At 44.4% G+C, this 42,920-nt stretch carries 33 protein-coding genes; 22 read left to right on the forward strand and 11 right to left on the reverse strand.

What is annotated here, in order from left to right; genetic code table 11:
- Nucleotides 1–178 precede the first annotated feature (178 nt).
- Nucleotides 179–1,327, reverse strand: coding sequence for an HD-GYP domain-containing protein (locus F0232_RS23810; protein WP_253821986.1), 1,149 nt, complete (start codon nucleotides 1,325–1,327; stop codon nucleotides 179–181).
- A 401-nt stretch (nucleotides 1,328–1,728) separates the two neighbouring features.
- Here F0232_RS23810 and F0232_RS23815 point away from each other — a divergent pair, with 401 nt between their 5' ends.
- Nucleotides 1,729–2,142, forward strand: coding sequence for a VF530 family DNA-binding protein (locus tag F0232_RS23815; protein ID WP_061033489.1), 414 nt, complete (start codon nucleotides 1,729–1,731; stop codon nucleotides 2,140–2,142).
- A gap of 152 nt (nucleotides 2,143–2,294) precedes the next feature.
- Here F0232_RS23815 and F0232_RS23820 read toward each other — a convergent pair whose 3' ends face one another.
- The 5 genes from F0232_RS23820 to F0232_RS23840 form a co-directional block, all read right to left on the reverse strand.
- Nucleotides 2,295–2,486, reverse strand: coding sequence for a hypothetical protein (locus F0232_RS23820; RefSeq protein WP_061033488.1), 192 nt, complete (start codon nucleotides 2,484–2,486; stop codon nucleotides 2,295–2,297).
- A gap of 238 nt (nucleotides 2,487–2,724) precedes the next feature.
- Nucleotides 2,725–3,483, reverse strand: a complete 759-nt coding sequence (locus tag F0232_RS23825) for a sulfite exporter TauE/SafE family protein (RefSeq protein WP_105057211.1) — start codon at nucleotides 3,481–3,483, stop codon at nucleotides 2,725–2,727.
- 191 nt (nucleotides 3,484–3,674) lie between these two features.
- On the reverse strand, nucleotides 3,675–5,195 hold the full coding sequence (locus F0232_RS23830) for a tripartite tricarboxylate transporter permease (protein WP_061033486.1): 1,521 nt from the start codon (nucleotides 5,193–5,195) through the stop codon (nucleotides 3,675–3,677).
- 10 nt (nucleotides 5,196–5,205) lie between these two features.
- The gene (locus F0232_RS23835; protein ID WP_065677028.1) at nucleotides 5,206–5,706 is read right to left on the reverse strand and encodes a tripartite tricarboxylate transporter TctB family protein; all 501 of its coding nucleotides are present in this window, start codon (nucleotides 5,704–5,706) and stop codon (nucleotides 5,206–5,208) included.
- A gap of 241 nt (nucleotides 5,707–5,947) precedes the next feature.
- The gene (locus tag F0232_RS23840; protein WP_105057210.1) at nucleotides 5,948–6,919 is read right to left on the reverse strand and encodes a tripartite tricarboxylate transporter substrate binding protein; all 972 of its coding nucleotides are present in this window, start codon (nucleotides 6,917–6,919) and stop codon (nucleotides 5,948–5,950) included.
- 499 nt (nucleotides 6,920–7,418) lie between these two features.
- On the opposite strand from F0232_RS23840, the gene F0232_RS23845 reads away from it, so the two are divergent.
- The 18 genes from F0232_RS23845 (at nucleotide 7,419) to F0232_RS23930 (ending at nucleotide 34,290) form a co-directional block, all read left to right on the forward strand.
- Nucleotides 7,419–10,589 (forward strand): HD domain-containing phosphohydrolase, encoded by a 3,171-nt coding sequence (locus F0232_RS23845; protein ID WP_105057209.1) that lies wholly within the window; start codon nucleotides 7,419–7,421, stop codon nucleotides 10,587–10,589.
- A gap of 395 nt (nucleotides 10,590–10,984) precedes the next feature.
- Nucleotides 10,985–13,231 (forward strand): inverse autotransporter beta domain-containing protein, encoded by a 2,247-nt coding sequence (locus tag F0232_RS23850; RefSeq protein WP_171751040.1) that lies wholly within the window; start codon nucleotides 10,985–10,987, stop codon nucleotides 13,229–13,231.
- Between the two features lie 50 nt (nucleotides 13,232–13,281).
- On the forward strand, nucleotides 13,282–14,013 hold the full coding sequence (locus F0232_RS23855) for a hypothetical protein (protein ID WP_105057207.1): 732 nt from the start codon (nucleotides 13,282–13,284) through the stop codon (nucleotides 14,011–14,013).
- Between the two features lie 73 nt (nucleotides 14,014–14,086).
- Nucleotides 14,087–15,013, forward strand: coding sequence for a hypothetical protein (locus F0232_RS23860; RefSeq protein ID WP_105057206.1), 927 nt, complete (start codon nucleotides 14,087–14,089; stop codon nucleotides 15,011–15,013).
- A gap of 294 nt (nucleotides 15,014–15,307) precedes the next feature.
- Nucleotides 15,308–15,973 (forward strand): hypothetical protein, encoded by a 666-nt coding sequence (locus F0232_RS23865; protein ID WP_253821987.1) that lies wholly within the window; start codon nucleotides 15,308–15,310, stop codon nucleotides 15,971–15,973.
- Between the two features lie 342 nt (nucleotides 15,974–16,315).
- The gene (locus F0232_RS23870) at nucleotides 16,316–18,913 is read left to right on the forward strand and encodes a hypothetical protein (RefSeq protein WP_105057205.1); all 2,598 of its coding nucleotides are present in this window, start codon (nucleotides 16,316–16,318) and stop codon (nucleotides 18,911–18,913) included.
- Between the two features lie 90 nt (nucleotides 18,914–19,003).
- The gene (locus F0232_RS23875) at nucleotides 19,004–20,638 is read left to right on the forward strand and encodes a carboxylesterase family protein (protein WP_105057847.1); all 1,635 of its coding nucleotides are present in this window, start codon (nucleotides 19,004–19,006) and stop codon (nucleotides 20,636–20,638) included.
- 334 nt (nucleotides 20,639–20,972) lie between these two features.
- Complete coding sequence (locus F0232_RS23880; protein ID WP_061033478.1) at nucleotides 20,973–21,752, forward strand: winged helix-turn-helix domain-containing protein; 780 nt, start codon at nucleotides 20,973–20,975, stop codon at nucleotides 21,750–21,752.
- Nucleotides 21,753–21,939: 187 nt separating this feature from the next.
- Nucleotides 21,940–22,260: a hypothetical protein gene (locus F0232_RS23885; RefSeq protein ID WP_239936268.1), complete on the forward strand. Its 321-nt coding sequence runs from the start codon at nucleotides 21,940–21,942 to the stop codon at nucleotides 22,258–22,260.
- A gap of 290 nt (nucleotides 22,261–22,550) precedes the next feature.
- Nucleotides 22,551–23,270, forward strand: coding sequence for a GntR family transcriptional regulator (locus tag F0232_RS23890; protein WP_105057204.1), 720 nt, complete (start codon nucleotides 22,551–22,553; stop codon nucleotides 23,268–23,270).
- A 37-nt stretch (nucleotides 23,271–23,307) separates the two neighbouring features.
- Nucleotides 23,308–24,204: a methylisocitrate lyase gene (gene prpB / locus F0232_RS23895; protein ID WP_061033476.1), complete on the forward strand. Its 897-nt coding sequence runs from the start codon at nucleotides 23,308–23,310 to the stop codon at nucleotides 24,202–24,204.
- Nucleotides 24,205–24,363: 159 nt separating this feature from the next.
- On the forward strand, nucleotides 24,364–25,554 hold the full coding sequence (gene prpC, locus F0232_RS23900; protein WP_105057203.1) for a 2-methylcitrate synthase: 1,191 nt from the start codon (nucleotides 24,364–24,366) through the stop codon (nucleotides 25,552–25,554).
- Between the two features lie 78 nt (nucleotides 25,555–25,632).
- Nucleotides 25,633–28,287 carry a Fe/S-dependent 2-methylisocitrate dehydratase AcnD gene (gene acnD / locus F0232_RS23905; RefSeq protein WP_105057202.1) on the forward strand — a complete coding sequence of 885 codons (2,655 nt, stop codon included), beginning with the start codon at nucleotides 25,633–25,635 and terminating at the stop codon, nucleotides 28,285–28,287.
- A gap of 9 nt (nucleotides 28,288–28,296) precedes the next feature.
- Nucleotides 28,297–29,469: a 2-methylaconitate cis-trans isomerase PrpF gene (prpF, locus tag F0232_RS23910; protein WP_105057201.1), complete on the forward strand. Its 1,173-nt coding sequence runs from the start codon at nucleotides 28,297–28,299 to the stop codon at nucleotides 29,467–29,469.
- Between the two features lie 116 nt (nucleotides 29,470–29,585).
- On the forward strand, nucleotides 29,586–31,490 hold the full coding sequence (locus F0232_RS23915) for a propionyl-CoA synthetase (protein ID WP_105057200.1): 1,905 nt from the start codon (nucleotides 29,586–29,588) through the stop codon (nucleotides 31,488–31,490).
- A gap of 223 nt (nucleotides 31,491–31,713) precedes the next feature.
- A complete protein-coding gene (locus tag F0232_RS23920; protein WP_105057199.1) occupies nucleotides 31,714–32,124 on the forward strand; it encodes a glycine zipper domain-containing protein in 411 nt (136 codons plus the stop codon).
- A gap of 190 nt (nucleotides 32,125–32,314) precedes the next feature.
- Nucleotides 32,315–32,794, forward strand: coding sequence for a GNAT family N-acetyltransferase (locus F0232_RS23925; protein WP_105057198.1), 480 nt, complete (start codon nucleotides 32,315–32,317; stop codon nucleotides 32,792–32,794).
- 83 nt (nucleotides 32,795–32,877) lie between these two features.
- Entirely contained in the window at nucleotides 32,878–34,290 is a 1,413-nt protein-coding gene (locus F0232_RS23930; RefSeq protein ID WP_105057197.1) for a phosphatase PAP2 family protein, read from the forward strand.
- Between the two features lie 76 nt (nucleotides 34,291–34,366).
- Here the strand turns inward: F0232_RS23930 and F0232_RS23935 are convergent, their stop codons facing one another.
- Nucleotides 34,367–35,176 (reverse strand): Cof-type HAD-IIB family hydrolase, encoded by an 810-nt coding sequence (locus F0232_RS23935; protein ID WP_105057196.1) that lies wholly within the window; start codon nucleotides 35,174–35,176, stop codon nucleotides 34,367–34,369.
- A gap of 184 nt (nucleotides 35,177–35,360) precedes the next feature.
- Between F0232_RS23935 and queE the strand changes: the two genes are divergently transcribed.
- Together queE and queC are read left to right on the forward strand one after the other, a co-directional pair.
- Nucleotides 35,361–36,029, forward strand: a complete 669-nt coding sequence (queE, locus tag F0232_RS23940) for a 7-carboxy-7-deazaguanine synthase QueE (protein ID WP_308507424.1) — start codon at nucleotides 35,361–35,363, stop codon at nucleotides 36,027–36,029.
- Nucleotides 36,030–36,092: 63 nt separating this feature from the next.
- The gene (gene queC, locus F0232_RS23945; protein ID WP_061033467.1) at nucleotides 36,093–36,788 is read left to right on the forward strand and encodes a 7-cyano-7-deazaguanine synthase QueC; all 696 of its coding nucleotides are present in this window, start codon (nucleotides 36,093–36,095) and stop codon (nucleotides 36,786–36,788) included.
- Here the strand turns inward: queC and F0232_RS23950 are convergent.
- The 4 genes from F0232_RS23950 to F0232_RS23965 all read right to left on the reverse strand — a co-directional run bounded on the left by F0232_RS23950 (nucleotide 36,748) and on the right by F0232_RS23965 (nucleotide 41,311).
- Entirely contained in the window at nucleotides 36,748–38,781 is a 2,034-nt protein-coding gene (locus tag F0232_RS23950; RefSeq protein WP_105057194.1) for a diguanylate cyclase, read from the reverse strand. The genes queC and F0232_RS23950 overlap by 41 nt on opposite strands.
- A gap of 162 nt (nucleotides 38,782–38,943) precedes the next feature.
- Nucleotides 38,944–39,294, reverse strand: a complete 351-nt coding sequence (locus F0232_RS23955) for a DUF2750 domain-containing protein (protein ID WP_004738289.1) — start codon at nucleotides 39,292–39,294, stop codon at nucleotides 38,944–38,946.
- 134 nt (nucleotides 39,295–39,428) lie between these two features.
- Nucleotides 39,429–40,046, reverse strand: a complete 618-nt coding sequence (locus F0232_RS23960) for an OmpA family protein (protein WP_008224671.1) — start codon at nucleotides 40,044–40,046, stop codon at nucleotides 39,429–39,431.
- Nucleotides 40,046–41,311 (reverse strand): TolC family outer membrane protein, encoded by a 1,266-nt coding sequence (locus F0232_RS23965; RefSeq protein ID WP_061033501.1) that lies wholly within the window; start codon nucleotides 41,309–41,311, stop codon nucleotides 40,046–40,048. The genes F0232_RS23960 and F0232_RS23965 overlap by 1 nt, the downstream gene beginning before the upstream one ends.
- Before the next feature lie 443 nt (nucleotides 41,312–41,754).
- Here F0232_RS23965 and F0232_RS23970 point away from each other — a divergent pair.
- A partial coding sequence (locus F0232_RS23970; protein ID WP_171751041.1) for a tandem-95 repeat protein occupies nucleotides 41,755–42,920 on the forward strand: 1,166 nt, incomplete at its 3' end.

Here is a 42,920-nt window from a genome sequence, read left to right on the forward strand (position 1 = left end):
AAGAGTAAAACGCTTTTTGCGGGGGCGCCCAGCTCGAACCCTTCGGGCAGCGTTTGCTGGTCATTTCTACTGCGTTATCGGCTTCTCATGTAGGCTAGCTACACGTCAAAGCCTCTGCCTTGTATAAATACCCAGCAACTCGCTGCAAAAACCAGCTCGAAAGAACAACACGCCCTAACTATGCTGTCATGGCTTGCGGTTGAATGTCGTCGTTATATTGCTTTCTAATTGACAGGAAGTAATCGAGATTTTGCTTCAGAGCTTTGACGCATTGCGGGTCAAACATCGAGCCGTTATTTGATTCAATGTAATCCATCACTTCACTGATTGACCAAGCCCGCTTATAAGCTCTTTTGCTCATTAGCGCATCAAACACATCTGCTAAGGTTACGATTCTCGCCTCTAGTGGTATGGATTGCTCACTTAAGGCATCCGGTAAGCCTGTACCGTCAAACCTTTCATGGTGATGACGCACGATATTCTTGAGGAATTGGATTTCGTCAGAACACATCGAATTATGATGGGAGAGGGAGACTACATCATTGATCATTTCTTCACCATACAAGGTGTGATTGTTCATTATCGCTCTTTGCTTATCAGTGAATCGCTCTGTACTAAATAGAATCTTATCGGGAATCCTGTATTTGCCGATGTCGTGGAATGGCGCGTAAAGCCGAATACGATGAATGAACTGATTAGTGATGTCAGCGTTACTGTGTGACAAGGTACGAGCCAACTGTTCGCTGTATTTACCCATTCGAATCAAATGTTCTTTGGTCTCAGGATCACGAGCATGTCCAAGATTGAGTGCGATGGCCAACGAAGATTGAAAATGTCGCTGTCGTTCAAACAGTTGAATGAACAAACTCGAAATAACTTGAGCGAGATAGGCGGCATCGCTTTGAACTAATGTTTCATCAAAGAAGTTGGTTGATGATGCGTTAATAAATACAAAGCCAAGGCTGTGTTCTTGGTATTGAATGGGCGTGGTATAGCTGCTTCGATGGCCAAGTTTAATGAGGTTGGAAATCTGTCTGGTTTGGTGAACCGAAGTTAGATCGTTGATGATTCGAATATCGAGGGATTCAGCTAATCGAGAAAGTGCCGATTCTGGTTTGATTTCCTGCTCGATGTGTCGATGCTCAGCCTCTTTACTAAAGGCGTCTGCAACAAAGTAATCTGACGCCTTATTGTCACTGCAAAGTATGACCGAAAGCCGAGATAATATGGGGTAATGTTCGCGAGCTAGCCGAAAAAGGTCATTAACAATGGCGATAATGTCCTTATCTTGAGCCGCTACTCTGTTGATCTGGGAGTAGTCAAACATGTTACAAGCCAACCTTTAATTATAGTTATATCATTGTTTCTTATTAGTATTTTTGTTTCATTAGTCTCAAATAAACCATAGCACTGCGTGCGGATAAAAGATAATAACAATAGTAATTAAATGGTTATTTCAGTGTGTTCTCATTAATTCTGTTAACTTGCACATAGGTAGGTGCAACAGCTAATCAATGAACAACTATGAGGTTATGCCTAGGATGGTTGATGAAGGTTTTTAAATTAAATGAAAAGATAAATAGGATAACTGACATGCTTTATGCCATCATAAAGGCATAAAGAAAGGCAATGGACATAATGCCTAAGTGATTGAGCTAGAAGCGGTCATTGATGATGGTGTTCTAGCGTATATTCAAGGTGGCGAGCTGCCTTGAAAAAGGTAATGTTATGACTGAAGAAGAAAGAATTGAACTGCAACAAAATAACCCGCTACACGGCTTAAAGCTTGAAACCATGATCACTGAGCTAGTGGATCACTATGGTTGGGAAATTTTGGATGCAGCAATGCGCATGAACTGCTTTAACACTAAGCCAACTATCGCAAGTGCTGTTAAATACCTTAAGAAGACTGAGTGGGCTCGTGAAAAGGTTGAAAACTTCTACCTTTACCGTTTCAAGCGTATGCCTAAAGCGTCAGACATTGAATACCAGATGCCACCTCGCTCAAGAACGTTCCGACATGGTTTAGAGCCTCGTGAACCAATGGAGTTAACGGTAGAGTCGATTCAAGCTTCACAAGCTAAAGCAGCTTCTGCTTTTAAAGCTCGTCGTGGCGGCAACGGTCGTAACTTTCGTCGTTAATAAAAACGACGCCGTTAAATAAAGCGAAGCCAATAATGACTCGTTAAAAAGCCTATCACTAGATAGAGCAGCTAACTAAAGTGATTATTACAAAATACAAAAGGAGCCTAAGCGCTCCTTTTTTCGTGTGTTCAGGTTAGTGCTATTGAGCCTTAAGCTTCGCGATTTCTCTTTTGGTTCTTCCAAAGATCGGCGACATAAACGATAGCGCTGACCAGCAAGAAGAGCGCTGACACAGAAAACAGAGCGGGCATTTTTAGGATCCACGCGAATGTGGCAGCAAGAAAAGCGACAAAGCAAATGAGTCGACTTGATGACATGACATGACCGAGTTTAATGTTCATAACGCCTCCTAATGAAGTCTCATTTTCGACAGGAGAATTATCCCATTTAGCATGAACAAAAGGCTAAAAAATAGTCTAAATTGTTATCAAATTTACTAATTAAACGACTGCTTTCACATATTTTAGGGTGGTTGTTTTATAATCAATAAAATAGCCGTGTGGTAGTTTAGAGGTGAAATTTTATCGGTGGTACTGATTGTTATTAACCTCAATGATCTTGTGCTTAAGTGGCACCAATTTAACTATCATAAAAGAAGTAGGCAGTGATTAGAAAACTCGCAATGATCACTGTGTTTCGAACATATTGTTGTGGAATGCGGCGAGAGATCTTCGCTGAGTAATAGCCACCAACCAATGTCCCCATTAAAACCGCCATGCCAGAGGGCCAATCAATCGACCCATTGACGATAAAAAACACAATTGCTGCAAGCGAGGCACAAGCTGAAACCAGCAGTTTGATCCCATTCATTACATTGATATTGGTGTAACCAGCAAGAGCTAAATAGCTTAATGTCACTATGCCTAATCCTGCGTTGAAATAGCCGCCGTAGATACACACAACGAGTAGTAATAGTGCTGAAAAAAAAGCCCCAGCGCTGGTGGCGTGTTTGTGTTTTTCTGTGGCGCGCTTAAGCCATTTGTTTAGTGTTCCGCCAAAAGTGAAAAGCAACGCTGCAAAAAGCAGTAACCAAGGTACGGACTGAGTAAATAAAGCTTCGGGTGTGTGTAATAACAAGAAAGCACCAATACCACCACCTAGTACGCACAAAGCAATGGTAAGCTTTAGCTGCTTGGTACCCGATTGGATCTCATGACGCAGTGCATAAGCGCCACTGATGTAGCCTGCACATGATGCAAAGGTATTGGTCGCGTTTGCGGCTATTGGTGGAACACCAGCAAATAATAAGGCAGGGAAGGTGATAAAGCTTCCGCCTCCTGCAATAGAGTTAAGCACACCGCCAATCACGCCTGAGAGAAATAGAATCAACCAATCCATAGTTTTGAGTCCAATGCGTTAAATGACTGGTTACCTTACTTTATTTTGTTAAAAATATCAGAGCTGAGCGTGTTGAAGGTGCTAGTTTGTGAGTTTGCTACCATCTTTAACTGCTGGTTCGTATTGAAAGTCGAAATGAAAAAAGGAGCCAATGGCTCCTTTCGTTGAGGTTTAATTGACTTGGTAGAGCTTTAAACTTCCACTGGTTTTGCTCTAAAGCTTTTAAATAGTTTCACTAGAATCGGGCTAGATAGAACCAATACCGCAAGGATAGTGAATGTCATCGTGATAGGGCGCTCCCACAGGAAGCTTAGTTCACCATCGCTGATCATCAGCGCACGTCTTAGATTCTCTTCCATCAAACCACCTAAGATAAAGCCAAGCAGTAGCGGTGCTAGAGGGAAGTTAGCTAACCTCAACGCAATGGCAGCCATCGCAATAATCAACATCACAAATACATCCATGGTGTTGAAAGAGACCAAGTAAACACCTGTGATTGAGAAGAACAAAATCATTGGTAGTAATACGGTTCTCGGTACAGCCAGCAGTTTAGAGATGTACGGGATAAGCGGTAGGTTCAAGATAACCAATACGATGTTACCAAAGTACATCGAGATGATTACCGACCAGAATACATCTGGGTGCTCCACAAATAGACGAGGGCCAGGTTGAATTCCATAAGCGATTAATGCACCTAGCATGATAGCGGTGGTACCAGAGCCCGGGATACCCAGCGTTAGAAGTGGAACGAATGAACCACTTGATGCTGCGTTGTTTGCCGATTCTGGAGCAACAAGACCACGAATGCTGCCTTTACCAAACTCTTTCTGTTTGTCTTTTGGTGCAAGGCTACGTTCCATACCATAGCTAAGGAAAGCGGCGATGGTCGCGCCAGCACCCGGAAGTACGCCAGTAAAAAAGCCAAGGATTGAAGAGCGAATTGAAACTGGAGCCACTTCTTTGATCTCTTCTTTGGTCACTTTCATGCTGCCGATATCAGACATCTTTTGGCTTTCTTCAGCACTGGTGTCTTTTTCTGGTTTAAGAATGCCCATTAAGGTTTCGCCCAGAGCAAAGGTTGCCATCGCCAGTAGTAGGAAGCTAAAACCGTCCATTAAGTCTGTTAGGCCAAATGTGAAACGCTCGACACCAACACCCTTGTCGATACCTACGGTTGATAGCATCAAGCCTAAGATAGTCATCATCCAGGCTTTGATAACCTGACCCGGGCCAGCAAACGCTGCTACAGCAGAGAGACCTAATAGCATCAGTGCAAAGTAGTCAGAAGACTGGAAGCTCAGTGATACACTTGCTAAAGCCGGAGCCGCGATTAATAGCATGATTGCTGAAAGCGTACCGCCAGTAAAAGAAGAGTACGCAGCAAGGGCTAGTGCTTTACCTGCTTGGCCTTTTTGCGCCATTGGGTAGCCGTCGAAAGCGGTTACAACGGTTGATGAACAACCTGGAGCGTTGATTAGGATTGATGACGTCGAGCCGCCAAATACCGCGCCGTAGTAAACACCTGCCATCAAGATTAGGCCAGAAGAAGGGTCTAGGCCGTATGTAATAGGGATCATCAACGCGATTGCTGAAATTGGACCTAACCCCGGAAGCATACCGATGAAGGTGCCAACGAAACACCCCACAATTACCATCATGATGTTCATTGGCATCACAGCGGTCGAAAGTCCTTGTAAAATTCCGTCTAACATAATGTTATCCCTACCAAAGAGTGAAGATTAAACCAGGCTCTAGGTAGATATCTAAGCCTTGAGTTAATAAAAGAAAGAACGCGATAACGAAAGGGAACGACGCGCCAAATAAAACCGCTTTACGACGCTCACCCAACAGGTAAAAGCCTGCAAGTAAGAAGAAGCTGGTTGCTAAAACAAAGCCAAGATAAGTCAGCCCAACACCGTACAGTGCCATTAACACCAAGAAGCCAATCAGCAGTTTCCAGTTCAGCGGCGTTGCGTCGCATGTGACTTTCTTATCCGGTTGTCCTGTTATTAGCAGGATCAATGAAAGGCCAATGCCGATAAACGTCAACAGGGTAGGTAAGGTTCTTGCTGTGAAGGGTTCGTACTCGTCACCGGGAAACAAAGGAATCAGCGTGGTTTGGTAGCCGTAGCACAAGCACGCCAGCATAAAGATCATGGCTCCGATGCGATCCTTCGAAAGCAAAGATTCCTTACTCAGAAATTTGGTTGGTAAGTCCGACATATCCAACTCCATTTGGGGTGTATAGAAAGTAAAAAAGCCGTACATGAGCGAGTTAATGAGTAATGTCTGGGATCACTAACCGAAGGTAAGCGAATTACAGTGCTGCTTTAGCCACTTGCGTCTACAACGAATCGGCAAGCTTTGGTAATACGTTACGAATAAACAAAGGAGTTTTAGTAAACTCATGTACGGCGAAACAAGGAAAGAGTAAGAGGGCACTATGACCCTCTATCGTTATTGGTTACTTCAAGAACCCTAGCTCACGCATTAGGTCACCCATCTGTTTTTCTTGATCTTCTAAGAAGGCGTAGAAGTCTTTGTCTGCTTTGTAGTTGTCGATCCAACCGTTACGGTCGCGAACCACTTGCCACTCATCGGTCTTGTACATTTTGCCTAATGCTTCATTCCATTCGTCGATCTTCGCTTGGCTAGTGCCTGGTGCTGCGAAGAAACCACGCCAGTTGGCAAATACTGTCTCGTTACCGTATTCAGTCAGTGTTGGGATATTAGGCGCTGCTTCAAGACGTTTCGGAGCTGTTACTGCCAGTACTTTTACTTGTCCAGATTTAGACATCTCTAGCACTTCACCAAGGCCGGTTGATAGCAGTTGCGTTTCACCTGAAAGTAGTGCTGCCATCGCTTTACCACCAGCATCATAGGCGATGTAACGAACTTTCTTAGCATCAAACCCTTCGCCTTTAAATGCCGCTGCAACTACTAGGTGATCCATGCTGCCTCGCGCAGAGCCACCAGCGATTTTTACTTTACGAGGGTTACTTTCGAACTCTTTTACTACGTCTTCCCAAGTGTTGTATTTAGAATCCGCAGACGCAACGATCGCACCATAGTCAGCAATCGTTGCAGCAACCGGTGTTAGGTCGCGGAAAGATTGAGGGAAGATACCTGTTAGTGAGCGAACAACGATAGGGGTAGAGTTCACCATTAATGTGTCTTCTTGACGTTGTGCCGTTTCAATTAGGTGAGCAATTGCTTTACCGCCGCCACCACCAGATAGGTTTTGGAAAGAGACATTTTCTACGATGTCTGATTTCACTAGTACATCACCAGTACCACGCGCAGTCATATCCCAACCGCCACCAGCGCCGCCAGGGATTAGGAAGTGGATTTTTTCTACGTCTGCAGCAAAAGTGTTGAAAGAAAAGGTTGCTGCGATAATAGAAGCCGCAAGAGTAGGTTTCAGTGCCTTGAACATGGTTCACGTTCCTTATGTAGGGGATCTCTTCAATGGAGAGAAACTTATGTTTTATATCTAGCTGCTAAACATCACTTTTGGGTGTTGCTAAGCAGATGAAGTTAAAGTTAACGACGTGTTAACGAATTGTCTCCAATGCGGCGATATTGAGGATAAAGAACATTGGGTGAATAAAGTTCATAAAGTTCACGGTGACGTGTTTTTGTCCATTTACTGTTGAATGATATCTGGATTCTAAAATCGTAGTTATTGTCTCAGAATGATTGAATTCATTGACAAAGGTTGGATTTAACTAGCGTTTTCTACTCGAGTGCATTGGTTGTTGGTCTATATTGTTAGATGTGACTACGATAACTATTTCTGCAAAAGAGTCAGGTGTATAGAGGTGTTAGATTTTAGATGTGGAATAATGAGTTACTATAGTTGATATGCAACTTAATTGGTATTGATTGCGCTAGGCTGTTAACTTTTGAGTTGGCGATTATTCAAGGATGAAATAATGGCATTAAAAAAAATTTCGTTACGCTTTACCGTTGGAACAATGTTCATACTCGCGACTGTGCTAACGGCTGTGGTTGCGGTCTCTCTTCAATACTACTTCAGTAAAAAAATGGCGACGGAGAATACTCTGTCAAAGTTGACGATGGTATCTCATGACCTGAGTGATTATATCGGCGCGATTGACTCTGACGCAGCCAACACCGCGCGTTTACTTGCTACAGTGAAACGATCTATCAGTAACAAAATATCGAAAGAAGAGTCGCGTAGTATTCTTTCTGAAGCCATTAAAGATAACCCTATCTTTTATAGTATTTACATTGGCTCATCCGATGAAAATTTCTTCCAAATTATTAACCTAGAATCTGCCCCTGTCGTTAGAGAGAAAATCGGTGCACAACAAACGGACCGTTGGGTTGTGGTTGAGATTCATAATAGAGGGGAGGAGCGCGTCCGTACGACGAAATATTTTGACCAGGAGTTTACGCTAAGAGACTCAACTACGGAGCAGAGCAACTACTTTCCAACGACCAGGCCTTGGTATGTTTCTGCCAATGTTCAGTCGGTCGAAAAAACTCAGCCATATCTTTTTCAGCATTTACAAATTACCGGGCAAACTTATTCTTTAGCGTTTGATGCGAAAATCGAATCTGAAGTTCAACATGTGATTGGTATTGATATTGTGTTGTCTTCTTTGGCTAGCAAACTCTCAGGTACGGCGCTTGGTTTAGCAGAAGACAGTAAGGTTGAGTCTTTCTTATATTCGAAATCGGGTAATATTATTGCGTCTAACCTCAAGGTTAACAATCAGGAATTGGAGTTTGATGTATCCACATTGATGCTATCGTCTGAACAACAAACCTTGGTTAACGATACCCCTCCGCTGTTAGTGTCTAATCAAAATGATTGGGGGCCGATGGACTTTTCAGTGGCGGGAAAGCCAAACGGCTATGCGATAGACCTTCTTAACATGATTGGTGAGATGACAGGGATCAAGTTTGAATTTGTTAATGGTTTCTCTTGGGGCGAGCTTGTCAGTAAGTTTCAAGAAGGAAGTATTGATGGCCTGCAATCGGTTCAAAATTATAAAAATAATGGCATAGATGGCCTATACACGACTCCAATTTATGAATTGCCATTTTCTGTCGTGACAAGGGTCGGTGCGAAGGTTGTCACTAATTATGCCGAGCTTGAGGGTAAAAAAGTTGCCATTTTATCTGGGTGGTCAATTATTCCTAAGTTAAGAGAGGACTTTCCGAACATTGATTTAGTTGAATTTGAAAACCTAGAGTCTGCATTTAATTCAATTGAAAGCGAAGAGAACTTTGCTTTCTTAGAAGCTGAACCCGTACTCTCGTTTGCATTAGATAGGTTTTTCCAGCCAGGCCTTGTTGTCAATGGGACTCTAGAAGATCTAAAACAGAACTACTCAAATCAATTCCATTTGGTGCTGCAGAGCAAGCATAAACAATTGCTTCCAATTATTGATCAAGCTATCAGCAAGTTAAGTGGTGAACAACTTGATGCCTTAGCAAAAAAGTGGCTGCATGATACCGGCTTTAATACGAATACGACTGTTCCTTATACTGAACTTTATGATTTGACTAAGGAAGCAACGGTTGAAGGCAGTATGGTAAGGGTAGAGTTGAATGGTGAGATTAAGCATCTCTATTTAAAGAAAATAGACACGGGCGAACACTACTCTGAATATTTTGCGGTATTGATTCCCGAATCTGAAATCTTTAGTACAGTCAATAAACGTCTAGCAACCTCTGTTGGTATAACGATGTTACTGATGAGTTTGACGTTGCCTATTGCTTGGGGTTTTGGTGCACCGATAGTGCGTCCTATTCGTCAATTAGAGGAGGAGACTCATAAGATCAAGATGCGTGATTATGATAGTGTCGAGCTTGTTGACACTCGAATCAAAGAAGTATGGGAGCTGTCTGTGGCAGTGAAAGGCATGGCGGCAGAGATTAAGCAGCATGAACAGACACAAGAGGCGTTTGTGGAGTCGTTTATCAAGCTTATCGCCCAAGCTATCGATGATAAATCCGCTTATACGGCAGGGCACTGTAATCGTGTACCAGAACTCGGCTTGATGTTGGCTGATGCAGCTGAGAAATCACAGTCCGATCATTTCAAAGATTTTGAGTTTGAAAATGATGATGAACGTCGTGAATTCAGAATTGCGGCTTGGTTGCATGACTGCGGAAAAATAACAACGCCGGAACACATCGTCGATAAAGGTACGAAGCTTGAGGCCAACTACAACCGAATTCACGAGGTGAGAACTCGATTTGAGGTATTGTGGCGTGATGCTGAAATAATAGCATTAACGAAACAGCTTGAAGGCAAGCTAGCGAACAAACAAATCCAAACAGAGTTGGCTGAAGCGCAACAGAAGCTACAAGATGATTTTGAGTTTATCGCGACGTCTAATGTTGGTGGTGAATTCATGAGTGATGACAAAGTTGCTCGTATTCGCTTGATAGCTGAAACGACTTGGACGCGTAACTTTGATGATCAATTGGGTTTATCGCCAATAGAGGCGATGAATCGGGTTCCTAGCTCAAGCTTACCCGCTATAGAGCAGCTTTTAAGTGATAGACCAGAACACATAGTCAAACGAGACCGACCATTAGAGTTTGATCCAAAGCATCAGATAAAAATGGATGTACCTGAACATCTATATAATCTCGGTGAGGTCTACAACCTGTGTATTGCTCGTGGCACTTTAACGGCCGAAGATCGATTCAAAATCAATGAGCATATGATAGGTACCATCAAAATGCTTGAAAGCCTGCCATTCCCGAAAGAACTTAGACGAGTGCCGCGCTATGCGTCGACTCACCATGAAACGCTAAAAGGTACAGGCTATCCAAGAAAGCTAATTGCAGAGGACCTTTCGATCCCCGAGCGAATTCTTGTGATATCGGACATTTTTGAGGCGCTAACAGCGGCTGATAGACCGTATAAGAAAGCGAAGCCAATCAGCGTTGCCATCGACATCATGCACAAAATGGCTTTGGATGAACATATCGACATAGAACTGTTTAGGCTGTTCCTAACGAGTGGGACCCACATTCGATACGCTGAAACGTACTTGAAGCCAGAGCAAATAGACAGCGTCGACTTGTCGAAATATCTCCAGAAAAGTGCTGCAGCTTAATACACCTAAATTAAAAGGTGCTTCCTACTCGATACAAGTTAGGTGAATACGCGGCCTACCTTTAACCTTTCAGGACTTAAAAGCGCACCCAATTGGTGCGCTTTTTTTATGTAACATCGGTATTTATGGATAAGTTCGCAACAAAAGCACGATGAAAAAAAATCCTATTTATTGACGTGCCGATTTATCGTTCGATAACCCACATTAATTGGGAATTCACCTGGTAATTTCATCAATAAAAAACTAAAAAAGTTCTAAATTACACACCTTTTAGCCATCACTTCACCTTCCAAATTGTTGAATTTAAGTACTTTTCATCTTTCACGGTGAATCACGCGGTAATTCACGCTTTCTTGATTAAGATTCTGAAAAATTTTTGAAGAATCCATTTTGTCATGTTTAAGCCAAGAACCATTAATGCTGTGTTCTTACTGCCATGTAGTTTGGCTGTGAGCCTAGCATGTTATGCAAACCCATTAGAGGGGAACCAACTAAAACCCGTAGAGGTAGCTTCAACCGTACAAGCTAACAACACGCAAGTTAGCAATGAGCAAGCGACGGTAAAAAATACCTTTGTTACGTTTTCAGCTTATCAAGTCGATGAAGCGCTACTAAATATCATTACTAACATGAGCACCTATTGCCGTGAGGTTGAGCTAGGGAAGGACGAGCTTCAGTGTGGTCCATACAGTGATGCGGAGTGGAAAACGGTAGAGCCACTTATTGCTGAATTGACCGATCACCAATATCAGGCCCGCAAGGGGCTAGATAGTGCTTCGTTGCCAAACCTGGCTTTGGACGAGGTTAAGCTTAACGAAGCTAACCCTTATATTGCTCCCATGACTTCCGAACTCGTGACCATTGCTCAACAACAGTCTGAACAGGGCAACATTCGCGCCTACCAAGAGCAAGTACCATCTCGTTTAGTGGCTGCTGGTGTGAGTGAAACAGAAGACTGGTTATCTGAAGCTTTTGGTGGCGCGCAGTTTGATTTAGGCGTCTCTTTAGCGAAAGGCAGCAAATGGCAAGTTGATCAGGTTGAAAGCCTGTTCCCTTTTTGGCAAGCCGACGATAAATCTTTGTGGTTTATTCAAGCGGGTGCGGTGTTTAACCAAGACGACTTCCATGGCCGAGACTTTTCGCACATTGGTACGGGTTATCGTCAACTCGCTGAAGATGAGTACTACGGGGTAAACACCTTTATAGATTATGACCGTCAGCGCTATCACCGAAGAATGAGCTTAGGTGTTGAGTACGGGGTGGGTTACGGAAACATGAGCTCCAACTTCTACTTTCCTCTGTCGAATTGGAAAGATTCGCCGGACGAGTATGAAGGGATGAGCAGCCTTGTTGAAAAGCCTGCGAAGGGTTGGGATCTCACGCTAGAAAGCTATCTGCCGATGGATACACGCTGGAAGTTGAGTGGTACAGCGGGTCAATACCTTGGTCGATACGTAGAACATCGCGATGGCAGTAACCCGACCAAAAACCCGTTGCGTTTCGAGTTAAACACCGAGTTTAAACCGACCAAAGAGCTGGCGTTCTCGTTGGGATACCAAAACGAGGAAGGGGCAAGTGAACAGTGGATAGCTGGTGTTAACTATACCTTGTCTCTTGGCGGTTTTTACGAGCCTGAGCGCCGTGAAGTTTTCCAAAGCTCATTACCAAAACAAGACCGTTTAACGGACTTTGTTGAACGTGACCATAACATTGTTTTGGAATACAAACAGAAATACGCAGAGATCAGTATTCGTCTGCCTGAATCGGTGGTGGTTGCAGAAAACTCTCAGCAGTCATTAGCGGAGTGGATGGAGGTGAAAGGGGGGCCTGACATCGTCTCTTACACCTGGTTAGGTACTGCTAATTCGTATCTGGACAGTCAGAGTGCTTCGGTACCTTTATTTACCGCGCCAAGCTACAGCTATGACGGCAACAATACACTGTCGCTCAAGGTTCGATACAAGCTAAAAAGCGGCCAAGTTAAAGAGTCTAACACCATGTCGATTACGGTCACTGACAGTAAGTTTCTTGAGTCAATTTCGTTTGAACCAGAAACCGCGACCGCGGGTGAAAGCATCGTTGCGAGTGCCTTATTGAGCAAAGCCGTTGCCGATATCCCGGTGACCTATCAAATCACCGCTGAAGACTTAACATCTTTGACGTTGGATGGTGAGACGTTAGAGCTAGAACCGAACCAAGCGAACTTCGTTTACCAAACCGTCACCAATGAAGAAGGCATTGCTGAGCTGGTTTTACTGAGTCATGTGGCGCAATCCGTTACGGTAACAGCAATTTACGATCAGAACGAACAAGACGCAAAGCAAGGCAATATCGAGTGGTTAAAGGGCAGTGTCTATCGTGTTGACCTGTTTCATGAAGGGCACCATCTAGATGAAGACCTATTCACGACAGAAGCCATCACGGCTTATGTGTTCGAAGATGAAGCGGCGGTCTTAGACCTTTCTCAATACTCGTTCCAATGGTTCCGAAGAGAGCATGATACTCAAAACGAATTCACCAAGGTGGCGAACGCCAATCAGCAAAAGTATGTGTTGAAAGGCGAAGACCAAGGGTTCCAGTTCAAAGTCCAAGTGACAAAGAAAAAAACGTCGGATTCAAAGTCGGCGACAAACAACAAGTAATTCATAACTAACAATAAAACATGAACGTTTTCGTTCAGAAAGGAAAGACAATGAAAAAATCAATGATCACTATCGGCCTACTTATGGGTGGTTTTACAGCAACAGCAGCTTGGGCTATCGACAGCGTTGCCACTGCACCAGTACTGGGTCACCAGCCAACGGTAACGGCTCCTGTAGTAAATACGCCAGATATTCTATGGGCACCAGCACCTATCGAAGTTAAGTTTGATGCACCGACTCTTGAAGACCAAGACGATGATGCCATCACCAAGGTGACGTACTGGTTAGAAGACTCGAGTGGTACCGAATACGCAAAAGTAGTTGAAGCGGATATCAGCGAATTGGACGACGGTGTCATTACATTTTCAAACTTCAATGAGCTAAAAAACAAACAATTAAACCTAGTGTGGCAAGTTCATACTCAATACGGCTACCCGTCAACAACGCTTGTCTCTGATAAAGTAGAATCGAATGACTTCAACGTTGCTGCAGCAATGGCTCTCACCATCAGCGGTAATGCCGTAGTGGGTGAAACTCTGACGGTACACGCGGATGACGGTGCGGTTGTTGACCTGGCTAAAGCAGATGTGACGTTCACACTGACACCAAACGCAACAGACACAGCTGGCCTTTACTCGCAAAACGAAGCTGAAACGGCGCTTGGCAAGGCGCTGGTTGATGATGGTAACGATCTGACATTCGTATTACCGAAAGAGGCACAAGGTTACACGATCACTGCGTCTATGAACGAAGAACCAATTACGCGTGCTTCACTACGTTAATCCTTTGAGATTGCTTTAACCACTAACCAAGCGGGCTGTTTTCAGCCCGCTTTCTCTCGATAGGGGTACAACCATGATACGTCAATCCATCATCACTATTTTGGCTTTATGCTGTTCTTGGTCAGCGATGGCAGAATGCCCTGAAAACCAAGTTTGCTCTAACCACACGCCAGCCATTTCAGGCCACGGTTACCCAACTGATATGCCTGAATGGAATGTCGCACCGAGTGAGAACAACACCATCGGCACTGGCCCTATTTCCGTTCGTCCTATTCAAGATCTCGATCCCGATGGCGATGAGGTCATTGCTGATTCAAAAACCTACCAGTGGTGTAATGATCAGGGAGAGTGTTTTGCGAGTTCGCCAACTCTGACCATCAACCCATCGGACATTGATAAGGTGTTTGATAAAGGCGTGGGCTTTAAGCCTCTGACCGTGACATACAGCGGCAAGGTTGACAAGGGCTACCCAGAAGCAACGCGCACTTTTGAAAGTGAACCGTTACCTGTGGCACTCGAGTACCCACCAGATGGCACCAAAGGCATCTGTTACGAAGCACAAACTGTCGATTTTATGAACCTTGCGTACGACAATATTGATTTAAATCTATCCGGAAGCAGGCAATATCGGTTGAGCTTTCCGACGCTGGCGTTTGATTTTTTGCCAGGGGTGGTAGAAAAGGAAGAATTGGTAAGTGAGGCAACCGTCAAGTTCAGCCCATCGACTCCAAAATTTCAAGACAAAAAGCTCCCCGAAACGCTGGTTGTTAACTTCTCATACGATGGTAATAACCCGATACCGATTACGCTGACCAAGCAACCGATTCCCCCTAGTTTTGGGCTAGTGATATATCAAACGACAGACAGCAACTTGGCTTTGCCTTATCCCGAGGCAAACCCTGAAATCACCATCAGTAACCTTCAATTCCAATTTACGATGGCGGGCAGTGACCAAGACAGAAGAAAGAGTATGGTCAATTGCCAACAGTTTGATCGCTAACCATCGAGACATAACCCAATCAGTTGGTGATGCTTTTTCAACTAACGAGCACTGAGGGCAAATAGATGCTTGCCTTCAGTGACTACCACCAGCTGTTTTTATACCAATCAGCTGTGGATATTACTCTAGTGTGGGATGGCAGGTTTGTTCTCGCCTTTATATTCCACTGCCTCAGTACCTATAAAATCACGATTCAACGCGCTAGCTTCTATAGCTCCTAGAGCAGGCCGACTTGTGCCTTTTAACCTTTTTACCTTTTTACCTTTTTATTTAACCACCAAGAGACCAACAACCATGAAATTTTCTCCTATTTACGCGGCATTGCTCACCAGCTTAGCCAGCATTTCAGCAGCTAATGCTGCTCAACACTCTCAAAACATTGCGGAAGGCTATGGCGCAGCCAATATTGACCCTCACCGTCAGTGTTTAGATTTCAACCCACATGGTGCCAGTCAATTCTGTGTGGCTAATTTTAAACCGGAAGGGCTTACTCTAGAGCCAAATCAAAAGGTATTGATTACCACGCCGGTATCGTTCCCGCAGGGTGAGTGGTACCAAGAGCAAGCCCCAGCAATGGTGGTGATTCGTGGCTCTGATGCACATGATTCTATCTGTTCGAGCCTAGGGAATAGCCAGTGGTCTTGTGTGCTTCCTGAGTCTGATTTCTACAGCACGGGTATGGAAGTTGAGATGTGGGTGGCCGATGGCGTGCGCAGAATGTGGGGCGGTGAACTGACCGTCGATGATTTAGTGGAGCCGGTACCTATGGAGGCGTGTATTGACCGTGCAATTGCCTCGATTGAATTATGGAAACATCAGGGGTTTGATAGCTACCGTTATACCGCAGAAAAGCTGCACTTAGCGCTGGAAGGGCTACCGACCATCCCTTACCAAGACACCATCGATGAAAATGCTCTGATTCTGGACATTTTACACACCTGCGCGTTGCAAAGTGACTAGGTGCCTGCGCTTCTTAAGCCATAACACTGGCGATTCTTTCACTGAGTGAGCCCGCTTTCTACGAAGCGGGCTCACTTCTGCTAACTCATTGAATTAACAAGCTCTAAAAAAAGCTCATAAAACCTAAACTAACGGTAATTCACTGTATTTCACGCCAAATCAAGCACAAGCTTGGCCTGTCTTTAAAGGTTGCTTGCTTTTGGCTGTGACTTCCAACAACGGCCATTTGGCTGACCGTATTCAATGGCATTCGTTGCTAACGAGCTCGAAGCGGTTGAGGTTTTAAAGGCCTTTATCTCCATTTAAATACTGTTATTTTCAAACGAAGAGACTGAAATCTTAATGAAATTTTCTCCTATTTATGCGGCGCTGCTAACCAGCTTAGCCAGCATTTCAGTAGCCCATGCTGCTCAACACTCTCAGAACATTGCTAACGAATATGGCGCGGACAATATTGACCCTCACCTGAAGTGTTTAGATTTCAACCCACATGGTGCCAGTCCATATTGTGTGGCTAATTTTAAACCGGAAGGGCTTACTCTAGAGCCAAATCAAAAGGTCTTACTCACCACGCCGGTATCGTTCCCGCAGGGTGAGTGGTACCAAGAGCAAGCCCCATCTAAGGTGGTGATTCATGGTTCTGATAATCACAATTCTACTTGTTCGAGCTTAGGCAACAACCAGTGGTCTTGTTTGCTTCCTGAGTCTGGTTACCACAGCACCGGTGTTCAGATAGAACTGTGGGTGGCCGATGGCGTGCGCAGAATGTGGGGCGGCGACCTTATCATGGACGATTTGATCCCTGATGCGCCTGAAATTGAAAACGCATCCGCGACATTTGCACCGGCAAAAGGTGAAAACCTGACCCGAGACGGCAAAATGTGGCTAGCGACCCAAACGCCAATCAATGTCACGTTAGACTTTGATTTAGTTAATGGCAGCACAAACAGTTTTGCTAACCAACCTATTCGAGTGCTGCTGGAAAAAACGGTCGGTACTGGCGAAGACAACACCACAACAGAGTGGGTAACGCTATCAGGCCAAAGCCAAAGCATCAACAGTGGTCATAACACCATCACGGGTCAGGTTATTCCTTCGCAAGGTTGGGATTCAGCGGCGTTCTACAGTGTATCGCTGGGTTATAAGCTGAACGACAATGACACACCGGTTTCTTTTGTTGATCCGCAAGGCCGCACCACAATGACAGGCCAAGGCGCTTACTTGAGTGCATCGCCAATGCGTATTGTCGATTCTAACAACCCAGACAGTACCTGTGTGTTGACACAAAACACCCCGGAGTCGTGTGACTTTATTGCCAACGGTAGCGGTGTAAAACTGACGGGTCTTAATGTATGGCAAGATGATGACAATCGACAAAGCATCCAAGCGGGCACCCAAACTAAAACGTTACAAGGTGGCCACGTAACAAACGACGTCGCGTTCGATCTTCAAACCACAGGCAAACAGACGTTTACTTGGAACAACGTTTCTACGGTTGTGACGTACAACACTGATGCCAGCCAAATTGTGCTTGCCGATGCAGATGCAACGAACGATGTGTTTTACGGCAACGCATACATTAATGGCGCGGTAACAAATATTACCAACAAAGGCAGCCGTAATGGCAGCCGAGAAATCCGTGATACGGGGATTCAATTGTCATTGGATACACTGGATCACAGTGCCATTTCAGGTTTGGAAAGTGTAACTTGGACAGCCGAATACCCGTTAGTTGAGCTTGTGAAGGTGTATGTACCTGAACTACCTAGCTTAGCTGAAGAAGCATTGAAACTGGTCGAGCAGACAATCAATAGCACTATTTTGGCGAATGCTTCTGAGTTCTCTGAAGAGGGCCAATTCTACCTTGATGTTGCGACACTCAATGATTCTATCGCAGATGCTGCTGCGAATTTAGGCGGCGAATACGCAAAATATCTTCCTCGCTTTGCTAACGTAGTATTACCACTGGATCTCGTCGCACATTACCGTGTACAAGGGGTTGGTAAGGTGAAGTCAAAACGCTTCAATATTGCTATCGGTGATCGAGGTAAGCGTATTCTCAATTTCTCTAGCGACGGAAGCGTTCAATGTCTGACAAATACGTATGGTCAATTTTCTTTCAAAGACTGTGATACTTCTATGCCAGTTGGCGAAGATACCGATGGAAACGTACTGTTTAAGTTTCTGCCTGCTGCATTAGGTACCATAAACCACCCAACGAATGTTTTTCAAATTCGCTCGATGGATCCTATTGCAGCCCCTGATGATTGTTTAACAGTGAGAGGTAACAAAGTTACTAGTGAACGATGCAGTGTCGATAGTGGTAAATCTCAGTTGTTTTCTTTCCAAGCGCAATCTGATCAACACCTAGAAGAATCCATCATTGCTTCGGGAAATACGTCTGAGATGACGATTACTTCGGTTGAAGATGGACGTATTTTTGACCGAAGTGGTGGCGGTGTTGATTGGACAGTTAAAGATGAGCTTATCATCTATCCAAAAAATGGTGACAAAGGCACACCAAATCAATACATGTTTGTTTCTCGTTTCGGTATTCAGAATGAAGCGAACCGACCACAAACTGTGCCAGTAGATTTAACCATGAGATGCCAAACGGGTGGTTCATTTTTTAATTACTGGAGCCGTATCCAGCTGACGGCGACCAACAACTCAGATTACGACGCGTATGTTCGTGTTAACTGGAATGAGCGTTGGGAACTGGTTCGCGCGGGCACAACCAGAATGGTCGATAACCGCTTAATGAATATGCCGGTCGCTTTCGACCAAGTGTATCGTTTCTTCCCAGAGTTTAACCCACACAATGCATTCTTCTCTTTGCCAGCGAATGAAACGAAGTGTGAAGCGGGAATGGGCCGACCAAATCTTGATTTCACTGAGACGAAGAAAGGTTACAACGCTTGGACAGTCGCTCCTGAATAATAGTTTGTAAGCATATGGAGCAAGGTGACAAACCTTGCTCCTTTTTTGATTTTTACGAATAACACTGATTCTCTATTTTTGAGTAAACCGATGAAAAATACATTATCAATCTCGATTGCAAGCGCCGTTCTAGCGTTAAGCAACCAAGCCATTGCAGCACCAAGCGTGGATATTGAAGGGGCGACACTACAAGGCCTAGCGCATTCGCCGGTGGGCTATTCATCACAAGTCGATGCGTTTATGGGCGTAAAATATGCTTCAGCAGAACGCTTTCAGGCCCCCAAGCTTAGTCACTTTGAAGCTGGCGTTCATTATGATGTGACTTCTGCAGGGGATATCTGCCCGCAAATACCTCACACAATGGAAGCGAACGGCGTAGTACAAGAAACACAAAGTGAAGACTGTTTAAATGCGAACGTTTGGCGCCCATCTGGGGTTGAGCTAGGCGAAAAGCTGCCCGTTTATGTGTTCATTCATGGCGGTGCATTTGAGCTAGGCTCTAGTACAGTTAAGCAGTTTGATGGCGCGAAGCTTGTTGCTAAAAATGCAGATGAGGGCAACCCCTTTATTCTAGTTAGCATGAATTACCGTTTGGGTATTCTTGGTAGCTACTACAGTGAACAACACTCTGGTAACTACGGTATCCAAGACCAGAAGGCGGCGTTGCAGTGGATTCATGCCAATATTGATAGTTTTGGTGGCGATGCCGACAACATTACTTTGTTTGGTGAAAGTGCAGGTGCGATGTCGATTGGCATCCAATTAATGGATGAGCAACAAAACTCTCACCTATACCAACGTGCCATCATGGAAAGTAATCCATATGGCGTTAAGTACAAAGATGCCGAGTCAGCGAAATGGGTAGCGGGTATTGTTCAAGATAAGCTTGGAAAGGACAAAGACATTACTAGCGTGCCTTTTGAAGAGATCGTGGATGTTCAAGTTCAAATGAAAGCTGTAGCAACGCAGCTGAATAGCTTGACTAGTATTACCCCTAAAACAGCGGGTCTGTTATCTTGGGCACCCTATGTCGATGGAGAGACTGTCCCGTATCAGCCGAGTGAACTAAAATCGATAAATGGTGTTGATGTGACTCTGGGTTTCAACCAAGATGAGTCGAATATCTTTGTTGCGCCGTTTGATGCGCTTCTTGATTTACCAGGCAGTTATAACTCACTGATTGATCTATTTTTCGGTGCAGATAAGGGCTCTAAGCTGCGTAATATCCCGGAGTTCAAATTAAGCTTCTGGAATAGCACCGCAGCAAAGCGTAAAACCAATGCCCGCAAACTAATGAATCAAGTGCTGTTTGCTTGTTCATCTCAACAGGTTGCGCAAAACTTGGCTGCAGGTGGTTCGAATGCGGCGCTGTACCAGTTCAACTATCAACCTGATTTTAGCCTGTGGCCTGACTACTACGTAGAGAGCTTTGCCAAAACGTGTAAGCCATCGGAGAGTTCATGTCATGGTGCAGAGCTTTCTTTTATTTTCGGTAATGAGGTGAATGCAGTCTCTGGACCTGCTGAATTTTCTAATAAGGATAAGTCTGTTAAAGATGACCTTATGTCACAGTGGTTACAAAACTCTACGTTCACACCATACGCTTTAGAAAAAGACAATGTGACGGTCTTTAACACTAACGGTGAGTTTGTTACGGAAAATGATTGGGACAACACGCTTAATGCCAGCTTATGTGAACAAGTAAACCAAGTGATGGTTTTTTAGTCATATTACACAAGGATAAACCAAAAGCCTGATCACTATTATTCTAAATTATTTGTTAGTTAAATGGTGAGGTATCAATCAAAAAGCCACAGTTTATGTATAAAACTGTGGCTTTTTTATTTTCTTGGTAAATCAAATAAATTTCAGGTCAAATAGTAAACGTTTTTCCTCTATTTTTGCGTAGTGATATGGGGTAATTAAATCCTTTCTAGGATTCATTTCAATTCTGATTGGGCGACTGTGTTTATCAAGTTGCTTACTAGGTATAATTGATGTGTGATTACAATCGATGTGATTTTATGAATCTAAATGCTTTAATGAGGTTTTTCTATCAATGAATGTAGAATTTGATAGTGGGAAAAATAAAATAACTTATCGAGAAAAGGAATTACTGCTCAATAATAACGAGTTTAAATTAGCTATTCTTTTATTGGAAAAGCAAGGAGAAATGGTCGAAAAGTCGACCATATTAGATACAGTTTGGAAGAACAAGGTGGTGACTGAGGGGTCGATAAAACGAAGTATTTCGCTTTTGAGAAAGGCCTTTTATGATCTAGAGGCGAACGTTGAAATTACGGCATTCCGTGGTGTTGGTTACAGCATAAGCACTAAACTGAATGTGTTTATCGATAACGCACTGATAAGCCTGGACTCAGAAGAGCCAGAAATTGAAAAGAGCGAGCCCTTATATCAGGAGATTACAAGCAAGATATCAACCAAGGCAAAACCTATTTTAACGCTCTTTATTAGCTTAAATCTTGCTGTTGGTGGTTATTTTTTGTACCAGGATTATGCTTACTCAGGTTTATCCCAGATCTCACCATATATGAAAGATTCGTTTATATCATCAGATTACCATTTAAAGGTCTTGGAGAGTCAGGCTGGTAATAATATCAACCTGATCACTTTAAGGGATCATACTGCGCCTAAGCTATTATTGAACCTTATTAGTCAACTGAATACCGATATGACGCTATTTTATCAAGTTGAAGGTAAGAAGGTTTACTTCGCCTATGCGTTAGAAGATGTATCGCAAAACTCTTATGCTAATAACTATATAATCTCAGTTCACTCTCAAAATGAAAAAATTAAAAATATCCTTGAAAAATTTTAATAAGTATCACTTTTTCTTTCTGTTAAGTTTAGTTTTTATGCTTTTTTCTTTTATTAGGCATTATACGCATCAGAATCGTCACAACTTAAGCTTTGTCTACAACTATAAACAGTACGTTGAAAGAAAGAACGGGCTCAAACTCAAGACATTAAGCTCGACCAACTTTACTGATGAGCACTTTTCCATCATGTCTTACTCTTTTTCGAATAGCGGCGATGGGGTGTTATTTACTTCTGAAGCGCAAGTGGTCGAGAGACACAAAAATGTTTTCGAGTACTGTTTATATGATTCTGAGGTAGAGGACTTTACCGAACATAAAACCGACCCTCATTTTGAAGAGCTGTTTTTCACGGCATCTGACATCGTAATGAAAACGCGAACCCGAGATGTGAGTCGTAGTGCCGTGAATTACTTTAGCCAACACATCGTACTTATCAAAGGGGGAATATTTGAGTTCCCAACGTTGGTATCGCGTTCTCGCAGTCAACAATACGTGCCAATAACCTGATGAAACAATAGCTGCCCGTTAATGCCTGTAATCAAAGCACGAGTAAAACAGTAAATGTCCAAGATGTGCTGTTTCGTATCAACCACCTCACTTACCTCGTAATACGCGATTAAGCTCTGCTAACGACTATTCACCAATCCTACACCACCTTGTTGAGCTTTTTAGTGTCATACCTTAGTCTAAATTGTCGACAATCTTCTTGATTGTCGACAATTTGATCGTGTATTTTATATTCATGTTATGAGATTGTTGACAATTAAGGTCGGCAATAAGAAGTGGGCAGCGTGAATATGAATACCGCGATCAAAGATCTTACCTTAAGTGCCAACACCAAAACGCGAGTTGGAGACAAAGAAAATACCAAGTCAGAAAGCCTGACGGAGTATTTGGTTGAAGCGATAGTCAACGGTGAGTTAGCTCCGGGTAGCAAGATCTCGGAACCAGAGTTAGCTAAACGCTTTGAGGTCAGTCGTGGTCCTTTGCGTGAAGCGATTATGCGTGTCGAAGGGCTCGGGCTCATCGAGCGAATTCCACATGTTGGCGCCCGAGTGATTACTTTTTCTGCTGACAAGTTACTTGAGCTTTACGCGGTTCGAGAGGCTCTAGAAGGCATGGCTGCAAGGCTAGCAGCAAGACACATTACACAAGATGAGCTTATCGGGCTTGAAGGATTATTGTCGACACATTCCCAACATATCGATGAAGTCGAGGGTTCTTCCTACTTTCATCAACACGGCGATTTCGACTTCCATTATCGAATCATTAAAGCCAGCCGTAACAGCAAACTCATTTCTTTATTGTGTGATGAGCTTTACCACTTACTGCGAATGTATCGCTATCAATCGCCACGAGCACAGTCTCGGCCAAAAGAGGCGCTTGATGAACATAAATATATCCTACAAGCAATTCGTAACCGTGATGAAGAGCTAGCAGAAATGCTGATGCGACGACATATCTCTGGTAGCCGACTGCTTATCGAGCAACAAATTCAATCCAAAGATATGGATTAAAAAACTGACAAATAAACATTTAACAGGGAGCGTCATTATGAAGTTATCAGCAGGAGCGAAGTTCCGCCAAGCTGTGCAAGACAATGATCCACTTCAGATCGTCGGTACGGTGAATCCGTATTGCGCAATGATGGCAAAGAACTTGGGTCATCAGGCTATCTACTTGTCTGGTGGAGGTATCGCCAATGCGTCTTACGGTTTACCTGATCTGGGTATTACCACATTGAACGATGTGTTGGTGGATGTGGAACGCATTACCAACGCGTGTGATTTACCTTTGCTGGTGGATATCGATACGGGATTTGGTGGAGCGTTCAATATCGCACGAACTATTCGAGCGATGGAAAAAGCGGGCGCTGCTGCTATTCATATGGAAGATCAAGTGGCACAGAAACGCTGTGGTCATCGACCAAACAAAGCGATTGTTAGCCAACAGGAAATGGTCGATCGAGTAAAAGCGGCAACCGATGCAAGAACTGATGAGAGCTTTGTGATCATGGCTCGAACCGATGCTCTGGCGGTTGAAGGGATAGATAGTGCAATTGAACGTGCGATTGCGTGTGTCGAAGCGGGTGCGGACATGATTTTCCCCGAAGCGATGAATCAGCTCGACCAATACGTGAAGTTCTCGGCGGCGCTGAAATCAGCAACAGGTAAGCATGTGCCAATCTTGGCTAACATTACCGAGTTTGGACAAACCCCACTCTACAACTGCAAAGAACTGGCGCAATCTCATGTCGACATGGTGCTTTATCCACTCAGTGCATTCCGCGCGATGAACAAAGCGGCAGAGAATGTTTACAAACACTTGTTAGTTGAAGGCAATCAAGAAGCGCTGTTGGATTCAATGCAAACTCGTAAAGAGCTTTACGAACACCTCAACTACCACGACTACGAGAACAAGCTGGATCAATTGTTTTCGAGTGAAGAATAAAACCAGTTTCAAATATTAAAACATCAACTTAATCCAATAACGTGAATGGTTAGTCAGCCACATCGGGTCCGTGAAATCGAGTGAGATAGTTGCGGTTACTGAATATAAATAGTCAGCACCAAAGAGTGCAGGGCGGCTAACCCAGAGAAGGAGTTCATCATGTCTGTATCTTTGAGTGATAAAGCAACTGTCGATAATGTTTCAGCGGTAAACCAACAAGCAAGTGCAGCACCAGCGATTGGTGGTGCTGGCCTACGAGGGCAAAGCGCGGGCTCGACGGCGCTATGTACGGTTGGCAAGTCAGGAACGGGTTTAACTTACCGTGGCTATGACATAACCGACCTTGCGAATCATGCTCAATTTGAAGAAGTAGCACACCTGCTACTAAGAGGTCATCTACCTAGTGAAAAAGAGTTAGACGACTACAAAACATTGTTGATTGGTTTACGTGGCTTGCCTCAACCGTTGAAAGCCGCTTTAGAGCTTATCCCTGCAGACGCTCACCCTATGGATGTGATGAGAACAGGCTGCTCAATGTTGGGTAACTTAGAGCAAGAATCTGACTTCTCTGAGCAGCTATCAGCAACAGAACGTATGCTTGCACTTTTCCCTGCCATTATCTGCTATTGGTATCGCTTCAGTCACGATGGTGTGCGAATTGATACACAGGATCAAAGCGAATCATGTTTAGGTGGCTACTTCTTGAAGATGCTAACGGACAAAGCGCCGAGTGAACTGCATAAGAAGGTCATGCACTGTTCGCTAACGCTTTATGCCGAGCATGAATTTAATGCTTCTACCTTTGCAGCTCGGGTTTGTGCATCAACACTGTCGGATATTCATTCGTGTGTAACTGCAGCGATAGGCACATTAAGAGGCCCTCTACATGGCGGTGCGAATGAAGCGGCAATGGAAATGATCCAAGACTGGAAAACCGCCGATGAAGCTGAAGTGAACATCATGAAGATGCTTGCTAACAAAGACAAAATCATGGGCTTCGGTCATGCCATTTATCGCGAGAGTGACCCACGCAACGCGCTAATTAAACGTTGGTCAAAAGAGCTAGCACAAGAAGTTGGCGACGAGCAGCTTTACGCGGTATCTGAACGCGTTGAAGCGGTAATGAAGCGTGAAAAAGGCCTGTTTTGTAATGCGGATTTCTTCCATGCTTCTGCTTATCACTTCATGGATATTCCTACCAAACTATTTACGCCTATCTTTGTGATGAGTCGCCTTACCGGTTGGACGGCGCATGTGTTTGAGCAAAGAGAAAACAACCGCATCATTCGTCCAAGTGCAGACTACACCGGGCCAGAGCATCAAGACTGGCTCCCTATTCATTTACGTTAATCCTTCTGTCTCAAGGTGGCTCATATATCGAGTCGTCCTTGAGAACCAATGAATAGAATTTTAGATAATGGTGGATGTATGTCTGATGTGAAAATTGAGAAAACCCCGAGCCTTGATCAAAATATAGGCGTTGAAAATAGCCAATACAGAAAGGCTCTACCGGGAACTGGCTTGGAATATTTCGACGCCCGTGAAGCGGTAGACGCGATATCTCCGGGCAGCTATAAAACCTTGCCTTATACGTCGAGAGTGCTGGCGGAGCAATTGGTAAGACGCTGCGATCCTGAAACCCTAGAAGACAGCTTAAAACAGATCATAGAACGTAAGAGCGACTTAGACTTTCCTTGGTATCCAGCGCGTGTCGTGTGTCATGACATTCTGGGTCAGACCGCTTTGGTTGATTTAGCGGGCTTACGAGATGCGATTGCTGACCAAGGTGGGGATCCAGCCAAAGTAAACCCTGTGGTCGAAACTCAACTGATTGTGGATCACTCTTTAGCTGTCGAGCATGCAGGATTTGATAGCGAAGCTTTTGATAAAAACCGTGCAATAGAGGAGCGCCGAAACGAAGATCGTTTTCATTTCATTGAATGGTGTAAAACGGCATTTAAAAACGTCAGTGTTATTCCCGCGGGTAACGGAATTATGCACCAGATTAACTTGGAGAAAATGTCTCCGGTTATTCAATCTAAACAAGGTATTGCGTTCCCAGATACCTGTGTTGGTACCGATAGTCACACTCCTCACGTTGATGCGCTGGGCGTTATTGCGATTGGTGTCGGTGGTTTGGAAGCCGAGACGGTAATGCTCGGTCGTCCGTCAATGATGCGTTTGCCAGATATTGTGGGCGTTAAACTGACTGGTCAGAGACAAGAAGGCATTACCGCAACCGATATTGTGCTTGCTATTACTGAGTTTCTTCGCAATGAAAGAGTGGTTTCAAGCTACTTGGAATTCTTCGGTGAAGGTGCTCGTGCACTGACCATTGGTGATCGTGCGACTATCTCAAACATGACACCTGAATACGGCGCGACGGCAGGTATGTTCTATATCGATGAGCAGACCATTCAATACCTTAAATTGACAGGTCGTGATCCTGAGCAAGTAGAGTTAGTTGAGCTTTACGCAAAGCAAACCGGACTCTGGGCGGATGATTTTGATTCGGCTCAATATGAGCGTGTATTGGAGTTTGATTTGTCGAAAGTTGAGCGAAACCTCGCAGGACCTTCGAACCCACATCGCCGTTTACCAACCAGTGAGCTTGCTCAGCAGGGTATCAGCCAAGCTTCTTGGAAAGCGCAACACGCGGAACAATATAGCGAAGAGCAAATGCCAGATGGCGCGGTTATTATCGCGGCGATTACCTCTTGCACCAATACCAGTAACCCAAGAAACGTAGTGGCGGCAGGGCTAGTGGCAAAAAAAGCGAATCAACTTGGTCTGGTTCGTAAGCCTTGGGTGAAAACGTCATTTGCTCCAGGATCTAAGGTTGCCAAGCTCTATTTAGAGTCGGCAGGTTTACTTCCAGAACTGGAACAGTTGGGTTTCGGCATTGTCGGCTATGCATGTACGACGTGTAACGGTATGAGTGGAGCGTTGGACCCTCAAATTCAACAAGAGATCATTGAGCGCGACCTCTATTCCACTGCGGTGTTATCGGGCAATCGAAATTTTGATGGTCGAATCCATCCTTATGCAAAACAAGCCTTTCTAGCCTCACCGCCATTGGTGGTTGCTTATGCCTTAGCGGGTACGATTCGCTTTGATATCGAGAAAGACAGCTTAGGCACTGACAACAATGGTAAACCAATCTATTTAAGTGACTTGTGGCCGAGTGATGCGGAGATCGATGCGGTTGTGGGGGAGCATGTTAAGCCTCAGCAATTCCAACAAATCTACGTGAAAATGTTCCAGCCGGATGGGGAACAGGTAACGACTGAACCGCTTTATGACTGGCGACCTCAAAGTACCTATATTCGTAGACCGCCTTATTGGGAAGGGGCTCTCGCAGGTGAACGAAGCCTATCTGGCATGAGGCCTTTAGCCATTTTAGGTGACAACATCACTACGGATCACCTATCGCCATCAAATGCGATTCTTGCATCAAGTGCGGCAGGTGAGTATCTCGCAAAAATGGACGTTCCAGAAGAAGACTTTAACTCTTACGCGACACATCGTGGCGATCATTTAACCGCGCAACGAGCAACATTCGCCAACCCAAAACTGTTTAACGAAATGGTGAAGGACGCTGGAGAAGTCGTGCAAGGTTCATTAGCCCGAGTTGAGCCCGAAGGGCAGGTTACCCGAATGTGGGAAGCGATAGAAACCTACATGAACCGTAAACAACCTTTGATTGTTGTGGCTGGCGCAGACTATGGACAAGGTTCATCACGCGACTGGGCGGCTAAAGGCGTCCGATTAGCGGGTGTTGAAGTGATTGTTGCTGAAGGTTTTGAGCGAATCCACAGAACTAACTTAGTGGGTATGGGCGTTTTGCCTTTGCAATTCAAAGCGGGAATCAATCGCAACACCTTAGAGTTGGATGGGACCGAACTGTACGACGTGTATGGCGACATCCAGGCGGGTTCTGATTTGGCTTTAGTGATCACTCGTAAAAGCGGAGAAAAACTTGATGTGCCAGTGACCTGTAGATTGGATACGGCAGACGAAGTAAGTGTGTATAGCGCTGGTGGCGTATTACAACGCTTTGCCAAAGACTTTCTCGCGCAATAGGAGCCTGTGATGAACATTAAACAGATAAAAGTCCCAGCAACTTATATGCGTGGAGGAACCAGCAAAGGTGTTTTCTTCTGCTTGAATGACTTACCCGAAGCGGCGCAAGTTGCGGGGCCTGCGAGAGACGAGTTTCTTCTACGTGTGATTGGCAGCCCAGATCCTTATGGTAAGCAAACTGATGGTATGGGCGGTGCGACCTCCAGTACCAGTAAAACCGTCATCGTGTCGAAGAGTGATAAAACCGATCACGATGTTGACTACCTCTTTGGTCAAGTAGCAATAGACAAGCCATTTGTCGATTGGAGCGGTAACTGCGGTAATTTGTCTGCGGCGATTGGTCCATTCGCCATTCATACTGGATTAGTTGATTCAAGCCGTATTCCTGAAAACGGTGTGGTCGAAGTGCGAGTATGGCAAGTCAATATCGAGAAAACCATTATTGTTCATGTGCCTATCGTGGACGGTGAAGTTCAAGAGTTGGGGGATTTTGAACTTGATGGTGTGACTTTCCCCGCCGCAGAAATTCAGGTCGATTTTCTCGATCCAGCTGACGCGAGTGGGTCGATGTTTCCGACAGGAAATGTGGTCGATTTCTTAGATGTCCCGGAGTTAGGTTGCATCAAAGCGACTTACATCAATGCTGGGATACCGACCATTTTTGTTGATGCTGAATCGGTCGGATATCAAGGCACTGAGCTTCAATCAGATATCAATAGTGATCCAAACGCCTTGGCATTGTTTGAGTCTATCCGAGCTCATGGCGCAGTCGCGATGGGGCTTATTGAGTCGTTAGAACAAGCTGAATCACGCCAACACACTCCGAAGGTTGCGTTTGTTGCTAAGCCTCAAGACTATCAAGCTTCAAGTGGCAAGTCAGTTACTGTGGATGAGACAGACCTGCTGGTACGCGCTCTGTCTATGGGGCAATTGCATCACGCCATGATGGGCACAGCTGCGGTTGCGATTGCTTCAGCTGCGAGTGTTCCGGGCACGCTAGTGAATTTAGCGGCGGGAGGAGGCTCTCGTGACTTTGTGACTTTTGGGCACCCATCAGGAACATTGAAGGTAGGTGCTAAAGCGCTAGAGACAGAAAGCGGATGGAAAATTGAGAGGGCGATTATGAGTCGTAGTGCCCGAGTGATCATGGAAGGTGCCATTCGTGTGCCTTTTCCCAAGTAAAGCGATTTGCGTGTTCGGTTAAATGTTCCGAACACAACGCTGAGAAAAGAGCGCAATCAAGTGCTACTGCCAAAGGGCAGGCGCTTGGAAAATGGATGAATCATGGAGGTGGCACTATGTCTGCTACAAATCGAATGACTAGAGAAACGGATTACATCACCGAGTATCAATGGGCGAGGGAAGATCCCAATTCGTTCTGGGAAACACAATCACAAGCCATTGATTGGTTTGAGTCTCCAAAAATAATATTACAAACGGACGATAACGGTATTGAACGTTGGTTTCCTGATGGGGTGATGAATACTTGCTGGTTGGCTTTGGATTATCATTGTGAAAATGGCCGTGGTGACAATACCGCGTTAATTTACGACTCTCCGGTTACCGGATCTCAATCCTCGTACACTTACAATCAATTGCGAAACCAAGTGGCTAAAGTCGCTGGGATGTTAGCCACGCAAGGCGTTACCAAAGGTGATCGTGTGGTGATCTACATGCCAATGATTCCTGAAGCGGCAATGGCAATGTTGGCTTGTGCTCGACTGGGAGCGGTTCACTCGGTTGTGTTTGGCGGATTCGCTCCTCATGAGCTTGCCGTTCGAATTGAGGATGCCGAGCCGAAGGTGTTGATTACTGCATCTTGTGGTGTTGAGATTAACAAGGTGCTGCCATATAAACCGATGGTCGATCGCGCAATCATGGACAGCCGCTGGAAGCCTGAAAAAGTGGTGGTATTCCAAAGAGAGCAGTCACTAGCCGAATTGAACAACGAACGCGATGTACTCTGGCAACAAGCCGTTGAGGATGCCTTGCCACATGTGTGTGTACCTGTTCTTGCAACAGACCCACTATATATACTGTATACCTCTGGAACGACAGGCAAACCAAAAGGGGTTGTACGTGATAATGGTGGTCATGCGGTTGCGTTGAAATACTCGATGAGCACTATCTACGATATGCCGCAAGACGGTGTGTTTTGGGCTGCTTCTGATGTCGGTTGGGTCGTTGGGCATTCCTATATTGTGTATGCGCCATTGATTCATGGTTGTACGACCATTTTGTTTGAAGGCAAGCCAGTACGAACGCCAGATCCCGGCGCATTTTGGCGCGTGTGTGAAGAATACAAAGTCGATGTATTGTTTTCTGCGCCAACCGCATTTCGAGCGATAAAGAAAGAAGATCCCGCAGGTGAGTTACTTAGCAAGTATGACTTATCATCACTCAAGTCGATTTTCATGGCAGGAGAGCGTTTAGACCCACCAACGTTGGACTGGGTTGAATCTCAGACGAATAAACCAGTTATCGACCATTGGTGGCAAACTGAGACTGGTTGGGCTATCTCAGCTAATCCTACAGGACTTGAGTCTTTGCCTGTGAAGGCGGGTTCTTCAACTAAACCTGTGCCGGGTTATCAAGTGGAGATCCTCAATGAGTTGGGTGAGCCTGCACAAGCTAACCAACAAGGTTTCGTGGCATTAAAACGACCACTTCCACCTGGTTGCTTACCGACGGTATGGCGCAACCACGATAGGTTTGAATCGGGTTATTTAAGCCAATTCCCAGGGTACTACGTCTCGGGAGATGGCGGTTACCTTGATGAAGATGGTTACCTATTTATTATGGGCCGAATTGATGATGTGATAAATGTCGCGGGGCACCGTTTGTCTACTGGTGAAATGGAAGAAATTGTTGGTGGCCACCCTGCCATTGCTGAATGTGCTGTGGTTGGTATTTACGATGAACTAAAAGGTCAGCTTCCTCTCGGATTAGTTGTTCTTAAAGATGGAGTGAAAGTGGATGGAGAAGACCTTCAAGCTGAGTTAGTGGGTAAGGTTCGAAATGAGATTGGTGCTGTCGCCTGCTTCAAGCAAGCCTTAGTAGTCGAGAGATTGCCTAAGACGCGTTCTGGTAAAATCTTACGAAGAACCATACGTCAAATTGCAGAAGGTGAACAATACGTAGTACCTTCGACGATTGATGACCCAACAAGTTTAACTGAGATCGCACAAAAGCTCGGAAAATAGGGCGAGGTTTATTTGATACAGGTTAATAGGCGATCCGATGGGATCGCCTTTTTTGTGTCTGGGGAGAGAACCCTGGCTCACAAAGCACTTAGTATTTCGTTATGCATAAATTGGGTTATACATAGCAGGCCATTATGTTTTATCTAAACTTGCGTTTATTTATCTTGTTCGTTCGTCTGCTTAATATAGCGTCAATCCAAACGAAGAACGAAGCGAGACTCCTATGACATTCACTAAACCTTTTCTTTTAGCGACACTGATTGTGACTCTTTCTGGCTGTGCATCACCGGCAATGGATAACGAAAATGAGAATGCTGCACGAAATCGTGGTGCGGTAGGCGGTGCGTTACTAGGAGCGACAGCGGGTGCACTTACTGGAGATGCAAGCTTGGCCGTTAAAGGTGCTGCGTTGGGTGGTGTTACTGGTGGTGTCGCGGGTTCAATGAAGGATACGGATGATGCGAGAAATGCTCAGCGAACTCAAGTGACTGCTGATGGCTTGTCGCAAGATAACCGCACTGATGCGGAGAAACGAGTCGCTGAAGTCGAAGCGGAAATTAAGTTGATTGAATTGGAACAGCAGCTTGCTGAGCTTAAGGAAGGCAAAGAGGAGAAAAAAGGCGACGGCGCATAACGCTCGACTCTTGCGCAATAGGTTTAACAACCATCCCATCTCAACGCGAATGACCACGACAACGTGGTCATTTTTGTATCTAAAATACACGGTTCAAACAACGAATTAATTCAATCACTTGTATAGCTAGTGATGGCAAGTAAACTAGACTCTGTTTAGATAATTAATTGGGCTGAGAACCGTACTCATAATGAACGTTACACTAAGAGCTGCAAAGCACACCGATCTAGAGCAACTTAATGAGTTGATGTTTGATCTTCACCATCACCATCATATTGCTTGTCCTGAGCACTTTAAGACGGCTGAAGAGATCGAGCAGGAGAAGAGTATTGTAAGATACTTGGATGACCCTGAATGCTTGGTGTATGTAGCATTAAAAGGTGAGCTGATTGTGGGCTTCATTTCAGGGCATTTCTGCGAGCTGATCTCTACTGTGAGTAAGCCGGTTCAGATGGGGGGTGTCGATGAGCTTTTTGTTTTACCGGAATACCGAAAAGCGGATGTTGCACTGGCGTTGTTTAAGCGTATCGAATCCACTTTCGAAGACTATGGTGTAACGCAAGTGTTCGTCGAGGTTTGGGACTTTAACTCTCCTGCCAAGGACTTCTATCAAAAAATGGGGTTCACACCTCACATTCAATGGATGAGAAAGGCTTTGCACAAAACATAGACAGCGATTCTTTGCGTGTTTCATTACAATAGTTCAACTGCGATAGCAGTCTCCATTTCTTCTATTATTTGTAGGTAAATTCGTTGGCTATTCGATATCTATTGATTTTTATTATTTCTCTGTTGAGTACTACTCCCGCTTTGGCAAACAACACCTTGCCTGATCATATTGCGGGCGCCTTGTGTGTAGTACGTGCTGACAATCAAATTGTGTTAGTTGATGAGCTGATCACGGGGCAATTGTCTCTCCCAGGAGGCACCGTAGTCGCCGGTGAATCACCTGCTATCGCAGCGCAGCGCGAAACCTGGGAAGAAGCGGGGCTATCCGTAACGGTTGGTGATGTACTTGGTTACACTGACAGCGCTGTTATTTATGATTGTATCTCAGATTCTGAGGTGATCAGTTATCAAGCTCGAAACGAAATAGGTGGCTTTGAGCTACCTATTTGGTTTGCTCCGCATTATGGCGTCGAAGTGAGCAGGGCGATGTTGCTTCCTCCTACTGCGCTACCAGCAAATCAATACCGCTACCCAGAACAGTGGTCTGAGATTAATGAGCTGTTTCTTTCGGCGACAAACCAACCTGTGACTTACGTAACGGAGCTGGTGGGTGCAGCGCCAAAAGTTCATCAAGTTGAACTAGGTTGGATTGTTTCGCTGCAAAACATGTTCGATAACCTACCTAGTATCTTTTCTAATACGGTTCTATTGACCGATCTACTCGCAAAACCGTGGGCTTTCATTGTGATTTTGCCATTAATCGCTTGGCATTTTGGTCGCAACTTTGCGTTGAAGTTCGGTTTCACCTTGATATCAGTGACACTGCTGACTTTGATAGCGCACCAAGGGTTTGGTTTCCCACGTCCACACGCTTATCTCCCAACATTGAAATTAGTGATGAGCAGTGGTTATAGTTTTCCAAGTTTGTTGGCAGCGCTTTGGGTGAGTTTAACTTTGTTGGTGCTGTGGAAACTAAAACGTCTTTTTGAGCAGAAGTCGATACTGATTGTACTTGCCGGGCTACTTTGGATTATGCTGTTTAAAGCTTATACGGGCAGTGCATTTTTCAGTGATGTGTTGATGGGCGGTTTGTTAGGCGCCTTAACGACTTGGCATATAGTGAGACTTGATAGTAAACCCGATGTTGATATTAGTGTGCTACTGAGCTCCAAAGGCGTCTGGTGGGGCTTATGCCTACTATCAATCGTACTTACAGTTATTTGGCCATTGCCAACGTTCTCATTCTGGGTCGCTATTTTAATGACCATTGCTTGCCTGGTGACGCTAACGGACTCTAAACCTTTAATCGGTCAATTCTCGTTTAAGGTTGTACTAGGCGTGATGGCGATGTTGCTTGCGGGAAATCTATTGATTAGCTGGGCTGGGAGCTTTGTTTCATTTAGTGGCATCGCTTCATTTATTGTTGAGACATTACGATTCCCAATTTTGATTTTGTTTGGTGTTGTGGCATTTCGTTTGCCTTGGTCAAGAAAATAGTCGAACGATACTTGTTAACTACAAAAAGGCTGTGCAATGCACAGCCTTTTTAATGTCTACGATACCAGTCGAATGATTACGAGTTAAAGATAAACTTTTCAATCGCAACGGCTACGCCATGATTGTCGTTGCTTGCTGTGATGTGATCTGCCAGTTTCTTGGTTTCTTCCATCGCGTTGTCCATTGCAATGCCCAGACCCGCGTATTCCAGCATATGGTGATCGTTTTCAGCGTCGCCCATACAGATCACTTCTTCGGCTGTAATGCCTAAGTGTTTGGCAATGGCTTCAATACCAACACCTTTGTTCGAGTTCGGATTTAGGAACTCTAAGAAAAAAGGTGCGCTCTGAACAATAGTAAACTGATTCTTAAGCTGTTGTGGCAATTTACTGATGATGTCTGTCAGTTTCGTTGGCTCAGCAACAATCATGGTTTTAATGATTTCGTGGTCGTCTTCCAACTGAGAAAAATCGAATTCGGTAATATCTAAGCCGTTAATGCGCGCCTCAATGCCGGTGTATTCGTTGTTCTCTGGTGTAATTAAACCATGAACTTTGCTGAACGCATGGACATAGCCACCAAGCTGTTCGGCAAGTGCAGCGATTTCTTTTGCTGCTTTACCATTACTGATCTCGCTATGAATGATCTCTTTTGTTGATACATTCTGAACCATAGAGCCATTGTAGAAGAGTACAAAGTCATCCTCGCCGTTAATTGAAAGCTCATCGAGTTTGCTTTGCATGCCTTCTAAAGGGCGGCCAGAAGCCAGAACGACTTTCACACCCGCAGCGCGAGCTTTAGCAATTGCATCTTTGTTCTCTTGAGAAATCACTTTGTCACTGTTGAGAAGTGTACCGTCCATATCAAGAGCAATCAGTTTGTACATGTTGTTCCTTACTAAAAATTAAAAGCTAACGAAATCTAATGGGCGAAAGGATAAGGGAACTTGAAACTTCAGGCTAGGGCTTTGATCAACTGATTTATCAGTACTCATTTGTTTGACCAAGAGGGGTAAGTGCTTTAAGGTCTGCGGTTGATTAATTTCATCAAATGATTGAGCTGAGGGAAAGTTGTACAAGATTAACGAAATGTTTGAAACCATCCAGGGTGAGGGCGTGTTTACCGGCGTTCCTGCTGTTTTTGTTCGTCTGCAAATTTGCCCTGTAGGCTGTTCTTGGTGTGATACCAAACAGACATGGGAAGCTTTGCCACAAGACGAGACTAGCCTTGGTGATATCATGGTTAAGACAGAGGATTCACCGACTTGGTCTTCTATTGATGCTCAAGGAATCGTCAATGAATATATCAAGCAAGGTTACACGGCTAAACACATTGTGATTACAGGTGGTGAGCCATGTATTTATGATCTTGTCCCTCTTACTGAAGCATTTGAGAAACACGGCTGTCGCTGCCAAATTGAGACTAGCGGTACATCCGAAGTCAAAGCGACACCTGACACCTGGGTTACGGTGTCACCTAAAGTGGCAATGAAAGCGAAGCTGGAAATCTTAGACAGCGCTCTACAGCGTGCTAACGAGATTAAGCACCCAGTAGGAACAAGTAAGGACATCGAGCAACTTGATGGTTTACTGGAACGAGCAGAAGTATCTGACGATACTGTGATTGCTCTACAACCAATTAGCCAAAAAGATCGTGCGACGAAGCTTTGTATTGATACCTGCATTGAGCGCAATTGGCGCTTATCAATTCAAACTCATAAGTACTTGAGCATCGCATAGTTTGTGACTTTGTAGAGTGCTTACCCGTTGTAGAAAGCTCGTCAATTTTAGGTAGGAATGGAAATGAAAAAAGCAGTTGTAGTATTTAGTGGTGGTCAAGACTCAACCACGTGTCTAGTTCAAGCATTAAAAGAGTATGATGAAGTTCATGCGATTACGTTTGACTATGGTCAGCGTCATAAACTCGAGATTGAAGTCGCTGAATCACTAGCTAAAGAGTTAGGCGTGAAAGCGCACAAAGTGATGGATGTGACTCTATTAAATGAGCTAGCTATCAGCTCTTTAACTCGTGACGATATTCCTGTTTCTCATGAACTGCAAGAGAACGGTTTGCCAAACTCGTTTGTCCCAGGTCGTAACATTCTGTTCTTAACGCTTGCTGGTATCTACGCATATCAAATTGGCGCTGAAACGGTGATTACCGGTGTGTGTGAAACAGACTTCTCTGGCTACCCTGATTGTCGTAATGACTTTGTAAAAGCGATGAACTCTGCGTTAGTACAAGGTATGGATAAGCAGCTGGACATCAAAACGCCACTAATGTGGCTAAACAAGGCTGAAACTTGGGCCTTAGCCGATCAATACTCAGCACTTGAGCTAGTGCGCAATAAAACTCTGACTTGTTACAACGGCATCATCGGTGATGGTTGTGGCGATTGTCCAGCGTGTGAATTACGTAAAGTCGGCCTCAATGATTACCTCGGTGACCGCGAAAGCATCATGGCTGAGTTGGTTCGAAAACAGGCTGAGAATAAATAACTTCTGGTAAATCAATAGGCTCGTTATAGGCATCGATGATGCAGTTTCGGCCGTTGCTCTTTGCTTGATACAACGCTTGATCAAGAACTGAATACAAGTCATCAAAGTCACTTAATGCGTTTGAGGTTGCTAAGTAAGCAAAACTCGCGGTTACATTAAGTGGCTTTTTACTTTCTGATAAGAAGACCGTGCTTGATATGGCGTAGTGCAACTCTTCAACACGCTCTCGTACTTCAGCAGGTTTTGTGTCGGTCAGCATGATCACAAACTCCTCACCACCTAAACGACCAAACAATTCACCATTCATTAAGTGTTTTCTTATTTGCTGGCTAACATGAACGAGTGCTCTGTCGCCAGTAGGGTGACCATGTTGGTCATTTATCTTTTTAAACTTATCTAGGTCAAGCAAAACAAGAACGTGTTGCTTGTCCTTGCCTTGACAGCGTTTTACTCGCTTAATTCTTCGTATTATTTCGGTGCGACCGTACGCCTTTGTCATTACGTCAATGGCTGCTTTTGCACGAACGGTTCTGTTTACCAATACTGTAAAGCTCGCTGCACATAACAATAGGATCACGGTGATGTTGTACATCCACCTTTGATGTTCCATCTTTTCAATTTGAATGCGGTCGAGTTTCGTCTGATGTGCCAGAAAGGAGTTTTCCAACTCTTGTTCATATTTAGCGTGAGTTAGGTCTAGTGCTTCAAAGGCTAACCGGTTATCAATATCTCGTGCTTCCATCTGTATGGACGAGTAACGTTGGTAAAAGTAAAACGCTTGCTGGTAATCGCCCAGTGATTGATGAATATCAGAAAGCTGAAGAAGGGATTCTGCGATGTACTTATGCCTTGTAACTTGTTCGGCTAGCGCTAGAGCTTGTTGGGCATAATTGAGTGCTTCTTTCATTAACTTCCGATCTTCGAACATATTGCTGATTGCTAAGTAAGCGTTGATTCGAATGACATTATTGTTGAGCTCGCTGGAAGCAGAAAGAGCGTCGACTAAATAGCTTCTTGCTAGATCATAGTCATTGGTTTGTGTGTACGCTTTACCCAAACCAAGATTGGTTAGAGCGATGCCGTAGTTATGATATGAGGTACTCAGTAGTACTTTAGCTTGCTTAAAATGGGTAATCGCTAAATCATTTTCCCCTTGATTCAGATATAGGTCAGCTAAGCTGTGGTGTACTTGAGCTTTCATTAAATCTGAAGCATCAGCTCTGAGTGCTAGCGCTTCTGTCAAGTACTGCGCCGATTTATCGTATTGCTTTAGTTCTTTGAGCAAATTACCTACATCATTGTAGATTCCAGAAATATCATGCCCTTGTGGAAATACGTTAATCAATGCTAGATAGGTGTTTAGCGCTGCTTGATAGTCACTACGGAAATGGTGATTGTTGGCGATGACTCGATAAGTCCCAAATTTTGGCAATACAGGGTCGGCGATGTTATGCAAATCGGATTGAAGAGCTGAGCAGTAATAGTTTGCTTGATGGTACTTCGCTTGCTCGTTCAGGGATCGGCATAGTTGGTATTTCAGTAGCGCTCTTCCGGTTAAATCGCTGCGCGATTGCATCTTCGCTAACAGGGTCAAAAAGCCTTGCTGTGCCTCTTCATATTGACCTTTGCCGTCTTTCATCAGCGCAGAAAGAAACGCATTTTCAATTGCCTGGTATTCGCTGTCATTGGAAGCTATGCCATAGAAGGGTTGATCGCGATGACTCATGTATTGATAGAGGAGAGATGATAGGTAAAGCTTATCACCGTAAACAGTCGAGCTCGTATAGCGTGTTTGCAGCATGTTTAACGCACGTTCAGGAGAGTGCTTCAAAGTCGATAGGTAAAGTGCATTCCAATCAGCGTTTGGAGTGTTTATGTCAGATGCGCTTGGCAAAGTGATAGGTGAGTCTAAAGAGAGACTTGGACTGACTGGTTGGCTGTGTGTAACAAAACTAACCCAAAAGATAAAGCTAAGAAAAAGAGAACGTGTCACAAGAAGCTATCAAGTAGATAAAGAACGATATTCTATGATTAGTTTGATCTTGCTTCAATTTTTGAGGGGTGTTTGTGGCAGGGATTGCGAACGGGATCTCTAATTTATTTAGTTTTATCAGAGAGATATCGGCCGTACAATTTGCACGGCCGATACTTGAAATTAGATGTATAATTTCGCTAGGTCAGAAGGCTCAAGCTCTTTGCCTTCTAGAGATTCGTTCCAGTTAACACCGACTAGTACGCCATCTTCAGCAAGAGTTAGTAGCCAATCTTCGACAAAGATGTCTAGTGGAATTTCTAGTACTTCAAAGTCAGCCCACTCTTCAACGTTGTGAGTTTGAGCATCTTCTTTTGAAGACCAGAAAGGCATCACTTCGCTGTTTTCGAATTCACTTGAGTCACATGCTAGCCAACCTTCTTCGTTGCGAAGGCCCCATACCAGTTTAGTTTCTTGTGTTTCAGAAACGAAAAGTTCTAGATTTGCTTGAGTATCAGCTGTTAGTTTGCTCATGGATTAATTCTCTATGTTGATAACGTGGCAAGATTAACATTATAGACGGCTTAGGTATATGCTATTTAAGGAATTATAACCATACTGAAACGTGAACTTAAGATAACGTTTCAGTATGGTTAAAGTAGGGAGGGTTACTTCTTAATCTTAGTGAAAATATGCCATTCTTCTTTGATATTGCCTTTAAACCCGGCAACGGAAGCAACGACTTTGCGGTGAAGGGCATGGTTGATTTCAGTGTCATTGCTACTGAACTCAGCATCACCATGACCAACGATATTGACTCTAGAAGGTTGGATACCGTTACTGATAAGTGCGCGTCTAACGTTGGCAGCACGTTCTTTTGACAGCATTAGGTTGTGCTCGGCATTGCCTACCTTACTGGCGTAACCTTGCAGTTCAATGGTCGTGCTTTCGTAACGTTTCAAAAAGGCAGCCATTTGGCGTATCTGATTGAGGAAAGCAGGGTTAATTTCTGTAGAGTTATTGGCGAAGAGTATATGGAGCTCTTTCTTCTCCGATGACTCGAAATATGAACCACAACCGTCGTTATCTATTTCTGCACCAATCTGCGTATCGGCACACAAATCACGCGCATTGATTACGCCGTCGTTGTCGTCATCTTGTAGATCGTAAATTTGAGTGACAGGCGGAAGCGCACGATACTCAAATTCATCTTCATTGTTGTCAGCTAAAGCATGGGTAGATACAACCATGAAGCAAAGCGATAAAACTGTGTTTGTTAGCTTCATTAATATTCCACCTTTTCATTCCATTCTTCAGGGATCTCAACTCGTAAGCCAGTAAGTAGATTACCAGTTGCGTTCATAACGCGATATTTTGCGTATTGCTCGTCATACTTGGCATCTAAATAGCCTTTACGAGCTTCAAACAATTCATTCTCTGTATTGAGCAAGTCGAGTAGGGTTCGTTTACCGATGCGGTATTGTTTCTCATATGAAATAACCGTATCTGATGCCGAGTCTACGTGGTCAGATAGGAATTCTTTTTGCTGGACCGTCAAATCTAGAGCACTCCAGGAAAGGCGTAAACTCTCTTCAACATTGCGGTACGTGCTCTCACGAAGATCCTTGGCTTTGTTCAGTTGGTACGCGGCACTTTCAGCGCGGTCTTGATCTGAACCACCATTATAAAGATTGTATCTTAAGCGAACCATCGCGGAGAATTCATCACTACTCCCTTCTGTACCTCCGGCATCATCACGCCAGGTTTGCGCTGCTTCAAAAGACACTGTTGGGTAGTTGGTGCTTTTCGACTGCTTATACTGAAACTTTGCTGAATCAACGTCGGCTTGAGCTATCTTGATCACAGGGTGTTGATTGAAGGCTTTTGCTAGGGCGCCATCAACAGTGTATGGAATAGCACCAGCATCGGCGCGAGGAAAGGTTAGACCTAGCGGAGATTGTCCGACAAGTCGCTTAAATTGAGTGTGAGTGTCAAACAAGTTATTTTGAGCTGCGAGTAAGTTACCATGTGCTTTAGCAATACGAGCTTCTACTTGAGACATATCTGCTGTCGAGCCAATTCCTGACTCCACGCGCTTACGAATATCACTGTATATCTCTTTGTGTGTCGCTAGGTTACTTTCAGAGAGAGAAAGAACTTCATAGGCCTTAACTGCATCAAGGTAGACTTTCGTTACTTCTAATGCGATGTCTTGCGCGTTAGACAGTAATTGATAGCGAACAGACTCAGCGTCTGCTGCAGTACGGTCGATATCATTTGATGTGTTTGAGCCATCCCATATCAATTGGGTTAACGTAATTGTCGCTTCTTTGCGAGTGAGGTCAGTTGTATCGGCGTTCGTGGCAAGGTCCGTGTGCTCATAACCAATACCTCCATCTAAATCGATACTTGGTCGGTAGGCTCCCCCTGATGCATCATTCAAGTAACGTTTACTAATATACTCGTTGTAAGCACTTTTGATTTCAGGGTTACTTTCTAAAGTAAATGCTACAGCCTGCTCTAAGGTTTGTGCGCCAGCCGGCAAACTCAGCGCTATCGCTAATCCTAATGTTGTTGCTTGAATGCAATTCAATTTCCATCTCCCCAAATGGACTGACACCGAAATATGAGCTTTACTTGGTAAAGACACAAAATTTAGGTGAACCGCCAAAAAAATAACGTTCGCTCTAGAAGCTGCCGTAAATGGTTGTAAATTTGTTAACCGATCATCGTGCGTTTTATTTTGATTTTGAGCACTGAAATCTTTTATTTGTATTCGAATTATCTTTCGCTGACACAATAACTTATATTGATGTTTTAGGCACCTGAATTGTTACTTGTTGTGAGCATTGTCATTACCTTGCATCTAAGGTTGTTAAATAATGGAATCATAACTATGAATGATGTGTTTTTAGATGTTATATTCTAACTAATATTATAAAAAGATGTCACTATTTTGACGTTGATGACAAAAGATGGGTTTTAGGGGTTAATATGGACATGACGACTTTGAATTTGGCTGGCGCACTAGCACTGGGCCAGCGCATTGTTATTTCAACAGATGGCACGATTAAAGTCCTAGAAGAAGGCGAGCCACTTCAGGCGGGAGATGTCATCTTAGAATCTCTTAATGAATCAAATAGCCCTGAAGTTTCCGCGAAGCGATTCTCACCAGAAGATGGTGAGATTGAACTCGACCAAGATATTGCTGATATATTCGCAGCCTTAGAAGAAGGTCAAGACCCTACAGAATTAGGCGAAGAGTTCGCAACCGCTGCTGGTCAAAATGGTTCTAGCTTAGGTACTAGTGGTACAATTGAGCGAGATGGCGAAGAAACGATCCCTGGTACTGATTTCGTCACTACAGGTTTCGAAGCGTTGGGTATGTCTCGTACACAAAGCTTGAGCCTGCTTGATGCTTATCGTTTTATCTCAGAATCTTCAACCCAATCAAATACAGCCCCTTTATTTGCAGATTCAAACAATGTAGCCATGGGTGACACGATATCTTTATCGACTGATGAAGATACCCCAGTCAGCGGTACATTGAGTGCTTTTGATGGCGATAATGACACTCTTTCTTTTGCTATTTCTAAACCGCCGGCAAACGGAACCGTCACTTTAAACAGTGATGGTAGTTGGACATACACCCCAAATAATGATTTCAATGGTGACGATAGTTTCTCGGTCGTTGTATCCGATGGCCAAGGTGGTACTGATACGATCACTGTGAATGTTGGCGTTAACCCTGTCAACGATACCCCACTCATTACAGATGCAAATGGCAACCCACTTGGCGACAATATAGCCGTAACTACTGATGAAGACACACCAGTCAACGGTAGCATTTCAGCATCTGACACTGATGGTGATTCATTAAACTTCTCTAAAGGCACTGAACCATCCAACGGCACCGTTGTTGTAGATGAAGACGGCAACTGGACCTACACGCCAAACGAAAATTACAACGGCAATGATAGCTTCACTGTTGTTGTTAGCGATGGAAATGGCGGAACAGACACTATTACTGTTGATGTTGGTGTGCTGCCTGTTGATGACGTGACCACAGTGAGCTTGTCAGCGGATGCGTCAGTCACCGAAGGCGAGAACATCACCTACACGGCGACACTGACGAATCCTGCGGATGGCGCGGTGACGGT

It is taken from the genome of Vibrio sp. T3Y01 (genome assembly GCF_013114525.1).
Taxonomy (GTDB): domain Bacteria; phylum Pseudomonadota; class Gammaproteobacteria; order Enterobacterales; family Vibrionaceae; genus Vibrio; species Vibrio chagasii_B.

Bases quoted from the DNA above. Each gene is read 5' to 3' on its own strand.
- F0232_RS23810 (WP_253821986.1), bottom strand. From the start codon at position 1,327: ATGTTTGACTACTCCCAGATCAACAGAGTAGCGGCTCAAGATAAGGAC.
- F0232_RS23815 (WP_061033489.1), top strand. From the start codon at position 1,729: ATGACTGAAGAAGAAAGAATTGAACTGCAACAAAATAACCCGCTACAC.
- F0232_RS23820 (WP_061033488.1), bottom strand. From the start codon at position 2,486: ATGAACATTAAACTCGGTCATGTCATGTCATCAAGTCGACTCATTTGC.
- F0232_RS23825 (WP_105057211.1), bottom strand. From the start codon at position 3,483: ATGGATTGGTTGATTCTATTTCTCTCAGGCGTGATTGGCGGTGTGCTT.
- F0232_RS23830 (WP_061033486.1), bottom strand. From the start codon at position 5,195: ATGTTAGACGGAATTTTACAAGGACTTTCGACCGCTGTGATGCCAATG.
- F0232_RS23835 (WP_065677028.1), bottom strand. From the start codon at position 5,706: ATGTCGGACTTACCAACCAAATTTCTGAGTAAGGAATCTTTGCTTTCG.
- F0232_RS23840 (WP_105057210.1), bottom strand. From the start codon at position 6,919: ATGTTCAAGGCACTGAAACCTACTCTTGCGGCTTCTATTATCGCAGCA.
- F0232_RS23845 (WP_105057209.1), top strand. From the start codon at position 7,419: ATGGCATTAAAAAAAATTTCGTTACGCTTTACCGTTGGAACAATGTTC.
- F0232_RS23850 (WP_171751040.1), top strand. From the start codon at position 10,985: ATGTTTAAGCCAAGAACCATTAATGCTGTGTTCTTACTGCCATGTAGT.
- F0232_RS23855 (WP_105057207.1), top strand. From the start codon at position 13,282: ATGAAAAAATCAATGATCACTATCGGCCTACTTATGGGTGGTTTTACA.
- F0232_RS23860 (WP_105057206.1), top strand. From the start codon at position 14,087: ATGATACGTCAATCCATCATCACTATTTTGGCTTTATGCTGTTCTTGG.
- F0232_RS23865 (WP_253821987.1), top strand. From the start codon at position 15,308: ATGAAATTTTCTCCTATTTACGCGGCATTGCTCACCAGCTTAGCCAGC.
- F0232_RS23870 (WP_105057205.1), top strand. From the start codon at position 16,316: ATGAAATTTTCTCCTATTTATGCGGCGCTGCTAACCAGCTTAGCCAGC.
- F0232_RS23875 (WP_105057847.1), top strand. From the start codon at position 19,004: ATGAAAAATACATTATCAATCTCGATTGCAAGCGCCGTTCTAGCGTTA.
- F0232_RS23880 (WP_061033478.1), top strand. From the start codon at position 20,973: ATGAATGTAGAATTTGATAGTGGGAAAAATAAAATAACTTATCGAGAA.
- F0232_RS23885 (WP_239936268.1), top strand. From the start codon at position 21,940: ATGTCTTACTCTTTTTCGAATAGCGGCGATGGGGTGTTATTTACTTCT.
- F0232_RS23890 (WP_105057204.1), top strand. From the start codon at position 22,551: ATGAATACCGCGATCAAAGATCTTACCTTAAGTGCCAACACCAAAACG.
- prpB (WP_061033476.1), top strand. From the start codon at position 23,308: ATGAAGTTATCAGCAGGAGCGAAGTTCCGCCAAGCTGTGCAAGACAAT.
- prpC (WP_105057203.1), top strand. From the start codon at position 24,364: ATGTCTGTATCTTTGAGTGATAAAGCAACTGTCGATAATGTTTCAGCG.
- acnD (WP_105057202.1), top strand. From the start codon at position 25,633: ATGTCTGATGTGAAAATTGAGAAAACCCCGAGCCTTGATCAAAATATA.
- prpF (WP_105057201.1), top strand. From the start codon at position 28,297: ATGAACATTAAACAGATAAAAGTCCCAGCAACTTATATGCGTGGAGGA.
- F0232_RS23915 (WP_105057200.1), top strand. From the start codon at position 29,586: ATGTCTGCTACAAATCGAATGACTAGAGAAACGGATTACATCACCGAG.
- F0232_RS23920 (WP_105057199.1), top strand. From the start codon at position 31,714: ATGACATTCACTAAACCTTTTCTTTTAGCGACACTGATTGTGACTCTT.
- F0232_RS23925 (WP_105057198.1), top strand. From the start codon at position 32,315: ATGAACGTTACACTAAGAGCTGCAAAGCACACCGATCTAGAGCAACTT.
- F0232_RS23935 (WP_105057196.1), bottom strand. From the start codon at position 35,176: ATGTACAAACTGATTGCTCTTGATATGGACGGTACACTTCTCAACAGT.
- queC (WP_061033467.1), top strand. From the start codon at position 36,093: ATGAAAAAAGCAGTTGTAGTATTTAGTGGTGGTCAAGACTCAACCACG.
- F0232_RS23955 (WP_004738289.1), bottom strand. From the start codon at position 39,294: ATGAGCAAACTAACAGCTGATACTCAAGCAAATCTAGAACTTTTCGTT.
- F0232_RS23960 (WP_008224671.1), bottom strand. From the start codon at position 40,046: ATGAAGCTAACAAACACAGTTTTATCGCTTTGCTTCATGGTTGTATCT.